We start from the raw sequence: 56,435 nt of genomic DNA on the forward strand, positions 1-56,435 counted from the left end.
ATGGAGTGGGAGGCGTTCATCGACTGGAAGGCATAAGACATGGCAACGGGAACTGTGAAGTGGTTCAACGCGGAGAAGGGCTTCGGTTTCATCGCGCAGGACGGCGGCGGCCCGGATGTCTTCGCGCACTACTCCGCGATCAACTCCTCGGGCTTCCGTGAGCTCCAGGAGGGCCAGGCCGTGACGTTCGACGTCACCCAGGGCCAGAAGGGCCCGCAGGCCGAGAACATCAACCCGGCCTGACCTCTCAACCTTGCACGAGGGGTCACGCACACGCGTCCGGTGACCGCCGCCCGTGTGGGCCGTGCCGCTCACCCGGACGAAGGCGCCTGCTCTCGCGCCGGGCGTGCACAGGATCAGGGCCGCGCAGCCATTGCTGTGCGGCCCTGATCGGTTGAGGCGCGGGGCCGGTGCGACCTCGGCCCGGAACTTCCTGACCTCAGTCGCTTCAAGCGTCGTCGGGCTCGGGCGCCGCATGCCCTGCACGGCTGTCGTGCAGCTTGGAGGAGCAGACGTTCAGACGCTCGTCCAGGCGTCGACGAAAGCTTTCCGTCCAGCCGGATCGTCCCATCTGCGGTCCGCATGCAGGACGCGCCAGGCGGTGAGCTCGAGATCTCGGAGCCAGAGGCGGTCTACGTCGACACGGCCACGGACCAGCCCGCGTTCGCGACGGTCACGGTCGGTGTGCCGACCCGGCACCGGCTGGTGTTCGTCCCCCTGGGCGACGCGACGGTCGGTCCCGGTTATCTGAAGGTCGCCTACGACAAGAAGCAGGTCAAGGAAGCGCCCTCGATCGGCACGGACGGCGAACTGCACGCGGAGGACGAGAAGACGGTCTTCGCGCACTACGAGCTCGCCTACCGAACGGGTGCGGGCGGCGAACGTCGCCTCGCCCGCCGCTGATGCCCCCACCGACTTCCCCCACCATGAGGATGGCTCTCTTCCTCCTGCTGGTCATTGTGGCCATCGTGCTCGGCATCATCGGAGCGGTGGCGAAGGGCCTGTTCTACCTGTTGGTCATCGGTGTGATGGTTTTGCTCGCCGACTTCGTCCTCCTCGGCCTGCGCCTGGGCCGCCGCAGGCGCCTGCCCCGGTGACGCGGTCACCCGCGGCAGAGTCCCCGCGTCGCCCAGCCAAGGGCCGGCCGAAGCGGGGTTCGGAGCAGTTTTTGAGTCATCGCCCAGGAGTGGTTCGCCCCGTCCGCGACCGGGCGGACGCGTCGGCGAGGTCGGCGCCGGTGTCGGCGTCCCGCTGGGAGTGACCGACGCCGCGCCAGTCCAGGCACATGACGGTCGCGTCGTCCTGCAGGTGACCGTGGTTGGCCTCAACGACCGCCGCGATAAGGGTGCGGGCGGCCTCACGGGGATGCAGTGCGCGGGTGCGGACGATCAAGTCCGACAAATCGAGGCTGTGGGCGTTGCGCTCCAGCATGCCGTCGGTCAGCATCACCAGCCGGTCGCCCGGCCGCAGGTCCAGCGACTGGACCCGGTAGCTGTGAGGGCCATGGAAGCCGAACGGCATATCGACCTTCGGAGCGATCTCCCGCACCTGTCCGTCCCGCATCCGCAGCGGCCAGGGGTGCCCGGCGTTGATGAACTCGGTCTTGTTGACGCCCGGACGTCGCAGGCGCGATGCGGGCCGGATCATGCCGAGCGCCTGTGACGCCAGTGGAGAAGTGGTCACAGCCCACGCAGCGGGCACGCTCCCTCGCCAGCGGCGACAAAATGAGGGTCCTGCGGCGGGGGTGTGAACCGTCGGTCCGCGACGAGGGCGGAATGCCGGTGCCCCAAGTGTTCGATGCCTCGCTCGCCGCGCTGAACGGGGGCGACGTGGTGTTTGTACCGGACTCGGCGACCTCGCTCCGCTCGAGGAGCTGAGGGCGGCGGAGCTCGGCATCCGGGCGGCGGCCAACCGCAGCCCGGGCCCATCGAGGCGGAGTTGATGCCCGCCTAGACCCGAGGCCGGTTGTAGCAACTCCTGGGGGTCGTGTTCAAGAACGGCACCGGGATCCGCAGTTGACTGACGAGCGTCCTGGAGCCCGAGCTGGTCCGTGCAATGACCGGGCACGGTACTGCTGTGGTGCAGGAGTCGGTGGCCGGCGTCCTGCTGCACGACTTGGCAGACGTAGCCCGGCCGGGTGACACGGGTGGTGTGAAAGCTGAGCGGGACGCTCCTGAGGTAGCACTTTTGTCTGCATGGGCGCGAGGGAGTGCCGCGCCGGCCGGAGATGACGCTCATTTGACGCTCCGAGCGTCCGCAAGGCCCCTCCGGGAAGGCGAAAACCGCTGCTGACCTGGGTCTATGCAAGGTCTCGCATCTTGCGACATGGTTTCGATGACGTCGCACGTGGAGTGCGTGGCGATTCTTGAGCCTGCGGAAAAGGGTGCCTGACCTGCCGTTTTGTGGCCTCGTTGGTTCGCTCGACCTGTTTCCCTTTGTGTAGCGGGTTGAGCGGATAGACGAGCGACCGGGCGTCGAGGACAGGCGAGAGGAGGATTGGCGAAAGCCTTTCCCGCTTCCACTCCTCGGCAGCCACTCCGCGGACGAGGAGCTCACGGCCCTGGTGGGATTCAATCCGCAACGCGAGGACTGGCGTCGGCCCTTCCTGGTCTACCGGGCGTCTGGGCCTGATTCAACAAGTCAGAGGCACGAGCGCCCCTTGGGCAGTCTCTTCGTAACGTGGATGCCGGCACGCTGATGCCGCAGGCCCTCCGCCGGCAGCGTGGGCCGACGAGACAGGGCGCATTTTCACCAAGGGCGCCTGAGGGCGGAAGCAAAAGGCCCCGATTGTCCCTATCGCTTACGGCAGGGCGGAGGAGATGGGATCTGCGGAAGTAAGTCTGCTGCGCAATTGGATAATGACGGCGCGGCCGGCAGGCGTTCCGCAGGCCGGCGCGCTGTTCGACGGTCACCAGTGCTCACCTCGGCGCCCTGGCATCCGGCACAGGCCGGTGACCGCCCTGACTGACCTCGCGGTGCGACGTGGGCGCCGTCAGGCGTTGCGCTCGAAGCGGCTGGGGAAGGGGAAGTAGCTCTCCAGGAAGGCGTGGATCTTTTGGTGGATCTCTTCCTGTTGCTCGGAGGGGGTGTTGACGTCGTTGAGGCAGAAGAAGTCGAAGCGGCGGTTCGTCAGGAGTTCGGCGAGCCGTTCGTCCGCGTCTCCCCGGGCCACGTCCACGTAACGTGCCTTGTACGTCGCGGGCACCGCTCGACCGGTGAGGAACGCCTGATGGTGATGGAACGAGGCTCCCATGGCGATGTCGGTGGGGGCGCGGAACCGGGACCTGCTGGTGCGGTCGACGTCCTCCGCATAGCGCTCCTCTATTTCGCGCATCACTGAGCGGAGTTGAGGGTGCGGGGCGTGCGCGAACTTGTTCACTGTCATGCGTCCGTGATCCCCCTGCAGCAGGCGCCGGACGTTCTTGCCCGCCGAATTGGGGGCCGGTTCGTCAGGATGCGGTGCCCCGAGGCCGAGTTGGGCGGGCGAGAAGGGCACCTTGGCGATGCCGTTGCCGTGGAAGAAGTGTCCTGGCGTGACCGGGCGGCCCAGGAAGACGTCGTCGTTGAAGTACAGGTACTGCTCGGAGAGCCCGTCGATGTGGTGCAACTGGGTGCCGATGGCGTGGGAGTTGAAGACGGGGAGCGCGTCCGGGTCGCTGAATATCTCTTTGTGGTCGACGACTCGGATGCCGGGCGCCGCGGTGTCCAGCCATGAGGGGCTCTGACCGTCGGTGACGATGTAGATGTTCCGCAGGAACGGCGCGTACATCTCCAGGGAACGCAGTGAGTACTTGAGCTCGTCGTGGCTGGTGTAGCGGGAGGCGCCCGCCTCACGGGACTGCGCGTCGGGTGCTCGGCCGGTGCGGTGGGCCTCGCGCTTTGCGGCCAGAGCGGGGTCGTCGCCGTCCACCCATGTGTAGACGACGTCGAGGGGGAAAGTGACGGTGTCGATGCCGGGTTCGGTGAAATCGGCGAACGTGGGGTGGTCTGTGCCCCGGATTGTTCGGGTTGCGGGCTTCTGGGCCTCGGCCGGTACGACGTCGGAGACCGCGTTGGGGCGGGGGCCCACCAGCGCGCCGTCGAGGAGTGCGGGCGGCGCCTGGAAGCGGAGACTGCCGAGCAGCTCGGTGGCACGGGCGTCGCCCTGTTCACGCTGCTCGTGGAGCGAGCCGCCGTCCCGCCAGAACTCCACGTCGCAGCCTCGGACGAGCCCGGCGAGAACCTGTCCCGAAGGGCCGAGGAGGATCTCGCCGAACCGTATGACCGGGCGCCGCTTGAGCTCCGCGGGCAGTGCGCCTTCGGCGTAGAGCGCCGCGTTGGCGGGCCAGATGTCCGAGACGGGCTCCGCCGCATACAAGGCCGTACCGGCGTACAGCTCTCGCAGGGAGCTCAGCAGGGCCTTGCGGTCGGCGAGCCGGATCCCGACGACGTATCGCTGTACGGAGCGTCCGGGCACCAGGAAATATTCGACGCCGCCGTGTTCAAGGGCGGCCGTGACGAGCCGGAGGTTGCGCTCGGCCGCCCGTCCCTCCTCCAGGCTGGTCACACGCCGCCCTACCCAGGTGCGCCCGTCGGTCGTCAACTCGGCCAGTGACGGATCACCCGCCAGGAGCTTGCCGCGCCGGTCCACAGTGGTGACCTCGGGTGCGGGCTGCTGCCGTGTGTCTCGGCGGAAGCGGGACAAACGGGGTCTGGGCGTCGCCATTGTATGTCCGATCTGTCGAGCGGGGCGGGCCGCGTCGCGCCTCCGGGCGGCGCCGCTCCGTCTGCGGCGGGTGGCCTACCGGCATGGCGTCACCACTGAGGCGGCAGGTGACGCAGGTGCCGTGAGAGACCGCCTCAGGCTATGTCGGTCGGACGGCTGTTCGGCCGGGGCGAATGCCGGAGCGGGAAGCGTGAGGGAGACGTGATGGATTCTCTGCCAAACAGCCGCTTTAGGTCGTACAACCATTCGCACAACCGCCTGACCGGCAGAATTTCGTGGAGCCTGCGTTGTTGGCTGGGGCGCGCCGGGTGCGTCGCTGACGGACCGCACCTGGTACGTGCCCGAGGAGGTCGCCCTGGTCGTCGAGGCCGTCTCGGAGGAGTCAGTGGACCGCGACCGGTCCCTGAAGCCCTTCACGTACGCCAAGGCCGCGATCACGAACTCCTGGCGCATCGAGGACGAGGGCGGGGTACCGTCCACACCTACGAACTCGATGCCATGACCAGTTCCTAACGTGGCAACCGGGATCCACCGCGGCCGGCTCAAGGTCTCTGTCCCGTTCCCCCTCGACATCGATCTTGACGCCCTCGTGCCGTGAGCGCGGCTATGGCTGAGGCGGGGCCTGGTTCCTGTCGGCCGTGACGCTCATATGGCGGTCCGGTCGTCCCGGAAGATCAACGCTGAGCCGGAAAACCCCGTCTGAACTGCAAGTTTCCCCGCTCACCCTCAAGTCCACATGATCGCGATGACCTCGCACATGGAGTGTGTGGCGAATCTTGAGCCTGCCGCGAAGGGCGTCTGACCTGCTGCTTTGCATTCCAGGTGGTCGATTCGACTTGTTTTCGCTCGCGGAATGCGTCGGCTGAGGTTCGCTCGTGCAGAACGGTCTGAGCTGCAGCTTCAAGGGCCGGCACGGGTCTCGCGGGCGACGTGGCGATGCGGAATGCAGAATTTTGACGCTCGGATGACGCTCGAATCGGAAGTCTCAACCTCACGGGCCTCTCAGGCCCGGGCCGCGGACCGGGCCGTCGGTACGGGGGGCTAGGACTCCGGTTCGGGCGTCCTGCTGCGCCTCCCCAGCGGGGCGCGAGCTGCTACCTCGGTCGCGCGCACCTTGGAACCGAGAGTGCGGCCCGACCGGGCTACAAAGGACGGCGCCGTGGTCCGAGGTCTCAAGTGGCTGGTATCACCTCGCCACCTAGATACCAGCCCGGTATCATCGCTGTATGGCGATGACACTCCGACTCCCCGACGACCTTGACGCGAAGCTCACCGAGCGTGCTCGTCGGGAGCGCCGCAGCAAGCAGGAACTTGCCATTGAGGCCATCCGTGACGCCCAGAATCGGGCCGAGCTGAAGGTCGATGACGTCCTGGCCGAGCTCATGGACAGCGATGCGGAGATCCTGGACTACCTGAAGTGACCGAAGTGCGCTACATCCAGATCGACGAGATCCTGGCCATCGCCCGCACGGTCAACGGTACCGAGCACAGCGTGCGTGACATGGGACTTTTGGTGTCGGCGATCGAACGGCCCCGGACCAACGTGTTCGGAGCCGAGCTGTATCCCGCGCTGCACGAGAAGGCGGCGGCACTGCTGCACTCCGTGGCCCGCAATCACGCGCTGATCGACGGCAACAAGCGCACCGCCTGGCTCGCCATGCGCGTCTTCCTGCGGCTCAACGGCGTCAGTGCCAGTACCGTCCCGCCGCCCGTCTCCATTGCCGGCCCGTTCGTCGAGGAAGTCGCGCAGGACAACATCGATGTGCCGGTCATTGCCAAGCGCCTGTCAGTCTGGTTCCCCGTTTCTTGACGTTCGACGTCGTGGGATCCGGGGCGGAACGACGTTCCATGAGCGGTGCTGACTCCCAGCGGTCCGCCGGGCACGGGCGTGCTGGTCCCGTCTTGTGGGACCCGCCCGTTAAGCACGTCGGTAGCAAATCGGAAATGGCGTCCCGAGAGTGCCTCCCGCCTGGGGCGGCGGGCAAGGTCCACATCGGCTATGACGGTCTCCTCCCGACCAAAACCCGCCCCTGTTTTCCCAGCGGTCACGGAGCGCGCCGTCCGTGCCCCTCGCGCGCCCCCTCGCGCGCACTGATTGTTGCCGGCTCCTTTCGCCTCCAACAAGCTGTGTCTGCGGTGATCCACCGTCCGTCCACAGCTTGGAGGGGGACAAGATGCCGCAGGGAGCGTCTGCGGGTCAGCGACACGGAGGCGTCCATCAGTCTGCCGGTGGCCGAAGCTGGTGGAGACTCTCGGGGCGCGCCGGAAGCTGAGCCCTCGCCTTCATCCTGAGTATCCCTTGCCCGAGGTGCGTCCGGCCTTCGCGGCGGAGACCTCGGGGCGCGTCACCGGCTTCCTCGAGCTGAAGGCCCCCGGGCACGATGTCACGCCCGACGGCTTCACGAAGCGGGACCGGGAGCAGTGGGAGCTGATGCGCCGACTACCCAACGTGCTGTACAGCAACGGTCACGCCTGGTGCCTGTACCGAGGCGCTTCGCGGCCTCTCCGCACGGTTCGGCTCGAAGGTGATTTGTACCGGTCCGGCAACCGGTTGCTTACCAGCGAAGCCGACGGAGCGGCGTTTCGGGATCTGTTGCTGGAATTTCTCGGGTGGCAGCCCCAACGCATCACCACTGTCGGCCAGTTGGTGTCGTCTATCGCTCCACTCTGCCAGTACCTGCGAGAGGACACCGTTGCGCTTCCCCGGTCAGTACCTCGACTCGGAAACAGGACTCCACTACGACTACTTCCGCCACTACGACCCCGAATCCGCTCTGGTGTCTTGTGTCGATGGATGAGCCCCGGTGCTCCGGGGCAGCGTCGCATCCGGGGCGGGGCGCGCCGACAGCCACGAACTTCCACAGGCAACCCCGCTCAGCCGATCCGACCGAAACGGGGAGGTCAAGGCACCTGCGCCCCAGAAACCGCAGATCGAGCGCCACCGAACACTTCTGCCGGGAACACAATGAAGTGTGTGGGCATCGCTGCGGCGGAGCTGCCGGAGAGCAGGGCCGTCGGAGGAGGCGCGGCGCTGCGTTGCATTGTTTCCGCTCCGGGGCCAGGGGCAGGCGGATGAGTGAGTGCCTACGAAAGGACCGACATGAGTGCCGGAGAGAAGGCCAAGGCCAAGACCGAGCAGGTTGTCGGGAAGGTCGTGAGGAAGGTGGCCCACGCGGTGGGCAACGAGACCACCGCAGCCAAGGGCGCCGCACTGGAGGCCCGGGGCAAGGCCCGGGACGTCAAGGAGAGGTCGAAGGACAGCTTCGGGCGCTGATCACGCTACGTGGTGGGCGGAGCCGGTGCGAGGCTCGAACAGGTTCGTGCGTCCGGCGGTGCGCAGCTGGGCCTGGCGCTTGGCTGATCGGCCCCGGTGACTCGCGCACCGCACCCGGTCCGAGTCTCGAGCCGAAGCCCAAACCGAAGCCGAAAAGGCCGATCTCAAGCCCCCGTACGGCCCTTCGGGCGGCGGCACTGTTCCTCTTCAATGTCGCGGCCGACTACGTCGTCAACGACTGGCTCGTCCAGATGCGCGTCGGCGACATGCCCGAGGGGCTGCTGTACGACCCGGACCTGCGGGACCTGTCCGCCGAGGAGGTGTACGACCGTATCGCGGTCGACCTGCGCCGACAGCGGCGGCTCGCGACCCTGCGCGGCAAGGGTGCCGGTGACATCCTCGGCGAGGCGCTGCCGCACGCGGAGGCCCGCCCGTACACCGACCTGGACGACTTCTACCGGCGAGGCCTGGTGCAGGGTTTCGACCTGCACCAGTACGGTGAGTGCGGCCTGCTGCCGGCCGGGCTGATCCAGGAGATCCGGGCACTGGCCCACCCGCCCGTGCCGTGGGATGCGAGGCTCGCCCGCTGGTTCGACGAGTACGTCCCCCGACCGGAATCCGTACGGTCCTACGCTCGCCCGGCGCGGCGGCAGGCGTCGACACCGGAAATGCCGCGCGCGGGCAGGTACTTCCCTCCTCGCGAGACGGCACGCTGCACCTTCGGAGTCGTTCTCGACACCTCCGGATCGATGAACAGCGCCGTGCTCGGCAAGGCACTCGGCGCCATTGCGTCGTACGCGGAGGCACGCGACGTACCCGCGGCGCGCGTGGTGTTCTGCGACGCCGCACCGTACGACGCCGGCTATCTGCCACCGGCCGAGATCGCGGGCCGGGTTCGGGTGCGCGGCCGTGGTGGGACCGAACTGCAGCCGGGCATCGATCTGTTGCACAGGGCCGACGACTTCCCGCCGGAGGCTCCGGTGCCCGCCATCACTGACGGCTGGTGCGACACGCTGCGGATCCGGCGCGAGCACGCCTTCTTGATCCCGCAGGGTGCCTCTCTGTCGTTCACACCGCGCGGACCGGTGTTCCGGTTGAGCTGAGGGTCCGGCGTCACGGGGTCTCGCGTGGAGGTCCGAAATTCGCCGACGCCCTCCCGCCACGTTTCGCTGAGGCGGCGCTCTCGGCCCGGGGTGGCCGATACGAAATCCGCTGCTCGGTCGTGTCCGAGCCCGTGCGCACTATTTCGCTCGGCCGTTGACGTCACGACCCGCTGTCTCGACGGCACACCGATCCGTTCGAGCGTTGCCGCTTGTGACCCACGACGCCCGCGTGCGCGGCCGGGTTAGCTGATTCGGTGGTCGCGCCGAGCCATCGACGGGTGGCCTTTTAGCATTTCGAATGCCAAACTAGTTCCATGGCTGATGACGCTGACTTCCTTCCCGGCGACGGTCCGAGTAGCGGTATCTCCGTGTCGCTGACCGCCGGTACTCTGCAGGCGATCCGCGAGCGGGTGGGTAGGCGTGGTGTCTCCGCGTATCTCGAGCGAGCTGCGCAGCGCCAGATCGAGCGCGACAACCTGGACGAGCTCATCGCAGACTTCGAAAGGGCCCACGGCCCGGCAGATCCGGAGGCCGTGGCTGCCAAGCGGGCCAAGCTCACCGGCTCTGCGTCCGAATCCGGGGCCGCTGCGTGAGTGGAGCGCTAGTTCTGGACAGCGAGGGTCTGGCCAAGGCCGTCCAGCGGGATCAAGAGGTTCACGAGTGGTTGACGGCAGCTCGTGACGCGGATCTCCCTGTGATCACCTCGGCCGCGGTACTGGTCGAGGTCATCCACCCGAGGATCAATGACGGCGCCCTGAAGTGGACCCTTTCCCGGCTCCGCGTCGAGCCGGTCACCCAGGCTGTCGCGCAGGCGGCGGCAGCCCTGCTGCGGGGTGCCGGGCTGCACGGGCACAAGTACGCCATTGACGCCATGCTGTGTGCGACGGCGCTGGCGCAGCCGGGTCGGGTGACGATCCTGACCTCTGACGTAGAAGACCTCGAGATGCTTACGGTCGAGCACTCCCGGGTGGTGGTCGAAAAGGTCTGATAGCACCTCACGAGCTCCCCATGAGAAGTGCACGTGGCGCTGAAGTGCCCACGGGGGGCCGTAGACGCTCAGGTTGTAGCGACCCGCGGTCCCGGCGGTGCTCCAGCTGTCCGTGATCGTCCGGCCGGCAGACGCATGCGAGGCCGGTGCGCAGCTTGTTGCATCGCATGGGCGGGTCGCCCGGAGCACGCCGACGTCCGCGCCCCCGCTATCGATGTCCCGAATTGCGCCGGGCCCGATGCCGTGGGCCCGGCGTCGGACGGACCCCTTCGGGAGCCTGGCCGCCCGCGCCTGCGGGCCGTACGACCTTGTGGTGCGGGACGGCCTCGATCCGCAGACCGGTGAGAGCGATGAGGGCGACCAGTGCGAAGGCGGCGGCGCCGAGAGCGAAGGAGAGGGTGTACTGGCCCTCGGCGGGCACCGCGGGCGTACCGGGGGGAAGACCGGTCAGTAGGCGGGCGCTCAGCAGCGCGGTGATCACGGCGCTGCCCAGCGAACTGCCCAGGGACCGGGCGATGGAGTTGATGCCGTTCGCGATGCCGCTCTGATGGACGGGAACGCCCGCCACGATGAACGCGGGCAGGGTCGCGAAGCCGAAGCTGACCGCGATGCCGGTGAGCAGCCCCGCCGCCACGACGCCCCCGGGACTGCCGTGGCTGACGGCCAGCCAGCTGAAGCCCAGGACACCCGACCCGGCCCCAGCGGCCAGGGTGACGCGGGCGCCGATCCGCCGGACCAGCACACCGCCGAACTGCGCGGCGATCAACGACGCGACGGTGCCGGGCAGCAGATAGACCACAGCGGCGTCCAGCACCGAGGCCGAGAAGCCGTACCCCGCGATCCGGTGGGGCGTCTGCACCAGGTACGAGATGCCGATGAACTGGGTGAACATGCCGAACCCCAGCAGCACCCCGGCGAGGTTGGTGAACACCACCGGCCGCAGGACGAACATGCGCATGTCCACCAGAGGCTGGCGCACCCGGCGTTCGACGAGCACCCACACGGCGGTCAGGACCGCCGCGCCCCCCAGCAGCCCCAGGCAGCGCGCCGAGGTCCAACCCCACGTGCCACCCTGCGAGATGGGCAGCAGGAGCAGGACCAGCGCGCCGGCGAGTGTCGTCACTCCCAGCCAGTCCGTACGGCCGCCGGTGGAGGAGGGTGACGGCGGGACAGCGATCGCCGCGGTGGCCAGCGCGACCAGGGACAGTACGGTCGCCAGCCAGAACACCCGGTGGTAGTCCGGGTGCGAACCCTGGGTGAGCAGCCCCGCTCCGACCAGGGCGAGACCGCTGCCGAACGCCAGGGTCCCGCTGACCAGCCCCATCGCCCCCGCCAGCCGCCGTGCGGGCAGTTCGTCGCGCAGCACCGACAGCGCGAGCGGGAAGATCGCCGTCGAAGCTCCCTGCATCGCGCGGGCGACGAGCAGCAGCGGCAGCGAGCTGGTGGTGGCTGCCAGCGCAGACCCGACGACGGTCACCCCCAGCACGCACAGGAGTACGGGTCGCTTCCCGCGCATGTCGCCCAGGCGGCCGAGCAGCGGGGTGAACACGGCGGCAGACAGCAGCGTCGAGGTGGCCAGCCAGCTCGTGCTTGAGGAGGACAGCGACAGGTCCTTCTGGACCACGGTCAGGATCGGGACGACCAGGGTCTGCATCATCGACACGATCATGGCCGAGAGGCCCAGCGCGAGGACGAGACCGCGTCCGCCGGACTCTGCCGTGGCCGGGCGCCTGTGGGTGAGTGGCATCAAGTGCGCTTTCGGGTGAGGTCTGCGACGGGAACTGGAGGGCGGGACCCCTTCGCGGAACACGCCGGACCAGCGGTGCGCGGCGGGATCGCGGCGGGGCGGGCGGAGCCGGGTGCCCACCACGGCGGCGGGGAATGCGTCCGCCCGCGCGGTGGATCCGTGGCGGAGATGAGGGCCGCGGCACGCGTCAGCCCCCGCGCCGGGATCGCGGCGGGGGACGGGAGTCGTGCCGGGCACCGACCCGTTCTCCGGTCAGCCCGTCGCGCGGACGGGGGCGGGCAGCAGCGCCGACAGGTCGTCGGCGAGGATGCGCAGTCCGTCCTCGGACAGGAGCGACTCCGGGTGGAACTGTGTCGAACGCAGCCGTTCGCCGCGCAGCGCGTGGACCTCGCCGCTGTCCGGGTCCCGGCTGACATCGATGCCCTCGGGGACCTGGGGGCCGCTGAAGCGGTCGGCGGGGGAGAGGGCCGCGTAGGTGTTGTAGAAGCCGAGCCTTGCCGGGCGGCCGAACAGGTCGATCCGCCGCTGGACCCCCTGGTTGGGCGGGTTCTTGCGGATCAGGTCGAGCCCGAGTTCCGCACAGAGCACCTGGTGTCCGAGGCAGACCGCCAGTAACGGCCGCCGTACGGCCAGGAGTCCGCGGACGGTGCGGCGCAGGGCGGCGATCTTCGGGTGGTTCTGCTCGCGCGGGTCGCCGGGGCCGGGGCCCACGATCACGAGGTCGTGGTCGGCCGGTTCGTACGAGTCGTCGAAGCGCCGGACGGTGACGCGCTGGCCCAGGGCGAGGAGTTGGTGGGCGAGCATCGCGGTGAAGGTGTCCTCGCCGTCGATCAGCAGGATCCGCCGGCCGGCCGGCACCTCCCGGTGGCCGCGGTGCGCCTCCTCGTCGAACGGGTCCAGCCAGAACCGGGCGAGGGTCCGGTTGCGGTCCGCCAGGGAGCTGAGGACTCCGGGGTCCGCGGCGAGCGAGGGGCCTTCGGCCGATCCCTGCTGGACGCCGCCGTGCAGGGCCTGGAGCACCGCCGCCGCCTTGGCGCGGGTCTCGGCGACCTCGGAGCCGGGGTCGGAGTGGCGCACCAGTGTCGCGCCCACGCCGATCCGCAGCCGGGAACGCGCGTCGATGTCGGCGCAGCGGATGAGTACCGCGGAGTCCATCCGCCTCGTGCCGACCTCGTCCCGGCCGATCACGGCGAGGACCCCGCTGTAGTAGGCGCGGCCGTCGGTCTCGTACCGGTTGATGACCCGGCAGGCGTTCTCCAGCGGGCTGCCCGTGACGGTGGGCACGAACATCGTCTCGCGCAGGATCTCGCCCACCTCCAGCGTGGTGCGCCCGCTGAGGCGGTACTCGGTGTGGGCCAGCCGCGTCATCTCCCGCAGGTACGGTCCCTCCGTCCGGACCCCGGGTTCGCAGATGCGCGCCATCATCTTCAGCTCTTCGTCGACGACCATGTACAGCTCGTCGGTCTCCTTGGGGTCCGCGAGGAAGCGGAGGGTCTCGGGGACTGTGGGGCCGGCGGCGGGGTAGCGGTAGGTGCCGCTGATCGGGGTCATGGTGACGGTGCCGTCGTTCAGCGCGACGTGACGCTCAGGGGTGGCGCCGACCAGGGTGCGCGCCCCCGTGTGCACGAGGAAGGTCCAGTACGCACCGGCCTCACCGGCCAGCAGACGACGGAACACCGTCAACGCGGCCTCGGTGGGAGGCCCCTGGACCGTGGCTACGAAGGAGCGCTTGATCACGAAGTTCGCGCCCTCGCCGCGCCCGATCTCCTCCCTCATGATCTTGCGGACGATCGTCTCGTACTCGGCGTCGTCGGTGTCGAAGCCGGCGTCGGCCAGCTCGAAGGGCCGGTCGGGGACGGTGGCCAGCGTCTCCTCGACGCTCAGCCTGGTCTGCTCGTCCACCGTCATGGCGAGCAGCGGAGTGCCGTCGTCCTGGTGCGCGTAACCGCGCTCCGCTATCTGACGGTACGGAACCAGCACCACCAGATCGTGGCGGCCGTCGGCGCTGTGCGACGGCGGGCCCGAGGGCAGCGGCAGGTCGCCCAGACCCGGAACCTCCGTGACGTCCCCGAGCAGGAGCTCGACGTCGTCGTGGCCCGCGGAATGCGGTCGGTGGAGCAGGGCGAACGGCGGTGCGCCGGGACTCAACAGGGCGCGCAGACGTGCCGTATTCATCTCACTCACGAGAACTCCCAGAAACTCGCACGGTACAGGTCATGACCGCCACCTCTTGTCCTGCTTTTCTTTCCCTGGCTTCTCCTGCGTTTCGATCAGCCTGACAGTCGGGCGGGTGTGCGGGCCACTACTCACATACGCCGCGGTCTGCGGTCAACGAGTAGGTTGTCAACCACTCCTGGCTACTCGCATGGGTAGTCTTCAGGGGCTTCCGCGCGGCTACAGTCGAAATCGGCTGGCTGCGCCGGACTCGGCCGTTCGTGCCGGACGTTCTGCCGTAGCACTCGGCCGGTTTCGCCGTCATTCGGCTGTAACCGGCCCGGCATTCGCGATTCACGCTTGCGCCTCATTCACTTGCGCCTATTCCAAGGCAGCCGACAGGGGATACGGGGATCGAACCTTTATGAACGTCGCCATCAACTGGGCCGGACTCACCGAATCCCATTCCGCACTCACCGAGGACGAGATGCGGTCCTGGCGGCTGCTGCCGTCCCGTCAGCAGCCCGCCTGGAACGACGACTGGCTCGTCACCGGCATCAGGAGGGATCTCGCCTGCCTGCCGGAACTCGTGGACGCCGACGAGATCCACACGCTGCGCTCGGCCCTGGCCGACGTCGCAGCCGGCCGCCGGCAGGTCGTCCAGGCGGGCGACTGCGCCGAGGACCCGGCCGAGTGCACGCCCGCCCACCTGGGCAGGAAGGCCGGCCTGCTGGACGCTCTCGCCGGAGTGATGCAGATCGGTTCCGGACTGCCTGTGCTGCGGGTGGGCCGCTTCGCCGGCCAGTTCGCCAAGCCCCGGTCCGGCCCGACCGAGGTCGTCGACGGCGTGGAACTGCCGGTCTTCCGCGGGCATCTGGTCAACGGCCCCAAGGAGACCGAGGAGGACCGCAGGCCCGATCCGCTGCGCATGCTCGCCTGTCACGAGGCCGCGACCACCGCCATGACCTACCTGCGCAAGCAGCAGGAGATCACCAGGGTGCCGGTGTGGACCAGCCACGAGGCACTGGTCATGGACTACGAGCTGCCGCAACTGCGCCGCGGCTCCGAGGGCGACATGCTGCTGACGTCCACACACTGGCCGTGGATCGGCGACCGCACCCGCCAGCTCGATGGCTCGCACGTCCGCATGCTGGCCGCGGTCTCCAATCCGGTCGCCTGCAAGGTCGGTCCCAGCATGACGGAGGAGGAACTCCTGCGACTGTGCGCGCTCCTGGACCCGGCGCGCAGGCCGGGGCGGCTGACGCTCATCTCGCGGATGGGAGCCGGAGAGGCGGCCCGCCGTCTGCCCGCACTGGCTGCCCGGGTGCGAGAGGCAGGGCACCCGGTGGTCTGGCTGTGCGACCCGATGCACGGCAACACCGTACGGGCCGCCAACGGCCGCAAGACGCGGCTGCTGAGCTCCGTCACCCAGGAGATCGGCGAATTCCAGGCGGCCCTGCGCGAAATCGGAGCGATTCCGGGCGGACTTCATCTGGAGACCACCCCAGACAGGGTTGCCGAATGCGTCTCCGACGCGTCGGAACTCACCAACTGCGACGGCCGCTCCACCACGCTGTGCGATCCCCGGCTGAACGCGGAACAAGCAATTGCCGTCGCTGCGAACTGGAATTGAGGGACGGTCGATGTCCGATGTGCAGAGCATTGCCGCTCTCGACCGTGTGCGCGGCATCGTCGCGGAGATCCTGGAGATCGACGTCGAAAGCGTGGAACCGGACGCGAGTTTCTACGACGACCTGGCGGCGGACTCCCTGGAGAAGGTCGAAATCGCCGTGCGGGTCGAGCGGGAATTCGAGATATCGGTCAGCCCCGACGAGGCGACCGAAATGACGTCGGCGTCGGCCGTGCTGGCGCTGCTGCGCGACAAGGGAAAGGTGGTCTGATGGCGACTGCCGTCGAGTGCCCCCCCGGGCGCGCCGGCATCGTGGTGACGGGGGTCGGCGCGGTGTCGCCGGCCGGACTCGGTCACCGGGCGCTGTGGGACGCCGTACGCGGGGGCAGGGTGACCACGGGACCCGTCACCCGCTTCGACACCTCCCGCCATCCCTCGCACAGCGCCGGGGAAATCCCCCGATCCGCGCTGTCCCGGCTCGACTCCCTCGTGCCGCCGCACCGCTCCCTCGCCGCGCGCTGTCTGGCCGCCGCCACGGCGGAAGCGGCACATGGTGCGGGGCTCACCCGCACCGGGGACCGCGCCCGTACCGGCGTCTTCGCCGGGACGGTCATGGGTACCAGGCCGGTCCTGGACCACGGCATCACCTACGCCGGACTGACGGCCGAGGGCACCGACTGGGCCGAGCCGGGACGGCTGCTGGACCTGGTGCCCGAGGTCGTACCCGTCGACGGGCCCGTGGTGCTGCTGGCCTCCGGCTGCTCCGTCGGCGGCGACGCCGTGGCATGCGGAGCCGCCGCGATCTCTGAGGGAGAGGTGGACGTCGCGATCTGCGGCGGGGCCGAGGAGCTCTCCCAGGAGGTGTTCGCCATGTTCACCACGTTGCGGGCGCTCGCCCCCGACGTCGCCCGCCCCTTCGACGGCGACCGGCTCGGCATGCAGCCCGCCGAGGGCGCCGCCGTCCTGATCCTGGAGAGCGCCGAGCACTGCGCCGCACGCGGCGGCCTGCCGCTGGCCGTCCTCCTGGCGCACGGTGCCGCAGCCGACGCGTACCACCTGACCCGGCCGCGGCCGACCGGTGACGCCCTCGTCGAGGCGATCGGCACCTGTCTGCGAGACGCGGGCCGTGCGCCCGAGGAGATCGACTGGGTGTGCGCGCACGGCACCGGCACCCGCGCGAGCGACGGCGTCGAGGCGCGGGCGATCGTCTCCGCTCTCGGCGGACCCGGGCGGCGCAGGCCCGTCGTGTCCTCGCTCAAGGGCATGCTCGGCCACACCCAGGGTGCGGCAGGAGTGCTCGAAGCGGTGGTGGCGGTGCTCGCGCTGGCCGCAGGACACCTCCCGGGCAACGCCACCCTCCGCCGGCCCGACCCGGCCTGCGCCGGCCTGGACCTGGTGCCGCCGCGCGGCCGCGAAGCCCCGGTCGCCAATGTGCTCAGCCTCGCCTTCGGGCTGGGCGGCGGGGTGTCCGCGCTCCTGCTCGGCGCAGCCGGGGGCGACGATGAGGCCTGAGAGCGTACGTACCGTCCTGCGCGCCCCCGCGCGGCAGACCGCGGTGGCCGTAGCCGGGCTCGGCGTCCGGCTGCCGGGAGCGGCAGGACCGTCCGGTCTGCTCGCACCGTCCGCCCTCCGCCGCTTCGCGTACGAGGCACCGGAGCACGAGCACGCGCTCGCCGCCGCCACCGATGCCATAGCAGCCGCGTCCACCCGCACACCCGGGGTGCCGGGAGCAGGGGGCAGCACCGCCACCGTGTGGGCCTCGTCCACCGCGGGCCTGGCCGCCTACGCGCAGACCTGCGCCGACATCCCGGAGTTCGGGCCAGGACGGGTCTCCCCACGGCGCACCGCGCACTCCGCGTTCACCGCGCCCGTGACGGCGGTGTCCGTGCGCTTCGGCCTCGACGGGCCGTACCTGAACGTGACCGGGGAGCAGGACGCGGGCGCCCACGCCGTCACCGAGGCCGTACGGATGCTGACGCGGGGCCGGTGCGAGCGCGTCGTGGTCGGAGGCTCGGCGGACACGTCCGCGTGGCGGTCCTGCCCCGGTGGCGACCCGGCGGAGGGCGCGCTGTGCGCGGTGCTCCAGCGGCATGCCCCGTACGGCGGGGGAGTGACCGTCCGGCCGGTCCTCAGGGCCCGTACGGCCCGAAACGGCATCGACGCCTTCGTCCGCTCCTGCCTCGAACGACTCGACGGGCCGCCGGACCACCTGGTCCTGTCCGCGCCCGCGACAGACACCCGCGACGCGGGCGCCCTGGGCCTGCTGTGTGCCGCGCCGCTGCTGCGGGTCGAGGAGCGGTTCGGCGACCTGGGGGCCGCCGGGGGCGTCGCCGCGCTGGTCAGCGCGGTCGCCCTGACGGCCGCCCCCGGCCCTCTGGAACAACCGGGCCCGCGCGTCCTCGTGCTGGCCCTCGGCAGCGGCAACGCCGTCGCCGTGGAAGTGACGTCCCGAAGGAAAGGTCCGCGATGAAACTGGTGGAACTACTGGTGGGCAAGCACGTGGCGGCAGGCGCGGGGGACCGCGTCAGCCATGTGGACCCCGACGTCGGCGAGGTGACCTACGCGCGGCTCCACGACGCCGTGGCCGGCTACGCGGGGGCCCTGTGCGAGCGCGGGGTGCCCGCGGGCACCCGGGCGCTGGTGGTGGCCGACGACTCGGTGGCGACCACCGCTGCGATCCTTGGACTGTGGTGGCACGGCTGTGTGCCCGTGCCGGTAAGCCCCGCGCTGTCCGACCCCGAACTGCGCTTCATGGCCGCCGACTGCGAGGCGGGGTTCGCGCACTTCGACGTACCGAACGCCGCCCGGCGGGAGCTGGGCGCGGACATCGACCGGCTGCCGCACACCACGGGCGACGAGGTCCGCACGATCTTCAGGAACGACACCGAGTCGCAGGCGTACGCCCTCGAAGCGGCGGGCGAGGAGGCCGACTGGGCCGCCGGGCAGCCCGCTCTGATCCAGTACACCTCAGGCAGCACCGGCTCACCCAAGGGTGTGCTGCACGCCGCCACCGGCATCGAGGCCGTCGCCGCTTCGGTCGGCTCGCTGCTCGGGCTCGGCCCCGACGACGTGGTGCTCTCCACCGCCAAGGTGTCCTTCGGGTACGGCTTCGGGAACTCCGTCATCCTGCCGCTCGCCGCCGGCGCCCGCACCGTGGTGCTGCGCGGCGGCGTCGACGCGCACGCGGTCCACAGCGCGCTGCGCCGCCACCGGCCGACCGTGCTGTTCTCCGTGCCCAGGATGTACGTCGCCCTGCTCGCTCTGTCCGCCGGCCACGGCACCGAGGCGACCGCCTCGCTCCGGCTGGCCGCCACCGCGGGCGAACACTGCCCGGCCGCGCTCGCCGAACGGGTGCGCGAGACGTTCGGCGTGCCGCTCGTCAACGGCCTGGGCGCCACCGAGGCCCTGCACTTCGTCGTCGCCACCCCGCCCGCGGCCATCACCGCGGGGGCCACAGGCCTCCCGGTCCCGGGCGCCACCGCGACCGTCAGGGGCGAGGACGGCGGACCGGTCCCAGCAGGAACCGAGGGCAGGCTGCATGTGGCCGGGCCCTCCGTGGCGCTCGGCTACCTCAACAGGACCGAGGCCACCCGCCGCACCTTCGCCGAAAAGGGCGTGTACACCGGCGACATCGTCCGCCGCGACGACGCGGGCGAGCTCTGGTACCTGTGCCGCGCCGACGACCTGCTGAACATGGGCGGCTACAAGGTGGCCCCCGGCGAGATCGAGGCGGTCGTGCGCGAGGCCGACGAGGTGGCGGAGTGCGCGGTCGTGGCCGTGAGCGACGAGAACGGACTCGACCAGGCGGTGGCCTACGCCGTCCCCGTGCCGGGCGCCGACCCCAGCGTCGTCCGCAAGGCGATCCTCGCCCTTCTCCGCACCCGCCTGGCGGCCTTCAAGCGCCCGGCCAGGGTCGAGGTGATCGACGTACTGCCCACCACGTCCACGGGAAAGCTCGCCCGCAACCGGTTGCGGGAGTCGGCAGGCCGGGAAGCGGTGGTCGACCGATGAGCTGGGACATCACGGGTCTCGGGGCCGTGGCGAGCATCGGCGACAACCCGCGCGCCGTCTACGACGCGCTGTGCGCGGGCCGCAGCGGCCTCACCGGCCTGCACTCCTTCGACGGGGACAAGTACCGGGCGAAGCAGGCGTACGAGATCGACGACCGCGGCCCGGACGGCGCCGACCGCCCACTGCGCGCCACCCGGTGGCTGGAGACCGCGGTCGAACAGGCACTCGCCGACGCCGGTCTGGACACCGGGGCCGACGACATCCCGGTCCTCGTCGGGACGACGCTGCGGGAACAGCGCTCGGCCGAGCTGTGGTGGCGCGACGGCGCACCGCTGACCGTGCGGGACCTGCACTTCGGCAGCGCGCTGCGGGACCGGTTCGGCACGGCGCGGAGCTACACGTTCGCCAACGCCTGCGCCGCCACGCTGTACACGCTGGGCATGGCCACCGACATGATCGAGCTCGGACTGGCCGACACCGTGGTGGTGGCGGGCACCGACTCGATCACGGAGAGCGCCTTCGGGACGCTCGACCGCGTACAGAACGAGACGCCGCGCGCACTGCGGCCGTTCGACCGGGCCCGCGCGGGCATGCTGATGGGGGAGGGCTCGGTCGCCGTCGTCGTCCAGCGAAAGGGCGCCGCCCGCAGGGGAGTTCACGCCGTCGTCCGCGGCGTCAGCATGAACTGCGACGCCGCACACCCCACCGCCCCCGACCCGACGACCATCTCCTGGGCCATCAGGGACGCGCACCGGCGGGCCGGGCTCAAGGCCGACGAGATCGACCTGGTGATGCTGCACGGCAGCGGCACCCAGCTCAACGACTCGGCCGAGGCGACCGCGGTGTCCGGAGTCTTCGAGGGCGCCGGCGTCGGCCCCCTGCTCACCGCCGTCAAGTCCATGACCGGACACACCCTGGGCGGCTCCGGACTGCTCAGCCTGGTCACCGCGGCCTTCGCCCTGCGGCACGGCGTCGTCCCGCCCGTACTCGGCCTGACCGACCCGATAGAAGAGGCGGCCGGACTGCGCCTGGTCCGCGACAGGGCCGCCACCGCCCGACTGTCCACGGCACAGATCAACGCGTTCGGCTTCGGCGGCATCAACGCCGTGGCCGTCATGGAGAAGGGGGACCGCCCGTGACCGCGCGCCACGAAGCGGGTACGGCGAAAGCCGTCGTGATCACCGGAGTGGGCACCGCCATCCCCGGCCTGACGGAAGCCGCCGACCTTCTCGGCCCGGACGCCCCCGACGGGGGATTCGACCCGGCCACCGGCCTCAAGGGCAGGGAGATGCGGCACAAGGACCGTGCCTCGCGCCTCGCTCTGTGCGCCGTCGGCCCCGCACTGCGCCAGGCGGGCCTGCTGTCCGACGACGGTGAGACGTACACCGGACCCGGCGACACCACGGCCGTGGTGATCTCCTCCAACTTCGGCAACCTCGACAGCGTCTGCGACTTCGTCGACACCATCACCGAACACACGGTCACCGGACTGAGCCCGCTCGGCCTGCCGCACACCTCGTCCAATGTGATCGCGGGCTGGATCGCCATCCGGTACGGGATGCGCGGGCCCAACCTCACCGTGTGCAACGGGGCGACGAGCGGGGCCGACGCGCTGTACTGGGCGCGCAACCTGCTTGCCGCAGGCAGGGCCGAGACGGTCGTCGTCATCGGGGTCGAGCCGCACACCGAGCCCGCCGCCAGGCTGCTGGAGGACGGCTCGGGCCGCGGCGTGCTCGACGGGGCGGCGGCACTGGTCCTGGAGCCCGCCGAGCGGGTCGCCGAACGCGGCGCCCGTCCCCTGGCCACGCTGTACCGCAGCGTGCGGGCCGCCGACTCCGCGACAGCCCTCGCCCAGGCGCTGCACGAGGGCGCGCCCGCCGCGGGACTGTGGCTCGGCTCGGCCGAGGACGCCGGAGCGGCCTCCGCGGTGGACCTCACCACGCGGCTCGGCCACTGCTCGGGAGCACTCGGCGTCGTCCAGGCCGCGGCGGGCGTCGCCCACCTCGCCGCGGGCGGCCCCGGCCCCGTACTGGCCACCAGCGGCGGGGGAGAGACGGACGACGCGGCTGCCGCACTGGTGCTGACCGGAGCAGGTGAGGCGGCGTGAGCGCCCAAGGAGCAACCGGCCGCCGGGTGGTCGTCACCGGCCTCGGGGCGATCTCCTGTCTGGGCTCGGGCGTGCCCGCCTTCTGGCAGGGCCTGACCTCAGGAGGGGGCGCACCCCGGCCCGTGACCGACCCGGACGCCCGTATGGCCAACCGGCTGATGTATCTGGTGCCCGCGGCCGACGTCCCCGACGGGCCCGAGCGGCACGCCCACGTGGAGCTCGCCGCAGGACCCCGCATGGCGATCGCCGCCGCCCACGAAGCGGTGGCGGACGCCGGGCTGGACGACGCGCAGCGCGAACGGCTCTCCGTCGTACTGGGCGTGGAGATGGGCAACGCCGGCCGGCACGAGGCCCGGAGGGCCGCCGAACACGGCGCACCGATCCGCCAGGCCGTCGGCAGATGGTCCCCGATGACGGTGACCTCCGCCGCGGTCTCGGCCGCGATCGGCGCCACCGGCGGCAGCACCAGCGTCGGCAACGCCTGCGCGGCCAGCGGCTACGCGGCGGCGATCGCAGGGGACATGATCCGGGCCGGCGAGGCGGACATGGTCCTCACCGGCGGTGCGGAGGGCCCGACCCGCGTGGGCATGGGCGTCTTCAACCGCATCGGCGCGGCCGACCCGGTCGCCTGCCGGCCCTTCGACACCGACCGGCAGGGCACCCTCTTCGGCGACGGCGCGGCGATGCTGGTGCTGGAGTCGGCCGAGCACGCCGAGGCCCGTGGGGCGACGGTGTACGCGGAACTGTCCGCCGCCGCGTTCAGCTGCGACGCCCACCACCCCACCGCCCCCGACCCCGGCGGCACCCAGGCCGTGCGCGGCATGCGCCGGGCCCTGGCCGACGCGGGTCTGCGGCCCGACGACGTCGGGGGAGTGGTGCCGCACGGCACGGGCACCCCGCTCAACGACGTCGTGGAGAGCGAGGCGCTGCGCGAGGTGTTCGGCGAACTCTGCGACGAGCTCCCCCTGTTCAGCCTCAAGGCCATGATCGGGCACACGGCGGGAGTCGCCGGCGCGTTCGGCGTGCTGACAGCGGCGCTGATGCTGCACCACGGGCACGTCCCGGCCAACGCGCCCGTCACCGCGCAGGACCCGCGCTGCGCGGTGTGGTTGCCGCAGGACCGGCCGGTGCCGCTGAGCGCGTCCGCCGTACTGGTCAACGCCTACGCTTTCGGCGGCAACAACGTCTCGCTCGTCCTGTCGGGCGTACCGGGAGCCGGATCCGAACGCGAACGCCGGGGCGCGGCGGGGCGGGCGGCCACCCCGCGTCACGATCCCGTACACCAGGGCACGGGCACGCGGGGAGCCGCCGCATGAACGCTCTCGACGTGCTCGGGGTGGGCGTCTGCCTGCCCGGCACCGACAAGCCCTCCGAGGCCCTGTCCCCGGCCGTCACCGGCACCCCTGGCCCCGGCTGGCTCGACGTGGCCGCCGCGCTGCCGGGCCGCGGCTACAAGCGGCTGCCCTCGGCCTGCCAGTACCTGCTTGCCGCCACCGGGAACGCTCTGGCGGACTCGGACGGAGCACTGTCCGCCGTCCCCGCCGAACGCCGTGGCGTCGTCGTGGGCACGGACAACGCGGGCATGGCCCTGCTGGACGAGCAGGACCGCACGATCATCGGTCAGGGCGCGGACGCCATCGCCCCGCTGACCGCGCCGTACTTCGCGATGAGCCTGTTCGCGTCCCGGCTGGCCACGGAGCACCAGGTCAACGGCTTCACGCTCACCGTCAACTCGCCGCGCACCGCCGCCCTGGACGCGCTCGGCGCCGGTGCCAGGGCACTGGCCGCCGACCGGGCCGACGTGCTCGTCGTCGGCGCGACCGAGGAATCGCTGCCCGCCGGCGAACCGGGCGCCGACGGCAGTGACACCGGAGCCGTCGCGCTGGTCTGTGCCCGCGCAGGCGGTCCGCCCCCGGCGTCCTCGTACGGCACCGTGCGGGTGCGCGACGCCTTCCTGGAGCCGGGCACCCGTCCCGGCCGCGCGCTGGAGAACGCCTGGCGCGCCCTGACCGATGACGGGGACAGGCCCTTACGGGTCGACGCGGTCGTCGACGACTCGCCCGTCGGCGAGGCCGTCGAGGCCTGGCTCGGCAACCGGTGTGCGGACCTCGGGATCTCCCCGGCCGGCGCCGGAGCGCTCACCCCGCTGCGCCACCTCGCCGCCGCGCTCGCCGCCCGGGACGGCTGCAGCCGGATCGTCGTGACGGCCGCGGCGGAGGGCAACGTGACGTTCGCCCGGCTGGACGCCTCCGCGCACGTACCCCTCATCCACCTCCAGCAGAACGGGAGCCGATAGTGATCACAGAAATCCAGGGGTCCTGGTCCCTCGTCCTGGGCGTCTCCAGCGGCTTCGGCCGGGCCGTCGCCAGGGCACTCGCGGAACGCGGCGGCAACGTCATCGGTGTGCACTTCGACACCGCCGACGGTGCGGAGGCCGCCGCCAAGTTCGCCGACGAACTCCGGGACACCGGAGTGTCCGCGCACTTCTTCAACCTCAACGCGGCGAGCGCGAGCACCCGCAGGGAGGTGGTCGGCCAGGCCGTCGAACTCGCCGCTGACAAGGGCGTCCGCATCCTGCTGCACTCGCTGGCGTTCGGCTCGCTGCTGCCGTTCGCGCCCTCGCAGGACGGGCCGCAGGACCAGGAGACGGTCAACTCCCGGCAGTTGGCGATGACCCTCGACGTCATGGCCAACAGCCTCGTCTACTGGACTCAGGACCTGCTCGCCGCAGGCCTGCTCCGACGCGGCGCGAAGATCTACGGAATGACCAGCGCGGGCAGCACCCAGGTCCTGGACAGCTACGGTCCCGTCTCCGCTGCCAAGGCGGCCCTGGAGGCCCATCTGCGCCAGCTGGCGGCCGAATTGGCGCCACGCGGCATCGCGGCCAACGCCCTGCGTGCGGGCACCACGCTCACGCCGGCCCTGGAGAAGATCCCGCACAGCGCCGCTTACGCCGAGGTATGCCGGGCCCGCAACCCGCACAAGCGGCTCACCGAGCCCGAGGACGTCGCCGAGGCGATCGTCCTGCTGTCGATGTCCGACTCGTCGTGGCTCACCGGCAACGTCATCGGCATCGACGGCGGCGAGATTCTCACCGCCTGACCCCTCTTCACCCCCGCACGTCACCCGCAAGGCACAGCAAATCCGTACGGAAGGAAATCACCACATGTCCGAGAACACCGCCGTCGCCGTCGACACCGAGGAACTGCGCTCGCTCGTCGCCGACGCACTGGAGCTCCCCGTCGAAGAGGTCACCGACGAGGCGCACTTCGTCGACGACCTCCAGGTCGACTCGCTCATGGCCCTGGAGATCGTCGTCAACCTGGAGAAGAAGTACGGCATCAAGGTCGCCGAGTCCGACTTCAAGGAGGTCTCCAACCTGCTCCAGGTGCGCGCGCTGGTCGACTCGAAGCTCAAGTAGTCGTCGTACGGCTGCTCAAGCAGGCGCCGTACGGCCGGCGTTCGCGGGGCCCCGCGTCCGTCGCAGGGCCCCGCGCGGCCGGCCCGTACCACCTACCGGCCCGGACGACGGTGCTTGACGCCGTTCCGAAGCAACGCCCCCGAAAGACCGACCCGCAAGCCCACCGAAAGGCAGCAACATGTCAGACGGCGCACGACCGGTCGCCCTCGTCACCGGCGGCTCCCGCGGCATAGGACGGGCCGTGGTCACCCGGCTCGCCCGCGACGGCTTCGACGTGGCGCTCTGCTACCGCTCCGACACCGGCGCGGCCGAGCAGGTCGCCAAGGAGGCCACCGCGCTCGGCGCACGGGTCCTCACCCAGTCGCTGGACGTCGCCGACCCGGCTGCGGCCCGCGAGTTCGTCAACCGGACCGAGGAGGACCTCGGCCCGCTGGACGCAGTCGTCACCAGCGCGGGCATCGTGCGCGACAACCCGCTCGTCCTGATGGACGACGACCAGTGGCGCGACGTCATCTCCACCAACCTCGACGGCACCTACACCATCTGCCGTGCCTCGGTCTTCTCCTTCATGAAGCGGCGCACCGGCACCATCGTGACCATGTCGTCCGTGGCGGGCGTGTACGGCAACGCCACCCAGAGCAACTACGCGGCGTCCAAGGCCGGCATCATCGGCTTCTCGCGCTCGCTCGCCAGAGAGGTCGGCAAGTACGGCATCCGCGTCAACTCCGTCGCGCCCGGCCTCATCGAGACCGACATGACGGCCGACATGTCCGACGCCGTCAAGAAGCAGATCCTGGGCAAGGTCCCACTGGGCCGCTTCGGGGCAGCCGACGAGGTCGCCGACCTGGTCTCCTTCCTGGTGTCGCCGCGGGCCGCGTACATCAGCGGCCAGGTGCTCGGCATCGACGGAGGTCTGGTGGTGTGAGCGGCACCAGCGGTACGAACCGCCGCACGCGCCGCGACGCCGCCCGCCGGACGCCCGTGGCGGGGAACCGGACGCACGGACCGGGGAGCCGGAAGCCAGGACCGGGGAAGTGGACATGAGCAACCGGCCGGCCGCGCTGCTCGCCGCGCCCCTCGACGCCCTGCGCACCGCGTACACCGCGTTCCATCCGCCCAGGCCCGAACGCCGCCGCCGCCCTGAGCAGTTCGGGCTCAGGGCGCAGGAGGTGACCATCCCCGCGGGCAGGGGCGGCCGGACGCTCGCCGGCTGGCTCTGCCGGGGCGAGCGTACGGACCGCGTGGTGCTGCTCGGCCACGGGCTCGGCCTGGACAAGTCCCGCAGCCTGCCCTACGCCCGCTATCTGCACCGGGCCGGACACACGGTGCTGCTGTTCGACTACCGCAACCACGGCGACAGCTTCCAGGACCGCGGATTCGCCGGCTTCGACCGGAAATTCGGGCAGGACACCGTCGCCGCTGCCCGGTACGTGACCACTCTGCCGGAGCACACCGGCGCACGGCTCGTCCTGTACGGCTTCTCGCTCTCCTCGTTCGCGATGCTGCGCGCGCTGCAGAGGCTGCACCCGGTCGTCGACGCGGTGGTCTGCGACAGCGGGCCCGCCTGCGACCCCCCGGCGATCTCTCCCAACCTGCTGCGCGAGGGGCTGCTCGCGCTGCCGGAGCGGACCCGCGGTGGACGGGCCGGGGCGGTCGCCGAGCGGTCCTTCCAACTGTTCAACCACCTCACCATCGGCGGCGCCGACTGGCCGCCGGCCCCGGCCGCGCCCGGATACGCCACCACCCCGATGCTGTTCATCGGCGGCGGCGCGGACGCCGTGGTGCCCGCCGAAGAGATACTGCGGCTGGCCCGCCGCTACCCGCATGCCCAGACCCTCGTGCTCCCCGACGCCCGCCACCTGCGCGGCCTGTGGGCCGACAAGGAGCGTTACACCTCGACCGTCCTGGAATTCCTGGACCGTGCCTGCGCCCGGACCGGGAGCGACCCGGGGACGGTCGCCGATCCGACCAGGACGGTGCACCGATGAGACTCGGACTGAACCTGCGCTACCTCGGGAACCTCGGCGCGGGCGCCGACCCGAGGACCTCCGCCAGGTACGTACAGGAGGCGGAGCGGCTCGACTACGCGGTGGCCTGGACCGCCGAGGCCTTCAGTTCGGACGCGGTGTCGCTGCTCGGCTACCTCGCCGCGCAGACCAGCCGGATCGAACTCGGTACGGCCGCCATGCAGATCCCGGCCCGCAGCCCCGCCATGACCGCGATGACCGCCACCACCCTCGACATCCTCTCCGAGGGCCGCTTCCGGCTCGGCCTGGGCGTCTCGGGGCCCCAGGTCGCCGAAGGCTGGCACGGCGCGCGCTTCGACAGGCCGCTGGCGCGCACCCGCGAGTACCTGGACATCGTCCGCATGGCACTGCGCAGAGAGGACGTCGTCTACGACGGCTCGCACTACCGGCTCCCGCTGCCCGACGGACCGGGCAAGCCGCTGCGCCTCGGCACCCGGCCGCGCCGCAAGGACGTGCCGGTCTACCTGGCGGCGGTCGGCCCGCGCAACGTGGAACTGGCCGGGGAGATCGCCGACGGCTGGCTGTCCGTGTTCTTCCAGCCCGAGACCGTCGCCGAGCACCTGCCACTGCTGCGGGCCGGGCGGGCGAGGACGGGCCGGGATCTGACAGGGTTCGACGTCGTCTCCTCGATGCCCGCGGTCGTCGGAGACGACGTCGCCGACTGTGCCGACCGCGTCCGCATGTACACCGCGCACTACCTGGGCGGCATGGGCTCCCGCAAGGAGAACTTCTACAACCGTCTCGCCGCCCGCATGGGCTACCCGGACGCCGCACAGCGCGTCCAGGAGCTGTACCTGGAGGGCCGCCCGCGCGAGGCAGCCGCGGCGATCCCCCAGCAGTTCCTGGAACGGACCTGTCTGCTGGGCCCCGTCGAGCGCATCGCCGACACCCTGCGGGAGCACGCCGAGGCGGGAGTCACCACGCTCTCCGTGATGATCTTCCCCGTCGACGCGGAGGACGGCCTGCGGACCCTGCGCGCACTCGCCGACGCGCTGAACAAGGCGGGCGCCGGTTGACGGCCCCTGCCCGCGGACGTCCCCCGGGGCCCCGTATCCGCCCGCACACCGCGCGCTGTGTTTCCGACGCAGACTTCCGACCCGGGACCTCAGCCCCCGGACCTCAGCCCCCGGACCTCCGATCCCAGGAAAGGCACGGTCGCCCCGTGTACGACGTCATAGTGGTGGGAGCGCGGGCCGCCGGTTCCCCGACAGCGATGCTCTTCGCCCGCGCCGGATACCGCGTGCTGCTGCTGGACCGCATCCGCCACCCCCGCGACACCCTCTCGACCCTCTACATCCATCAGCCCGGCGTCGCCCACCTGAATCGCTGGGGCGTGCTCGACGCGGTGGCCGCCACCGGTTGCCCGCCGCTCGACCATGCCCGTCACCAGGTCAAGGACGTGGTGCTCGAAGGCTGTTCATGGCCCGCCGACGGCGTCACCGCCGCCTACGCCCCGCGCCGCTACCTGCTGGACCGCATCCTCACCGACGAGGCGGTCGCGTCCGGCGCGGAGTTCCGCGAACAGTCCACGGTCGACGAGCTGGTGTTCGAGGAAGGCCGGGTGGCCGGTGTCCGCTACCGCTCGGGCCGGCAGCAGTTCGAGGAGCGGGCCCGTCTGGTGGTGGGCGCGGACGGTATGCGCTCCAAGGTCGCCGAACTTGCCGGTGCCCGCAGCGAGTTGGAGGATCCCATGCTGACCTGCGCGTACTACTCGTTCTGGTCGGGAATCGACACCGGCTTCGAGGTGTACGAGAGCACCCGCAAGTGGGCCGGATTCGTCCCCACCAACGACGGCCTGACCCTGGTCGGCACCTACTTCCCGATGGCGGACTACGACCGGGTGCGCGCGGACGCCCGTACCGCCTACCTGGACAACATCTCCGCGATCACACCCGTCCTGGCCGACCGGATGGCAGGCGCGACGCAGGAGGACCGGCTCTTCGGCACCGGTGACCAGCGCAACTTCTTCCGCCAGGCCGCGGGCCCCGGCTGGGCGCTGGTGGGGGACGCGGGCCACCACAAGGACTCGCTCACCGGCAAGGGCATCACCGACGCCTTCCGGCAGGCGACCGCGCTCGTCGAGTCCGTCGGCGACGGGCTGCAGGACGATCCCAGACTGGACAAGTCGCTGCGCCGGTACGGCGAGCGGCGGGACGATCTGGTCATGGAGGGATACCGGGACACCCTGGCCGCGGCCGAGCTGCGGCCAGGCCGTCGGCTGCCGCTGATGCGCGCCATCGTGGACGACCCGCAGATGACCGCACGGTTCTTCTCCGCCATCTCCGGAGTGCTGCCCTCCAACGAGCTGATGACACCGGAGCTGCGGGAACGCGTCGGGGCGTGACGCGACGCGCCGGTCCCCCCGCGAGGAGAAGCGAGGAGACCGGCGCCGCCCCGGGGGGCGGCAGCGCGGTCAGAGCCCGGCCACCGCCGGATTGGCCGCCACCGAGCGGAAGCACTCCCGGGGATCGGAGACGAGCTTGCGAGCGTCCAGGTCGAGGATGCCGCCCACGTTGAAGACCTCCGCCACGAGCGTGCCGTCGGCCCTGGTCATGGTCTGCTCCACCCGGAAGCTCTTGCCCTCGCCGAAGACGAAGACACAGTTGATGTCGACCTCGTCACCGGCGACCACCTCACGGTGGTACCTGATGGTCGTCTCCAGGTTGACCGGACTGACGCCCTTCTTCAGCAGGTCCCCCTGGTTGATCCCGGCCGCGCGCAGCAGTTCCCAGCGCGCGTGCTCCGCGTGCTGGAGGTACACGTTCCCGTTGAGGTGTCCCTGTGCGTCGGTCTCGTAGACGCGAACGGTGACCCGGACCGTGAACGGCTTTGCCATGTTCTTCCTTTCTGCGGTGCGCATTTCATGCGCCATGGGTGATGTGTCGGGCGACTTCCACCCGTGAGCCGATGCCGAGCTTCCGGAAGATCGCCCTGAGGTGGTAGTTGACGGTGTGCGGAGACAGGCTGACCCGCCGTGCGACCTGGCGGTTGGTAAGCCCGTCGCTGACCAGGTGGGCGATGGACCGCTCGGTCTCCGAGAGCGCCTCCCAGCCCGCGGTGGCGGCCCTGCCCTGGCGGGGAGCGCTCGTGACGGGCGTCCCGTGCTCCTCCATGAAGGCCCGGATACGCTCGATGTCGCCCTGCGAACCGATCTGTACGAAGCGCCGCAGCGCGGACCGCAGCGCGGCGGCGCCGAGAGCGCCGTTCTTCTCCTCCTGCGTGCTCAGCAGTATCCCCAGGTCCTCCTCGGCGAGCGCCCCCGCGCACGGGCTGACGTGCTCGCGCGCGGCCTGGCGCAGTGCCTCGGAGTCCCGCTCCAGCAACCCCCTGGCGTGCAGGGCGGCGACGGCCAGGGTCGGGCGCCCGGGGTTGGCAGCCGCGAACCTTTCGGCGGCCGTCACCACGGTCGACGCGAGCGGCATGTCGTCCGCCGCCAGAGCGAGCCTGACGAACCAGGCCGCAGCCGCCGCCTCCTCCACGAACAGCTGTGGAGAGGTGAGGAGATGGGCGTACGTGGTGGTCAGCAGTTCCGCCGTGCGCCGCGGACCGAGCTGCGCGGTGGCCACCAGGCACTCCCCCCAATCGAAGTGGATCGAGGGGAAGACCGTGCTGTCGGCGCCGACGGCCGCCCGGCATCGCCACGCGTAGTCGGCGGCCGACGCCAGGTCGCCGCGGCGCAGAGCGACCAGGATCAGCACCGCCTGCCCGACCGGTACGACCCAGCCGCCACCGGTCTTCGCGGCGACCTCCAGCCCGGCCTGGGCGGAGTCCTGGGCCTCCTGGAGCCGGCTGGACTGGAGCAGCAGCATGGCCCTGGCGATCAACGGCGTCGCCGTGTGCGGGTGGCCGAGTGCCTCGGCCTCCGTCCGGGCCGTGGCGATCAGCCCCTCGGCCTCTTCGAACCGGCCGATGTCGGACAGCTTGGTGGCCAGTGCCAGTCTGACGTACGGGGACCACATCGGCGGGGTGGCCGGGCCCAGGCGCTGGACGGCGCGCTGCCCCCACCTGAGCCCCTCGGCGAGGTTCCCCACGGCCCATTCCAGGTTGGACATGACGACGGTGGCCGTCACCGCGTCGGCCTCGTCGTCGCGGCCCTGGTGGGCGGCGAGCAGCGCCCGCGCTCGGGTGGTGGCGCGCTGCACACCGTCGGCGAAGAGGGAGACCGTGTTGCGGGTGATCCGGTCGGCCCGGTCCGCGAGCGGTGCGTCGGCGGTCCCGGTGAGCTCGACGTCGGCGTAGTGGGCCTGCAGCGCGGCGGTCAGGCCGGCCCGCAGTTCCTCGGCGAGCCCCAACGGCAGGGGCTCGGTGCGGGTGCTGCGGGCCATCAGCAGGGCGGGCAGCAGCCGGTGGACGATCCCGGGTCCCGTGGACGACGCCGGGAGGGGGGCCGGCGCAGGCGGCGGGGCGGGCGTGTCCGCGGACCCCGGCGCCGGCGTGCCGGGCGGACGGCCGCCGGTGACCAGGAACTCCGGCGGCATCGGCACCTGGAGGCAGTGCTGCCTGCGCAGGGCGCTCACGTCCTGGCGGAGCGCCTGCCGGACCGCGGCGGGCAGCGCGTCGGCGATGGAACGCCGCACCAGCTCGTGCTGGAACACCGTCTGCTCGCCCGGACAGATCAGCAAGCCCGAGGCGATGGTCTCGTTCAGCGCGGGAAGCATCGATGCCGTGGTCTCCCTCAGCATCGAGGCGACCTCGACGACCATGAAGGACCCACCGACCGCCGCGGCCACCTGGACGAGCTGACGGGCCTTGTCCGATAGCGAGTCCAGCCAGTGCTGCGCGAGGTCGCGCACCCGTCGTGGAATGCGTTCGTCCAACAGCCGGGCCCGCTCGTGGGAAATCTCCACAGAACCCTCTTCGCGCAACCCCTGGACGAGTTCCACGATCAGGAGGGGATTTCCTCCCGCGCCGGATATCATTGCGGCGAGCTTCGGGTCGGGAGCGGCACCCATGATGTCGGCGGCGAGTTCCGTGGAGGTGGCTTCGGAAAGCCTGCCGAGTTCTATTCGGTGGCACCCGGCGAATTCACTGGAAAGGCGACGCATCGATCGGTTCTGTAATCCAGTGCGAAGCCCGATTATCCGAATGAGGGGAGCCGTCCGGGAATTTTTCGGGGGCTCGTAGTGAGCCAGGGACGCTACTGCCTCGGTCAATTCATCGGGGACGTTGTGCAGGTTGTCCACCACGACCAGCCGGGGCTTGGAGCTCGCTGCGGCGGAGTCGAGGACCGCCATGAGGGACGCGGCCTCACGGCGTCCCGCAGGTCCACCCGCAGCGGGGTTCAAGAACGAGGAAACGGTGAAGTCGAGTCGCTCTGCGGCCCGCTGGGACTCCAGCAGCAGCCTGGTCTTACCCGTTCCTGACGGTCCCTGAATGGTGAGCGTGCCGCTGTACCCCGCAGTACCACCGGCGAGTAATTGCGCTATTCGATCTAATTCTGTTTTCCGGCCGAAAGTCTGAATTAATTCAGTGTGTTCCGTCATGGTGCCTTAAACTTTCGGTTCAAGTGAAGGCCTGGGCATCGGGTCAGGTAACGGCGGGTGGCAAGTCATGGAATTCTCCCTCCGTGACGGCGGTCGAATGACAGGTCAACGCCATCCCAGACTGGCATGCGGACCGTCGGAAAATGGAGACGGCTCGTCCAAATTAACGTGTGACCTTCGTCTCAGTTCCAGGATTCCGTAAAATTTTCATGGGTCCGCTTGAGAATATTTCGTGGCGACCGGGTGTCGCCGGGCTCCTGCTGCCGTGCGGTCGCCCCGGTCCGGGCGCGGTGGATTTCGGCAGGTGGCTCCGGGTACCCGACCGGTCGCGCAGATCTCGATATCCGCGGCGGACTCGGTGCGGCGTCAGTCCGTGTCCGGGCCGCGGTCGCTTCTCCCAGGGCCGGCGAAGACGGTGCGTTCACTTGTCCGGTGCCGAACCGGCCGCGAAATCCGGGAACCAGCTGAGCATCTCGGAGTGGCTGACTGATCCTTCGGCGCTGACGTCGGTGACAGGGGGAACCCTGCAGGATGCGCTTGACGGGTAGTTCGAGCTTCTTGCCGGTGAGCGTGCGCGGGACGGCGGGGATCGGCACGATCACGTCGGGCACGTGGCGCGGGGACAATCGGCGTTTGATGGCCGTGGCGATCCGCTCGCGCAGTCCTTCGCCGAAGGGGATGCCGCCTGCGGTCAACAGCAACACCAGGCCGGTGGCGGCCAGCGGCACCAGGACCGGGGCGATGTCGAGCACGGCGGGCAGCACCAGGCCCGCCGCGGCCAGGAGTTCAATGGCACCGATGGCCTTGAGGGCACGGGGGCTGAAGTCCTCGACCCATCGGGTGGCGGTGCCCACGCGGGCCATCTTCTCCTTCGGCACGAACATCTTGGAACTGCCGACCAGGCAGACAAAGGCCAGCAGTCCGGCGACGATCCACAGCGCGAGGTCCACCGACAGCTCCTTGGCCGGGGATTTTTGGCCCGCACCGCCTGGGGCGAGAAAGCAACCTCGCCCTGTGGCATCTCCGAAACCCCAGTGGCGAGGAGACCTGGGTCACCCGCCCCGCCGTGTCACAGGGCGCCGGGCCACCTCGTCTCAGGGGGTGTAGCCACTGACGACCACGGAGGAGCACACGATGGACGCGCGACTGAACTACTTCGCCAGCCCGACCGCCGGCACGGCCTTCAAGCACTTCATTGCGGCGGGCAAGGCGATCAAGGAATCGTCCGTGCCGGCCGCGACGCAGGAGCTGGTGGCGCTGCGCGTGAGCCAGATCAATGGCTGCGCCGTCTGCATCGACATGCACACCAAGGAGGCCACGGCCGCCGGCGAGACCTCGGTGCGGCTGCACCTGGTGGCGGCGTGGCGGGAAGCCACGGTCTTCACCGAGGCCGAGCGCGCCGCCCTGGAGCTGGCCGAGCAGGCGACCCGGGTCGCCGACGCGGCCGGCGGGGTCAGCGACGAGGTCTGGGCGCGTGCGGCCGAGCACTACGACGGGGAGCAGCTCACCGTCCTGGCGGTCCTGGTCTCCTTCATGAACACGGCGAACCGGCTGAACATCATCGCTCAGCAGCCGGCCGGCGACTACGAGGCCGGGCAGTTCCACTGAACAGCCCCCGCTCCTGGCTCAGGCCAGGGGCGTTGTGCCGTCCCGGCGGCGAACCGGATGATCTCAGGAGGACGCCTCGCCGGCGCGAGTCCGGCCGGGCGGGAGCAGAGCAAGGGGAGTCTGCATGAGCAAGGTCGACGAGTTCGAGGAGCTGCGGCCGCTGCTGTTCTCGATCGCGTACCGGATTCTGGGCAGCGTGGGTGAGGCGGAGGACGCAGTGCAGGAGACATGGCTCCGCTTCGACGCCTCGGCGACTCGGCCCGCGTCGGCCAAGGCGTTTCTGTCCACCACGGTGACCCGTATCTCGATCGACGTGCTGCGGTCCGCCCGGGTGAGGCGGGAGGAGTACGTCGGACCGTGGTTCCCCGAGCCGCTGCTCAACGATCCGTACCAGGATCCGGCACACTCGGCGGAGCTCGCCGACTCGGTGTCGATGGCGGCGCTGCTGCTCCTGGAACGGCTCAGCCCGCTGGAACGGTCGGTGTTCGTGCTGCGGGAGGTGTTCGCCTTCGGCTTCGATGAAATCGCCGCGGCGGTGGGGCGGTCGGAGGCGGCGTGCCGGCAACTGCTGGTACGGGCGCGACGGCACATGCACGCCGGGCGGCCACGGTTCGAAGCGGACCGTCAGGAGCGGCAGGAACTGGCGGCGCGGTTCTTCGACGCCCTCCGCGAAGGCGATGTCGTCGGCCTGCGGGATCTGCTCGCCGCCGACGTGTCCATGGTGGGGGACGGCGGCGGCAAGGCCCCGCAGCTGGCCAGGGCTGTCGTCGGCGCCGAGAACGTGGCCCGGCTGCTTGCCACCGTCTTCCCCCTGCTGGCCCGGATCGACGTGACGTTCGAGCCGCACGAGGTCAACGGCCGGCCCGGCGCGGTCTTCCGCGACCGGGACAACAAGGTGCTCCACATCCTGGCCCTTGAGGTGCTCGACGGGCAGATCCAGACCATCCGCTCGGTGATCAACCCCGACAAGCTCGGCCACCTCGGGCCGGTCGCCGACGCCTGGGCCGTCGACCGCGAGGTGAAGCAGGCCCGCCGGGAGATGACCGTGCAGGCCGTCACCGACAACCCGGCGCTGCGGTCCACCGGCGCCGGGATCAAGAACGGCGAGCAGCGCTGGGAGTGACTGCGGAACCCGGACCGTACCCTGCTGCGCGGGGTCGACGGCGAGGTCCTCGCCGGCTTCACCGACGGCGCCCGCACCGCCACGCTCACCGGCCCCAGCCGAACCTTCACCGAACCGGCCACCACCAAGTCCCGGGTCGTCACCGAGGACTGGGTGCGGCTGATGCCGTACCAGTGGAAGAAGGATGCGGCCGGTAGGCCGAAACGGTGGTTCGTCACCGGCGCCGGCAGCTCGGTCGTCCCCTCCATGACGCGCTGCACGCCGGGCCGTACCGTCGGCCGCTCGGGGCGCCGCCTCGGCCGGGCAGGCGTCGCGTTCGCTGCGCGGGCGAGGTCGTACAGGTGGGTTCGTTCCGTGTCGTTGAGCCGCAGGGCCTGCGCGAGTGGATCCGGAACGGGTTGAGGTCGGGCGCGTACGCGGGGAAGTAAGAACCGTTAGCCGGTCGTCGTTCGCGGTGATGAACGGTGTAGTCCGTCCCTCGTATCCGTCGTAGCCCTCTGCACAGGAGAACCACCATGCTCGGTCTCGAACTCGTCGTGCTCCTGGGCGTGGCCGTCCTGGTGGGCAACGCCCTGGCACAGCGCTTCGGCATCGCCCCGCCCGTCCTGCTGCTCATCGCAGGTGTGCTGCTGGGGTTCATCCCCGCGGTGCGGCAGGCGCAGCTGCCGCCGAAGGTGGTGCTGCTGCTCTTCCTGCCCGTCCTGCTGTACTGGGAGAGTCTGACGACGTCCCTGCGGGAGATCCGCACCAACCTGCGCGGCATCGTGCTGCTGAGCACCGCGCTCGTCATCCTCACGGCCTGGGCCGTGGCGGCCACTGGGCACGCCCTGGGGCTGCCGTGGGGGTCGGCGTGGGTGCTGGGCGCCGCCGTGGCACCCACCGACGCCACGGCGGTCGGCGTCCTGGGCCGAGCCCTGCCGCGCCGCCAAGTCACCGTGCTGCGCGCCGAGAGCCTGGTCAACGACGGCACTGCGCTGGTCATCTACGGTCTCGCCGTCGGCATCACGGTCGGCGCGGACCACCTCAGCATCCCGAACATCGGCGGGCTGTTCCTGCTCGCGTACGGCGGCGGTGCTGCAGTCGGCGTGGTGGTGGCGTGCGTCAACACGTACCTGCGCCGCCGCCTGCCCGACCCCCTGCTGGGGAATCTCGTCATGATCCTGGCGCCCTTCACCGCGTACCTGCTCGCCGAACTGATCGAAGCCTCCGGGGTCCTCGCGGTCGTCGTGAGCGGACTGATCATGTCTCAGACCGCCCCGCGTGTGGTGCGGGCCGAGGCACGCCGGCAGGCGATGGCGTTCTGGCCGATGGCGACGTTCGTGATCAACGGCGCACTGTTCGTCCTTGTGGGAGTGGAGCTTCAGGATGCCGTCCGCACTCTGAGCCGCGCCGACTTCAACCACGCCCTGATCGTGGTCGGCCTCGTCTCTGCGGTGCTGGTCGTGGTGCGCTTCGTCTTCCTTTTCGTCTCCATGTACCTGATTCGTATGATCGACCGCCGTCCGCAGCAGCGGCTGCTCCGGATCAGCCACCGCGCCCGGGTGGTGAGCGGGCTGGCCGGCTTCAGGGGTGCGGTGTCTCTCGCCGTGGCGCTCTCGGTGCCGCACACGCTCGACTCGGGTGAGCCTTTCCCCGACCGCGACCTGATCGTCTTCGTGACCTCCGGCGTCATCGTCGTGACTCTGGTGGTGCAGGGACTTCTGCTCCCCGGCGTGGTGCGCTGGGCCCGGCTGCCGCGCGACACGTCGGTCGAGGAGGAACACGTCCTCGCCGAGACCCTCGCCATGGAAGGGGCACTCGCGGCGCTGCCGCAGCTCGCCGCCGACCTGGGAACCGATCCGAAAGTGGTCGACTCGTTGCGCCACGAGTACGAGGCGCAACTGGCGGTCGTACGCGCCAAGGGCACAGGCGCCGGCGACGACCAGGCCATGCTCCAGAACCAGCACCACACCGCGCTGCGCCTCGCCCTCATCTCCCACAAGCGCGCCACCGTGGTCCGACTCCGCGACGAACGCCGCATCGACGACACCGTGCTGCGCCGACTACAGGCCGCCCTCGACATCGAGGAGGTACGTCTGTCCGGGCGCGAGCCGACGGACTGACCCGTCCCATGCCAGATCTGCATGTCCGGCGAGCACGACGTTGCGACGGGACAACCGACGATGCGGCTGCCGGTGGTCAGAAGGCGAGCCGGCTCGCTCCCGCCGCTGCCCGTGAGCTGCTTGCCGCGCCGTATGAGCAACCGTGCCCGGGTGGTCGGCAGGCCGGCCGGGTCTCCGCACAAGGGCCCACCGTGGCCGGACGCGGTCGTCCGAGGGCCTACGGGACCCGGGCGACAGCGACGTAGAGTCCGCTGGCCTCGGGCTGGGGCGCGGGGGTGCCCCGGAACCATTCGGGTGCCGTCACCAGACCCGGTTCGACGATGTCCAGGCCGTCCAGGAAACGGGCGAACTCCTCGCGGGTGCGCAGCGCGAGCCGGATGCCGCCCTTGCCGTACTCGGCGGCGCCTTGTTCTCCCCGCTCGGGATTCACATCGGATGCTCCCTGGGACAGCACCACGTAGCTGCCCGGTGCCAGTGTGCTCACCAGGGTCCTGACGATGGCGTACGGATCGTCCTCGTCCGGCAGGAAGTGCAGCAGGCCGAGCAGCGACACGGCGACCGGCCGGTCGAAGTCCAGAATCCGGCGTGCGGCCTTCACGATCCCCTCGGGCTCGCGTACGTCCGCCGGAACGTAGTCGGTCGCCCCCTCCGGTCTGCTGGTCAGCAGCGCCTCGGCGTGACGCAGGACGATGGGGTCGTTGTCGCAGTAGACGACCCGGGCGGCCGGGTTGATCTCCTGGGCTGTCTGATGCAGGTTCGGGGCGGTCGGGATGCCCGTACCGATGTCCAGGAACTGCCCGATGCCCTCGCCGGCCAGCCAGGCCGTCGCGCGGCTCATGAACGCACGATTCTGATGCGCCCCGATCTTCGCCTCGGCCGGCAGGTGCTCCGCCACCGCCTGATCGACGGGGTAGTTGTCCTTCCCGCCGAGGAGCCAGTCGTAGACCCGCGCGGAGTGAGGCTTGCTGGTGTCGATCGGAGTGTGGGACATCCCTGTCGTCATGCCGTGCTCCGTCACCGATGGGTCGAACCGCTCCGTCGGCGCAGTCTTCCACAGCAACTCCAGGCCGATCCACGCGCGTTGACAATCGGTCGACGAAATGGCCTGTACTGCGCGCTCGTGGGTCCGGAGCGGCCACAGGAAGCGGATCCGGGTCCGGCTGAAGGCCCTTACGGACCCGGCGGGTTGCTACGCGGCGCCGTTCTCGCCCAGGATCTTGTCGATGCGGGCGTGATGCGCTTCCTCCCATGCATCGAGGGATTCGCCGGCCTCCTTGGCCAACTTCGCCCGGGCATCGAGGAGCACCTGCTCCCGGCGGGCGCGGGGAGTGACCACGATGCCCTCTTCGTCGGCCACCACGATGTCCCCGGCATGCACGTTCACGCCGCCGCACCGCACCTGGCCGCCCAGCGGCACAACGGCCGACTTCGTTCCCGGGATGGGGATGACCCCCCTGGCGAAGACGGGAAAGCCCATCTCGCGCACCTCGGCGAGGTCACGGATCACCCCGTCGAGCACGAACCCGGCGACCCCTCGGCGCTGGGCGACGGCGCAGACATTTCCTCCGGCGAGTGCGTAGTCCACGTCACCCGCTTCGACGACGATGACCGAGCCGGGCTCCGCGCGATGGATGGCCGCGTGAAGCATGAGGTTGTCCCCCGGAGGGCACCGCACGGTGAACGCCGGGCCGGCAATGCGCGGCATCGAGGGCCACAGAGGGCGAATGCCGATGTTCATCACCTGCCCGCGTCCCAGGACGTCGGCGAGGGTGGTCGGTGAGATGTCCCCGAACTCGGTGACGTCGCTCATGTTCTTCCTTCGTTCGCTACGGCGCTCGTCCCACCGTGGGCCGTCGGGTCAGGCCTTCCAGAAGAAGACGGCCGTCATCCGCTTCTCCTCCAGCGTGTGACCCGAGTAACCGGTGGCGCTGTGGATCATATTGGCGGAGTAGAGCAGCAGCCGGTTGGCGCGGTGCGGGACCCGTACGTCCTCGACGAAGGAGTCCGGCGACACGAAGCGGGTGCCCAGCGCGTCGACGAGGTTGTTGTGCGGCGCGGTCACCTGGTTGCCGCCCAGCACTCCACCGGGCAGGCTCTGGCGGTAGAAACTGGTTCCGCAGTCCTTGGGCACGCCGGGGTTGAGATAGAGCACCGCGGCGTAGCGGCAGAGAGTCCGCGAGTCGGTGTGGGGGCGCGGCTCACATTCGCCCTCGCCGACGACCTGGACACAGTTGTGGTTGAACGTGCCGCCGCCAGAAGGGCGTTCGGCCCGGAGTTCCCTGGCGCCGGTCGCCTTTCTCACCAGCCGCTCCACCTGCGCCAGTTCACCGGGCTCGAGCCCCGGCATGGCACGCAGTCCCGGCCAGCTCTCGGGCTTGTGCGGGTAGCCCTCCGTCCAGTCCTCCCTGGCCAGACAGCGCTCCCGGGTGGCGTCCAGATCCGGCAGCACGTCGTCCAGCACCCAGTAGTCCCGGCCACGCGTCGGCTTGCGGTACGGGAGGACCGGGAGGGGAGGGGGTCTCAGAGACATGGGAGGGACCGTAGCGGCCGGGGTCCCTCGGATCGCCACGCAAGCAGTCAACCTTGCGTCAAGGGCTCCCCAAGCGAGTTGAGCCTGACACCTTGTCAAAGTGAGTGACCCGGGCATCGGTTGGGGTTTCGGTGAGGCCGAGGCGGAGGTACTCCGCGTGGTACAGGGCCTGGTCGAGGAGTGCGGCGACGTGCTCGTCGTGGAGTGTGTAGACGACGGAGCGGCCCCGGCGGGTGCCGGTGACCAGACCGAGATTGCGCAACAGGCGAAGCTGGTGCGAGCAGGCGGACTGCTCCATACCGACAGCGGTCGCCAGCTCGGTCGCCGCGCACGGGCCTTCGCGCAGCCGGGCCAGGATCAGCAGCCGGGAGGGCGTGGACAGCGCCTGGAGCATGGCGGCGACCTGCGGTGCGTTCTGCGGGGTCAGACGGGTGTGCGGCGCCGCGGCACTGCTGTCGGGGGCGTTCGCTCCGTTGCCCATGGTCACCATGCTACGGAGAGGGACACATGAATGGATGTTCAAATATTCATGTGTGGTGAGACGTTTCGGCAGCGGTCAAGGGTGCGGGAGAACCCGGTGCCCCGGAGACCGTTGTCCGGGGCACCGGTGACGCATGGCGGACGGGTGTCCGGTACGCGTGTCAGTCGTCGATCGCCGCCCCGTACAGCGCGTCCGCCGTCGGGCCGCCGAAGTCGCCCGCGCCGTAGCTCCAGGAACCGGAGGTGGTGATGCCGCCGGTGCCTGCGGAGAAGACCCAGACGAAGCCGTCGTTCGTGTTCTCGCTCGGCGCCGAGACGAGCAGGCCGAACCGGCCGTCGTCGTTGGGGTCGGTGAAGGAGACCTGGCCGCCGAACTTGTCGCCCTTCTCGACGGTGCCCGGGACGTTGACGGTCCCCTGGTTCGCCGACAGCACGCCGGTGGCCGTCAGGCCCCGGGCCGAACCGCGCAGGACGATGAAGGCGCCCGCGTCCGGGACGGTGCCGATGTCCTCGCCGGAGACGCCGATCGCCAGGTCCGCGAATCCGTCCTTGTTCGTGTCGCCGACGGAGAGGTCGGTGCCGAAGCCGTCGCCCCGCTCGTTCGTGCCCGGCACGCCCGGCGAGTCCTGGGTCCACCAGACCGGCGGGGTGCCAGGGCCCTCCTGGCCTCCGAGCCCGGCCTCGCTGCCGTAGTAGACGCCGACCATGCCGCCGGTCATGCTCTCGCCGCCGTCGTCAGGGCTGTGCGGCTCACCGGTGACCAGGTCGTCGTAGCCGTCGCCGTCGATGTCGCCGGAGGCGACGACGGGGCCGCCGCGTACCGCGGTGACCGGCAGCGGCTCGTCGCCGGAGGCGGTGCCGGGGAGGATGTACGACCAGCCGTGGCCCGGCTCGTCGCCCACGCTGGTGCCGGAGACGATCAGGTCGGCGTAGCCGTTGTTGTCGTAGTCGCCGGTGGTCATCGACTTGGGCTGGATACCCGGCGGCTCGTCGACACCGGACCTGGCGAGCGCCTTCTTCGGCGGCGAGGTGAGCGTCGTACGTGCCTTCTGCCGCGGCTGCCGCGACTGCGGGACGGCGCTCTTCGCGCTGGGTTCGGTGGCCGGCTCGAACTGGTAGGTGGTCAGTCCGACCGAGTCCATGACCGCCAGCAGGTCGCCGGGTGTGGTGTCCGAGAAGCGGGCCGCGGCGAGCGAGGCGCCGAATCTGCCGCCCGTGGTGAGATCGTCGGCCTGCAGCCAGTTGCTCACCGACCCGGTGAGGCCCTTGGGAGTGCCCCACAGGACGACCACGCCGCCCGCGTCGGAGACGGCTCCGATGTCCTCGCCGGGGATACCGACTACCGCGTCGTCGTAGCCGTCGCTGTCGAGGTCGCCGGTGGCCACGGCCTTGCCGAAGTTGTCGCCGGCCTCAGCGGCTCCGGCCACCCCGGAGGAGTTCTGGCTGAAGGCCCTGACATTGGTCGTGCCCATGCCCTTGGGCCCGCCGTACTGCACGGTGACCATGCCCGCGCCCTTGTGCCCGCCGACCGCCGCACCGGGAGAGCCCACGAGCACGTCGTCGTAGCCGTCGCCGTTGAAATCGGTGTTGCGGTCGTTGGCGTGCGTGCCGCCGGGGGTACCGGCGTACGCGGACGGGGCCGAGGCGATGGCCGCGCCCGTGACGAGGAGAAACGATGCCGCCGCGACGGCGGCCGAGCGGTGCTTGCGCATGAACGGCTCCTTGGTTCGGTTCACGAAGGGCCGGGCTTGCTCGGGGGCGCCGGGGTGACCGGAGAGGGCCCGTTCCTTGTCCGGTGCCGTGTATGACAGCGCATGGAGCGCAAGGGTTGTACGTAGGGTGTGTCCGGTTTTCCGAAGAAGATCACTTTGGGGTCGTTGTGGTCCATGCGTGCCGTTCACGCCGGATCGAGACCGTTCGGCGGAACCTCAGGTTCCGGAGGATTGCGGAGCGTCATTCCTGTGTCCCCGGGCTTTGCGTCGGCCGGATCGCCTGGCTCGCCGACCCGTTCGGCGCCCCCTTCGCCGTTCTCGAGCCCGCACCCCAGTCGGCCTGACGAGGAAGCCGCACACTTCCGGGAGGCACTGCTCCGTCCATCGGACCGGACGGGCGGAGCGGTGGGTCGGCCTGTCCGCGACCGTAGGCGGACAGCGGTATTCCGGCGGGCGCGGACGCCACTGTCCGAGGTGTATCCGCTCATGGCTGCCATGCGGATACCCGGATGGCGCCGCGCGGGCGCATACCTGGCGTTTTGCGCCCATACTGAAATTGCTACGGCGCATATCGCCGAGCAGCGGGGTAGCCGCACCCCCACCTGTCGTCGATGCCCCGGGGCGGATCTCATGGACTCCCCATCCTCCGCGGCAGACCCCAAGGGGCCGACCGGGCCGCAGTTGATGTGCCGCGACCGCGTCATCGCCGCTGCGCTGCGGCGGCTGAATCGCGGCCTCGACTGCAGTACCTTCACGGCGTATCTGCTGACCGAGGACGACCAGGCGCTCGGGGCAGCGATGATGGTCGACACCACCCTGAGCTTCACTGTTCCGTCGGGCATGGCGGCGGACGACCGTAACTTCTCCACGGCGAGGGCGCACCAGGCCGGGAAGCTGGTGATGTTCGAGAACACCGATCTCCAGGAGCTGACCCGTCGGTCTCCGGCCCTCTTCATCCACAATCCGTTCCCGATGATGGTCGCCTCCGCGCCGGTGCGGACCCTCCGGTACCGGTTCGGTGCGTTGAGTGTGCGCTGGGTGCCGCCGCGGCCGGTGGCCACCGATTCGCTGGATTTCCTTCAGGCCGTCGCGGACGATCTGGCCGTCGAGCTGACGGACCTCGCGGAGCAGGGCGCGTGGATGAAGGCGCCGTACGTGCCGCTGTTCATCGCCGGGGTGTCGCGTGACCTGGGCGACCCGGTCACGGGAGCGGCTGTGGAAGCCGGCCCCCGCGGACCGGAGGTGCCGGTCGTTCCCAAGCCGACCGGCAGCACGTTTCTCTACCAGTTGCAGAGGCTCGCCGCCGAACTCACGGCCGCGGTGCACATCCGGGACGTCCTCGCCGCCGCGGACACCCAGGTGGTCCGGCCCTTCGGTGGCCGGGCGGTGATGCTGTGCCTCGCCGAGCAGGGCCGGCTCCATGTGGTCGGCGCGGCAGGGTTCTCGCGCGAGTCGGTCCAGCGTGTCGAAGGCACCCTGCTGTCCCGCCACACGCCGGAGACGGACACGCTCCGCGCGATCGAGATCCTGTCCTTCCCGTCGGCCGAGGCGCTGCGGCAGGCCTATCCCGACGTCGATCCCGATCCGGAGGTCCAGGCCCGCGCCTACCTCCCTCTGGTGTCAAAGGGGAGGGCCACGGGCTGCTGTGTCCTGGAGTTCCCGGAACCCGCACCTCCGTTCGCCCCCGAGCAGCTCGCCGTACTGACGATCATGCTGGAGCAGGTGGGCCAGTCCCTGGAACGGGCCCGCTCCTACGAGATCGAGCACGCGCTCACCCAGACCCTGCAGCGCAGCCTGCTGCCGCGCAGCCTCCCGCACATGACCGAGGCGGTCGCCACGGCCCGCTATCTCCCGGCGACCGATCGGGCGGACGTGGGAGGCGACTGGTACGACATCGTTTCACTGCCCGGCGGCGGAATCGGCCTGGTCATCGGCGATGTGGAGGGCCACAGCCTGGAGGCGGTGGCGGTGATGGGCCAACTGCGCAGCGGCGTCAGGGCGTACGCCGCCGAGGGACACGATCCGGCCATCGTGCTGGAACGGAGCAATCGGCTGCTCTCCGGGCTGGGCGCGGATCTGTATGCCACGTGCTGCTGTGTGTGGCTCGACCTGGCGAGCGGGACCGCCACCACGGCGACCGCGGGCCACCCGAGCCCCCTCATCGTCGACGCGGACGGAAACGGCGTCACCGAATCGCTGCCCGTGGGGCTGCCGTTGGGTGTCGATGTGCAGGCCCGGTACGAGCAGAGCGAGGTACAGGTGGTGGCGGGGTCGGTGATGGCGCTCTTCACCGACGGTTTGCTGGACGGGCGGCTGCTCGGATCTGATGCGGCGATGGAGAGACTCGGCCGTGTGCTGGCCGATCACTGCGGCGACAACCTGGAGGTGCTGGCCGACCGTCTCGTCCAGGACCGCCGCGGGTGGCGGGTTCTCGCCGACGACGCAGCCCTGCTGCTGGTGCGGTACGAGGGAGCGCATTCCCGGGAGCACCGGCGGGTGGCACGGATGTCGGTGCAGCGTCACCACCTGCAGGGGGTCGCACAAGTCCGGGAATTCCTGCGGGACCTGCTGCATCAATGGGACATGCTGCCGATGCTGGACACCTTGGAACTGCTGACGTCCGAAGTCGTCACCAACGCCCTGATCCACGCGGACAGCGAAGTGGAGTTGCGGCTGCGGGAGTACCCGGACCGGATCCGGGTCGAGGTCCGTGACAGTGACCCGCATCCACCCGTGCCCACCGCGATCGTCGCGGACGAGGAGAACAACCAGGAAGCGGAGTCCGGGCGAGGCCTGCTGATTGTCGACGCGCTGGCCGGCGATTGGGGTAGCTCGCCGGCGGGGCGCGGGAAAACGACCTGGTTCGATATTGCTATTCCGGCTGAATGACGATATTGATGCCCCATCTCGCAGGGCAGGAGATGCCGAGCGAAAAAAGTGCACTATTTGGGGTCGAATGGTCGGTTCCGCTCCATGCTTTGTCGCGATTTATGGTGCCGATCGTCACGATCGTCGGCGAGTGAATCGACTTGTCAAATGTGATCCGTCGTGGAGATGATTTCCGACGAACAATTGGTGTGCTCGGCCGAGGCCGGGCAATGGACGAGACGGAATGGAACATGCTTGCCAACTTCGCCGGTAAGCGAAGAGTCGCCTTTATGGGTGCCGCCTGTTTCGTATCGTTGATGGTTTCCGGCTGTTCGGCGGTTCCAGAGAGTGTGAATTCTGCGAAAGTGGACGGGGTGGCGTCCGGCGCCACGAAAGGGCAGGTTCTTCGGTCCAGCGTCCATCTGGAACTCCCCATCCAGGAATATCTCTTCTCGGACGCCGACCTGAAGACCGTCAAGCAGGCCATGCGCACTCTCGCGCAGCGGTGCATGCATCGCTACGACGTGTCCTACGACTTCGGTCCGCCCGCTCCCGCCCTCGGCCCCCGCAACCTGATGGACCGCCGGTACGGCCTGACGGATGAACAGCTGGCGCGCACCTCCGGCTATCACCTCGGCGACCGCGACCCGCGCACCCACCCCGTCACTCCGCCCGCCCCGCCCGTGGGCAAGGCGTTGACCGTGTTCTCGGGGAAGGAGCGTCCTGTTGAGGTCAATGGGGTGAAGGTTCCGGCTCATGGCTGTGCGGGAGAGGCGGAGAAGAAGATTGCGGGATCCGGTCGTCTCGGATCAGGCGATCTGGCCCAGGACCTGAATGGGAGGAGCTTCCTCGCCACCAAGGCGGACCGTCGGGTGACGAAGGTGTTCCGGGCCTGGTCGGAGTGTATGAAGGGCAAGGGATTCTCGTATCCTGACCCGCTGTCCGTGATGGATGACAAGCGGTTCCAGGGGAGGACGCCCGTACCGGAGGAAAAGAAGGTCGCGACCGCCGATGTCGCGTGCAAGGGGCGGGCGAATGTGGTCGGCGTGTGGTTCGGCGTGGAGACCGCCTACCAGAAGTCGCTGATCGCGAAGAACGAATCGGCCCTGAGTGCCGCGCTCAAGGCGAAGGAGTCCCAGCTCGCCGCGGCTGCGGCCGTCAATTCCACCGAATGATCGGTCGGTGACATGTGAGAGCGGGCACCGATGCCGTGCCCGCCCTTTCTCGGTGGGCGGGTGAATGCCGGTCAGATCCTTCTGTGACCAGTGGTGTTGACCGACCTGTCGGTGCGCGGTCCGCCGATCCCGGCTGAGCCCCTGTCTCCCGTGCGACGAGGTCCGCGCCCGCCCGTAGCATGCCGGCGTGCGCGGCACCGACGGCTCCGTCCGGCGCTTGCTGGTCTCGTACAGGTTCGTCGGCCATACTGCCCGCCGTGGAGCAGCGTATAGATCCGAACACTCAGCCCGCGTACGCCGCAGGGACAGACCCGGCGTACATCCCTGGTCTCACGGCCCCCCGCCCCGTGGGGACGCCTGACGCGGACCGGGGGAAGACCGAGGAGCCGGCGCCCGAGGGCGCCGCCCCCGACGACCTGGCCGCCGCAGAGGCCGCCGCTTCCGGCGCGCAGGACGCGCTGGAAGCGCTGGACGCGACGGACGGCGAGAAGGGGGGAGAGGAGGACGAGAAGGCAGCGGACGGACCCGTGTTCGAGGTCAGCGACCGCCGGGGTTCGATCACCGCGGACCGTGACGGCATCCGGTTCACGCTGGACGATCAGGAGGCCGATTTCCGCTGGGACGAAATCGGTGCGGTCGAGGTGAAGTCGCCCCGGTTCGGGCGCCGGTTCACCGTCACCGTCCATATGTCGACCAACCGCTGGTTCAATGCCGAAGTCGAGGCGGCAGCCAGGAGCAGCCTCAAGGAGTGGGCGGAAGAACTCGACGCCGTACTGGACGCCTATTTCGAGGAGTAGTCAGGGACAGTCCTGCCCGTGGGCAGTGGCGAGAGGGGCGGGGCCCGCGGCCGTGAAGGCCGTCGGGCCCCTTCATGGTTGTGGAGCTGCCACGCGGACGGCCCTTTGTGGCGACAAGGCGCCATCTGACACAGAGCCGCCACTTCGCATCTGGATCTTGCGGTCTACACGCAATTAGCTTCCGGCGTGCGCGGCATCGTCCGGACGTTCGGTTGGTCGGCTGTGATGCGACCGAGCATCAGTTCTCTTGACGCGCAAGCCTGTTGAGCTCGCGTAAGGAGTCCTGATGCGTACAACCCGCGAAAGACGGCGGCGCACCGCTGCCGTCGGTGCGGTGGCAGCGGCGGTCGTCCTGTCACTGACAAGCCTGCCCGGGGCGGCAGCAGCCGTGCCGCCGTCGACCGGCCCGAGCGTCTCGGGCGCACCGTCCACGCAACAGAAGGGGTCGACCACCTCGACGCTGACCCTGATCACCGGGGACAAGGTCTCGCTGACCACCGGGCCGGACGGCAAGCAGTCGGTGAACATCCTCTCCGGTGCGGGAACGTCCAAGACGTTCCAGACCGCCGGCGGACAGAACGGCGACCTGTACGTCTACCCCGAGGACGCCATGGCCGCCCTCGCCTCCAGCACGGTGGACGGCGAGCTGTTCAACATCAGCCGGATGATCAGGGACGGCTACGGCGACGCGAAGACCGACGAGGTCCCCGCCATCGTCGACTTCCAGGGGAAGCCGACCGCCGCTGCGCTGAAGCAGAAGGCCGAGGACCTGCCGGGCAGCGACAGCGAGCGGGTCATGCCCCAGCTGGGGCTGTCCGCGGTGCAAGTCGACAAGCACAGCGCGAAGGGCTTCTGGCAGGCCGTCAAGCCCGCCCCGGCACGCAGCAGAAGCGCCCAGGCCGCCACGGTGCCCGGCACTGCCGGGGTCTCCAAGCTGTGGTACGACGGCAAGGCGAAGGTCGCACTGGACAAGAGCGTGCCGCAGATCGGCGCCCCGGAGGCATGGGCCAAGGGGTACGACGGCAAGGGCGTGAAGGTCGCCGTGCTGGACACCGGTGCCGACCTGAACAACGCCGACATCAAGTCCGAGATCGTCCAGAGCCAGAGCTTCGTCAACGGCCAGACGGTCCAGGACGGTCACGGTCACGGCACCCACGTCGCATCCACCATCGCCGGCAGTGGCGCCAACTCCGACGGCAAGTACAAGGGCGTCGCCCCCGGCGCCGACCTGCTGATCGGCAAGGTCCTGTCCAACTCGGGCCAGGGCGCGGACTCCAGCATCCTGGCCGGTATGGAGTGGGCGGTCGAGCAGGGCGCCGACGTCGTCAGCATGAGCCTCGGCGGTCCCGACGCCCCCGGTGAAGACCCGCTGACCAGCGCGGTCAACTCGCTCAGCGCCTCCTCGGGCACCCTCTTCGTCATCGCCGCCGGCAACAGCGGCCCAGGCGAGAGCACCCTGGGCGCCCCCGGCGCCGCCGACGCGGCCCTCACCGTCGGCGCCGTCGACAAGTCGGACGCGCTCGCCGACTTCTCCAGCCGCGGCCCGCGCCTCGGCGACATGGCGATCAAGCCGGAGATCACCGCCCCGGGCGTGGACATCGTTGCCGCCCGCGCGGCCGGCACCACCATGGGCACTCCCGTGGATGCCAACTACACCACGGCCAGCGGCACCTCGATGGCCACCCCGCATGTGGCCGGCTCCGCTGCGATCCTCAAGCAGCGCCACCCCGACTGGACCGGGCAGCGCATCAAGGACGCACTCACCGCGCACGCCAAGTCCGCTGCCGACCAGACCGTCTACCAGCAGGGTTACGGCCGGGTCGACATCCCCGCCGCACTCGACCCGTCGCTGGAGCTGTCCGGAACGGCCGACTTCCGCGTGATCCCGTGGCAGAAGGGTACTTACCCCACCCGCAGCCGCACCCTGACGCTGCACAACGACGCCGCGACCGACACCGTGGTGACCGTGACGGCCGCCGCCAAGGACGCGAGCGGAACCGCGGTCCCGGCCGGCACGCTGTCGCTGTCGGGAGCGGGCCTGTCCGACGGCCGGGTCACCGTCCCGGCCGGTGGCACCGCCGAGGTCGTTGTCACGCTCGACAACAACGGCCTGAAGGCCGGCCAGTACGGCGGGTCGGTCACCGCCACCTCCGACAGCGGCGAGTCGGTGCACGCCGCGCTCGGCTTCGTCACCTCCGTCGAGCAGCACGATGTCACGCTGAAGGTCACCGACCGCTTCGGCAACACCCCCAGCGCGTTCAGGTTCACCCTGCACGGGATGGACAACAACGTCTGGCAGAGCCAGACCCTGTACGACAACGGCACCACCACCCTGTCGGTACCGCTCGGCCACTACTCCGTCGAAGGCTCGCTCTACACGGCGGACCCCGCCGGGGGTGCGGTCTCCTACGCGGCCGACCTGTTCACCGTGCCCAACATCGAGGTGAGTGACCGGGATCAGACCTTCACCGTCGACGGCACCACCGCCACCGACCTCAGCGTGAAGATCAAGGGCGAGAACCGGCCCCTGGAGAACGGCCAGGTGACCACGTTCATCGTCCGTGACGACGGCACCGCAAACGGCCACGCCAACTTCTCCGGCATCGGCAACCTGCTCAACCTCGCCGACACCAGGCAAGGTGCCATCCCCAGCGCCGGCGCCACCACCGGCGCGCTGCGCCTGGAGACCTCCCTGGCCCGGCGCGAACCGCTGGTCCAGCTGGAGGTGACGGGCCCCGGGCACGTGACCATCCCGCTGAAGTCCGCGGTGAACGCGAAGCGCTTCGAGGGCACCAAGCGCACCGACCTGGTCGACCTGGGCGCCGGTACCGAGCAGGACTTCGCCGGTGCCGACGTCAAGGGCAAGACCGTTCTGGTCTCCGTGGCGGACGTCACCAAGGCCGACGACCAGGCCGCCAGGGCTGCGGCCGCCGGAGCCGTCGCGATGATCGTGGCCCCTGCCGACCCCGGCCCGAGCGGAAGCGGCGTCCCCGCCGGCCAAACCATCCCGGTCGCCCACGCCACGTACGACAACGCCGCAACCCTCAAGGGGCTGCTGGCCAAGGGCAAGGTCCGGATCGCGCTGAAGGGCGTCCTGGAGTCGGGCTACACCTACAACCCGCACTTCACCGACGACCGGATCCCCGCCGACCTGGCCAAGACCGTCGACGTCAAGGCCTTCGCCAAGGTCACCAATACGTTCCACTCCGACGGCGCCCGGCGCCTGGGCGCCGAGTACATGAACGTCTGGGGCCCCCTGCAGCTGAGCACCGGCTCCGTGGGTCAGCCCCTTTACCAGGGCACCACCCGCGACGACTACTTCCTGGCGGGCACCGGGGTGACGTACCAGCCGAGCGTGTCGGCCAACTTCAACTCCTCGACCTGGCAGATGTACAGCCTCCGGGGCACCTACCTCACCCCGGGCAAGTCCTACACCCGGAGCTGGTTCGACGCGCCGATGCGCCTGTCCCAGTACGAGTTCGGGCCGTGTGTGTTCTGCCGCACCGACGTCTGGCAGAAACTGCCCGGCACCAACGGCGCCGACAACGATCCCACCCACACCCTGTCGGGCCTGACCGGCACCTGGAGCTTCTACCTCAACGGGCAGCAGATCCCCGGCTTCGGTCAGCTGGCGCAGGAGAAGGCGGACTACCGGTACATCCTCGACCAGAAGCTGGCCAAGGACGTCCCGGGCGTCACCCTGGGCCGCCAGATACACACAGAGTGGAATTTCAGCCAGGCGGCACCGACCACCATGGCCATCAAGGACTGCGACACGGCGTTCATTCCCACGCCCAAGGTCTGTGAGTCCATGCCCGTGCTCCTGCTCGACTACGACCTGCCGCTGAACGTGCTCAACCAGGCACGGGCCGGACTGCCGTACACCTTCACCGTGAACGCGGGACGCCCCAAGGGCTGGGCCGGCTCCACGGCGGTCGCCGGCGCCAAGGTCTCCGTCTCCTACGACGACGGCGCCACCTGGAAGTCCGCCGCGATGCTGCGCAAGGACGACAACTCCTTCCAGGCACTGCTGTGGCACCCCAAGCTGGCCGACACCAACGGCTTCGTGACCCTCAGGACCGAGGTCTGGGACTCCGCGGGCAGCCGCACCGTCCAGACCATCACCCGGGCCTACGCCCTCAAGTGAGGTTCTGAACCAGAAGTACGTCGGACACTGCCGGGCGCCCGGCGCAGGGGTGAGAAATTCCCTGCGCCGGGCGCACTGTCTGTGCAACTGGCCGTATCGTCATCACATTCATGAACGCTTCGACCCGCCGTGATGCCACTTCACCAGGTGAACGGGGCTACTCGGAGCCTGTGAGGGAGATACACAGATGCTGGAGACGCTCGGGCTGAGCACCGCCGAGTCGCAGGTGTACCAACTGCTCGTCCGCACAGGGCGCACCGATGCGGACCGGATCCAGCAGCTTCTCCGCCTTGGTGCCGGGCCTGTCGAAGAGGCGGTCGGCGGACTGGCCGACAAGGGGTTGGTGACCACCACCGACGATCGACCCGCACAGCTGATTCCGTCCCCTCCGGACATAGCGGGGGAGGTGCTGCTGCTGGCGCGGATGACAGAGCTGACCAAGGCCCGCGGGGCTCTGGACCGGCTCGCGGGCGAGTACCGCAGTGCGCCCCGCCCGGACGTCTCGGGGGACATGGCCGACGTCATCTCCGACGAGGAGGTGGCGCTGCGGTACCAGCAGATCCAGGCTCGCGCCCGCAGGGAGGTCGTACGGTTCGACGCCCCGCCGTACTTGGTGACCGAGGCCGTCAACGAGGTCGAGATCGAGCAGTTGGCGGCGGGGGTGAGATTCCGGACCGTCTACGACCGGCTGGGGCTGGAGGCGGACGGGTCGCGAGAGGAGATCATCCAGTACGCGGAGGCGGGGGAACAGGCCCGGGTTCTGAATCATCTGCCGGTCAAGATGGTCATCGTCGACGGTTCGACGGCCCTTCTTGCGATGCGCTCGGACGAATCGTGTGCACAGCGGGTCGTCCATGTCCATCCCGGCCCGCTGCTGGACGCGCTGGTCGCACTGTTCGAGCTGGTGTGGGACTCCGCGCTGCCCCTGCACCCCATGGCGGTTCAGCCGAGGAACGACCTGACGGACGACGACGTCGAGCTGCTGACCCTGCTGCTCTCCGGAATGACCGACACCGGCATCGCCCGACAGCTGAGGATGGGAAGACGGACCGTACAGCGCCGGGTGCGGGATCTGATGGACCGTGCCGCTGCCACCAGTCGCATCCAACTGGGTTGGCAGGCGGCCCGGCTGAGGTGGATCGCCGGGCCGGGGGACCCTATGGGGACCACTCCGGAAGACAGAAGTCCGGGCTGTCGCCTGAACGAGCCCTGACGTCCGTATGGCCGGGCCGGACGATGCCGTACGGAGCGTGCGACGCCGACGGCATGGCGAGGGGGACCGGAAGTTCAGCTTCCAGTCCCCCTGGCGGAGCGCCGCCCGTGTGGGTGCGCTCGGTGCGGGTGCGCTCAGTCGGTCGCGGCGGCGGTCTGTGACGCGCCCGACTCGGTGCCGTCCTCGTAGCGGACCGTGACGCGGTAGTACACCGTGGTGCCGGTCGGCTGGGTGCTGTCCCACCAGTAACCGGCGTTGGAGTCGTCCACGCCGATCAGGTCGAAGGTCCCGGTCTCCGGGTTCCACCGGTGGACAGCGACACCCGACACCCGGCTGCCGTTCTCGTTCCTGTCGCCGGTGCCGCCCCAGGAGATCCGGCCGCCGAGGCTCGTGCTGAGGTAGGTGAGCGGAGCGCCGGTCGCCGGCGGGGCGGTCGGACGGAGGTCCAGCTCGGTGACGGCGGCGACGCTCGCGCCGGTGTCCGGGGTGAGCTGGTTGCCGTACTGGTCGACGGCGACCACGCCGTAGCGCGCCTGCTGCCCGTCGGCCGGTACGGCGTCGTGGAAGGTCGTCGCCGTGATCTCCCGCGGCTGCAGGGTCCAGGGATCCTGCACCGGGGTGTACGTCCACTGCCCGTCGGCCCAGTTTTCCTCGACGCCCTTCGGGGCGGCGGGAGCGGTCCGGTCGACGGTGGTGATGCCGAGGTCGGCGGTGCCCGAGGAGGCATTACCGGCCTTGTCGTAGGCGCGGACCTCGTAGTAGTAGACGTTGCCGTCCTTCGGGACGGTCGTGTCGGTGTACGAGGTGGACGTCGTGGTCGCGATCGGCTTCGCGGGGTAGGAGGTGCCCTTCAGCCGCCGGTACACGCGGTACCCGGCGAGGTCCATCTCCTTGTTCTTGGCCCAGCTGACCTTCGTGGACGTGCTCGCCGTGCTGTAGGTGACGGTGGTCCCGGTCGGGACGAGCGGCTTGACCTTGTCGACGGTCGCCGAAGTGCGGGGGGCGTACGCGAACTTGGCGTTGGCTGCGCCGGTCCAGTTGACGAAGTCGACGCGGAGACTGTGCTTGCCCGACGGGATGGTCACGTTGACGGTCTTGGAGACGGTGGTGGCGACGTTCTTCCACATGTCGACCTTGCGGACGCCGTCGAGGTAGACGCGTATGCCGTCGCGGGAGGAGGCAGTGAACGTGAAGGGCCCGCCGGAACCGAAGTCGCGCGTCGTGGACCAGCGGACGCCGAAGTTGTTGGCGGGCATGCCCTTGAAGCCGGGCGCGCCGGTACCCCAGTTCTGGTTGATCACGGAGTCGCAGTCCGTGGCCTTGGGGGTCCCGGAGAAGGTGGTGTTCGCGTAGAACGTCCGCTTGAAGACAGGTGACGCGCAGGTCACTGCGGCGGAGGCGGGGCCGGCCGCGGCGAGCAGCCCGCCCGAGGTGGCGAGCACGACGGCGCCAGCGGTGGCGGCCGTCGTGCGTCTTGGTCGGTTCATGCGTTCCTTCGGTCTTGATCCTCAGCGGCAGGATGTGACCGCCGACGATCAAGACTCGCGAGGAACGCGCTTGGTTGTAGGACCGGGGCCACCTCCCGGGGCGCAGCGGCAGACGTGCGCTCGGCCGCGCGTACCCGTGCGGCGGAAACTTGATCCTCCGTCGGCTCATTTCCGGTGCACAGCAGATCGAAGCCGTCGAAGGAGGACAGCAGCCACAGTCCCGTACCCGCCTCGGTGGCGGAGGGAGTCCGGTCGCAGCAGACCCTGTTCCTACGGCCGGCCAGGCACACCCGCTGTGAGAAACCGCATCAGAGGCCATGAGCAAGGCGCGGCACCATGACGGGGATTGCCGTCAACCGCCACCGGGCCGACCGGTCGGCTCAGATGCCGTTCGGGGCCACGAATGTCTCCAGCGGGACTTCGCAGGTGCCCGACGGCTGCCCCGGGCCGCCGAACCAGCGGACCGACAGGGCGGTCAGGCCCTCCCGGGCCAGGATCCGGCATCGCTCGTCCTCGATCCGGCCACTCGACCCGGCAAGGACGAGGACGCCGGCCTCACTGCCCCGTACCGGCGCGGCGAGGAACCCCTCGCACACGCCGCCGCCGACACCGCTGTGCGCAACGCTGAGCGCGCGCTCGACGATGTCCATCCGCCGGTCAGGCGTCCGCGAGGACCACTGAGCGGGTCAGGTGGCGGGGGCTGTCCGGGTCGATGCCGGCGGCCTCGGCCCGGGCGATCGCCAGGCGCTGTACACGGACCAGTTCGGCCAGCGGGTCCAGACCGCTCTCCACCCAGCGGGCCCCGGTCGACAGCACCTGGTCGTCGAGCCCCTCCGGCGCGGCGCCGAACATCCAGGTGGCGGTGCCGGTGGTGGTGATGCTGATCGGGCCGTGGCGGTACTCCATCGCGGGGTACGACTCCGTCCAGGACAGCGACGCCTCCTTCATCTTGAGCGCGGCCTCGTTGGCGAGGCCGGCCGTCCAGCCCCGGCCGAGGAAGGTGAACTGGGCGCAGTCCAGCAGGCCTTCGGGCAACGGCTCGGCCAGTGCGGTCTCCGCGTCGCGGACCACGGCGTCGGTGTGAAGGCCGAGGTGGGCGCGGAGCAGGGTGAACGTGGTGGTGGCGAACCGGGTCTGCACCACGGACTGCTCGTCGGCGAAGTCGAGCACGACGACATCGTCGGCCGCGGTCATCACCGGGGTGTTCGGGTCGGCCGTGATCGCGACGGTACGGGTGACGCCGCGGAGCCGGCCCAGCAGGTCCAGCACCTCGGTCGTGGTGCCCGAGCGGGTGAGCGCGACGACCCGGTCGTAGCGGCGGCCGAAAGGGAACTCCGATGCGGCGAACGCGTCGGACTCGCCCTGACCGGATTCCTCGCGGAGCGCGGCGTATGCCTGAGCCATGTAGAACGACGTGCCGCAGCCGACGACGGCGATGCGCTCGCCGGTGGCGGGCAGTGCGACCGACTGGCTCGGTGCGAGCTCGGCGGCGCGACGCCAGCACTCCGGCTGACTGGCTGTCTCAATCTCGACAAACGACACTTTTGCACTCCGTACAGGTGATGGGATGCTCGTTCACGCACGTTATAGGTGAACTACAAGCATTATCAAGCATTCTTGTTGCAGGAGACTTGACTGATCAGAGCCTTGTGCGACGCTTGCGCGTGTCCGGTGACCGTGCCCAAGGGGATGGGTGCTCGAATCCCGGACCCGTAAGGAGAGTTCTCTTGTCCAGGGATGCCCGGTGGAACGCGCTGCTGGAGCTGGTCGGGAAGCACGGCAGGGTGGAGGTCGAGGACGCCGCGACGACGCTGGATGTCTCGGCCGCGACCATCCGCCGTGACCTGGACCAGCTTGCCGAGCAGCAGCTGCTCACCCGTACCCGCGGTGGCGCCGTCGCGCACGGGGTCTCGTACGAGCTGGCGCTGCGCTACAAGACGGGACGCCACGCCCCGGAGAAGCAGGCCATCGGCCGCGCCGTGTCCGAACTCGTCGCCGTCGGCGAAGTGGTGGGGCTGACCGGCGGCACCACGATCACCGAGGTCGCCCGCTCGCTGGCCGTGCGCTCCGACCTCGTCGGTGACACCGGCCCCGGGATCGGCGGCCAGCCGACGCTGACGGTGGTGACCAACGCGCTCAACATCGCCAATGAGCTGGTGATCCGGCCGCAGATAAAGATCGTGGTGACCGGAGGCGTGGCCCGGCCCCAGTCGTACGAGCTCACCGGCCCGCTGGCCAGCGGCGTGCTGGGCGAAATCACCCTGGACGTCGCCGTACTGGGCGTCAACGCGATCGACACCGAGCGCGGGGCGTACGTCCACCACGAGGGCGAGGCCAGCATCAACAGGCTGCTCGCCGAGCAGGCGCAGCGCGTGGTCGTGGCCGCCGACTCCTCGAAGATCGGCAAGCGGGCCTTCGCCCGGGTCTGCGATCTCAGCCAGGTCGATTTCCTGGTCACCGACACCGGCATCACCCCCGAGGCGAAAGCCCGCTTCACCGAGGCCGGTGTCACCGTCATCGCTGTGTGACGGTGACACCGGTCC

Annotated in this window: 46 protein-coding genes and 4 pseudogenes; 35 read left to right on the top strand and 15 right to left on the bottom strand. The window is 70.1% G+C overall.

What is annotated here, in order from left to right; translation table 11 throughout:
• Window positions 1-39 precede the first annotated feature (39 nt).
• From ACIA8E_RS29920 to ACIA8E_RS29930, 3 genes are all read left to right on the top strand, one after another.
• Complete coding sequence (locus tag ACIA8E_RS29920) at window positions 40-243, top strand: cold-shock protein (RefSeq protein WP_019072426.1); 204 nt, start codon at window positions 40-42, stop codon at window positions 241-243.
• A 339-nt stretch (window positions 244-582) separates the two neighbouring features.
• Window positions 583-903 (top strand): PRC-barrel domain containing protein, encoded by a 321-nt coding sequence (locus tag ACIA8E_RS29925; RefSeq protein WP_399302601.1) that lies wholly within the window; start codon window positions 583-585, stop codon window positions 901-903.
• A gap of 29 nt (window positions 904-932) precedes the next feature.
• On the top strand, window positions 933-1,097 hold the full coding sequence (locus ACIA8E_RS29930; RefSeq protein ID WP_199919319.1) for a hypothetical protein: 165 nt from the start codon (window positions 933-935) through the stop codon (window positions 1,095-1,097).
• 76 nt (window positions 1,098-1,173) lie between these two features.
• On the opposite strand, the pseudogene ACIA8E_RS29935 reads toward ACIA8E_RS29930, so the two are convergent.
• Window positions 1,174-1,602: pseudogene (locus ACIA8E_RS29935) on the bottom strand (PP2C family protein-serine/threonine phosphatase); the annotation flags it as partial.
• A gap of 1,390 nt (window positions 1,603-2,992) precedes the next feature.
• Window positions 2,993-4,705 carry a stealth family protein gene (locus ACIA8E_RS29940; protein ID WP_399302603.1) on the bottom strand — a complete coding sequence of 571 codons (1,713 nt, stop codon included), beginning with the start codon at window positions 4,703-4,705 and terminating at the stop codon, window positions 2,993-2,995.
• 337 nt (window positions 4,706-5,042) lie between these two features.
• Between ACIA8E_RS29940 and ACIA8E_RS29945 the strand changes: the two genes are divergently transcribed.
• The 8 genes and pseudogenes from ACIA8E_RS29945 (at window position 5,043) to ACIA8E_RS29980 (ending at window position 10,070) form a co-directional block, all read left to right on the top strand.
• Complete coding sequence (locus tag ACIA8E_RS29945; RefSeq protein ID WP_399302605.1) at window positions 5,043-5,207, top strand: hypothetical protein; 165 nt, start codon at window positions 5,043-5,045, stop codon at window positions 5,205-5,207.
• A gap of 724 nt (window positions 5,208-5,931) precedes the next feature.
• Window positions 5,932-6,126: a ribbon-helix-helix protein, CopG family gene (locus ACIA8E_RS29950; RefSeq protein ID WP_147995503.1), complete on the top strand. Its 195-nt coding sequence runs from the start codon at window positions 5,932-5,934 to the stop codon at window positions 6,124-6,126.
• Window positions 6,123-6,515 (top strand): type II toxin-antitoxin system death-on-curing family toxin, encoded by a 393-nt coding sequence (locus ACIA8E_RS29955; RefSeq protein ID WP_399302607.1) that lies wholly within the window; start codon window positions 6,123-6,125, stop codon window positions 6,513-6,515. The genes ACIA8E_RS29950 and ACIA8E_RS29955 overlap by 4 nt, the downstream gene beginning before the upstream one ends.
• Window positions 6,516-7,389: 874 nt before the next feature.
• Window positions 7,390-7,479, top strand: a pseudogene (locus ACIA8E_RS29960) (RHS repeat-associated core domain-containing protein); the annotation flags it as partial.
• Between the two features lie 326 nt (window positions 7,480-7,805).
• A complete protein-coding gene (locus ACIA8E_RS29965) occupies window positions 7,806-7,979 on the top strand; it encodes a hypothetical protein (RefSeq protein ID WP_399302773.1) in 174 nt (57 codons plus the stop codon).
• Window positions 7,980-8,179: 200 nt separating this feature from the next.
• Window positions 8,180-9,082 (top strand): annotated as a pseudogene (locus ACIA8E_RS29970) (hypothetical protein); the annotation flags it as partial.
• Window positions 9,083-9,396: 314 nt separating this feature from the next.
• Entirely contained in the window at window positions 9,397-9,675 is a 279-nt protein-coding gene (locus tag ACIA8E_RS29975) for a hypothetical protein (RefSeq protein WP_399302609.1), read from the top strand.
• The gene (locus ACIA8E_RS29980) at window positions 9,672-10,070 is read left to right on the top strand and encodes a PIN domain-containing protein (protein ID WP_399302611.1); all 399 of its coding nucleotides are present in this window, start codon (window positions 9,672-9,674) and stop codon (window positions 10,068-10,070) included. The genes ACIA8E_RS29975 and ACIA8E_RS29980 overlap by 4 nt, the downstream gene beginning before the upstream one ends.
• 208 nt (window positions 10,071-10,278) lie before the next feature.
• Here the strand turns inward: ACIA8E_RS29980 and ACIA8E_RS29985 are convergent, their stop codons facing one another.
• Window positions 10,279-11,817: an MFS transporter gene (locus ACIA8E_RS29985; RefSeq protein WP_399302613.1), complete on the bottom strand. Its 1,539-nt coding sequence runs from the start codon at window positions 11,815-11,817 to the stop codon at window positions 10,279-10,281.
• Window positions 11,818-12,069: 252 nt separating this feature from the next.
• Window positions 12,070-13,992, bottom strand: a complete 1,923-nt coding sequence (locus ACIA8E_RS29990) for an anthranilate synthase family protein (RefSeq protein WP_399302775.1) — start codon at window positions 13,990-13,992, stop codon at window positions 12,070-12,072.
• 403 nt (window positions 13,993-14,395) lie between these two features.
• Between ACIA8E_RS29990 and ACIA8E_RS29995 the strand changes: the two genes are divergently transcribed.
• From ACIA8E_RS29995 to ACIA8E_RS30065, 15 genes and pseudogenes are all read left to right on the top strand, one after another.
• Window positions 14,396-15,604: a 3-deoxy-7-phosphoheptulonate synthase gene (locus tag ACIA8E_RS29995; RefSeq protein WP_399302615.1), complete on the top strand. Its 1,209-nt coding sequence runs from the start codon at window positions 14,396-14,398 to the stop codon at window positions 15,602-15,604.
• A gap of 10 nt (window positions 15,605-15,614) precedes the next feature.
• Window positions 15,615-15,788, top strand: a pseudogene (locus ACIA8E_RS30000) (phosphopantetheine-binding protein); the annotation flags it as partial.
• A 128-nt stretch (window positions 15,789-15,916) separates the two neighbouring features.
• Complete coding sequence (locus tag ACIA8E_RS30005) at window positions 15,917-17,113, top strand: beta-ketoacyl synthase N-terminal-like domain-containing protein (RefSeq protein WP_399302777.1); 1,197 nt, start codon at window positions 15,917-15,919, stop codon at window positions 17,111-17,113.
• Window positions 17,103-18,071, top strand: a complete 969-nt coding sequence (locus ACIA8E_RS30010) for a beta-ketoacyl synthase N-terminal-like domain-containing protein (protein WP_399302617.1) — start codon at window positions 17,103-17,105, stop codon at window positions 18,069-18,071. Before ACIA8E_RS30005 ends, ACIA8E_RS30010 begins: the two co-directional genes overlap by 11 nt.
• On the top strand, window positions 18,068-19,612 hold the full coding sequence (locus tag ACIA8E_RS30015; RefSeq protein ID WP_399302619.1) for an AMP-binding protein: 1,545 nt from the start codon (window positions 18,068-18,070) through the stop codon (window positions 19,610-19,612). Before ACIA8E_RS30010 ends, ACIA8E_RS30015 begins: the two co-directional genes overlap by 4 nt.
• Window positions 19,609-20,751: a beta-ketoacyl-[acyl-carrier-protein] synthase family protein gene (locus tag ACIA8E_RS30020; RefSeq protein ID WP_399302621.1), complete on the top strand. Its 1,143-nt coding sequence runs from the start codon at window positions 19,609-19,611 to the stop codon at window positions 20,749-20,751. Before ACIA8E_RS30015 ends, ACIA8E_RS30020 begins: the two co-directional genes overlap by 4 nt.
• The gene (locus ACIA8E_RS30025; protein WP_399302623.1) at window positions 20,748-21,719 is read left to right on the top strand and encodes a beta-ketoacyl synthase N-terminal-like domain-containing protein; all 972 of its coding nucleotides are present in this window, start codon (window positions 20,748-20,750) and stop codon (window positions 21,717-21,719) included. Before ACIA8E_RS30020 ends, ACIA8E_RS30025 begins: the two co-directional genes overlap by 4 nt.
• On the top strand, window positions 21,716-23,035 hold the full coding sequence (locus ACIA8E_RS30030; RefSeq protein WP_399302625.1) for a beta-ketoacyl-[acyl-carrier-protein] synthase family protein: 1,320 nt from the start codon (window positions 21,716-21,718) through the stop codon (window positions 23,033-23,035). Before ACIA8E_RS30025 ends, ACIA8E_RS30030 begins: the two co-directional genes overlap by 4 nt.
• On the top strand, window positions 23,032-24,015 hold the full coding sequence (locus ACIA8E_RS30035) for a beta-ketoacyl synthase N-terminal-like domain-containing protein (protein WP_399302627.1): 984 nt from the start codon (window positions 23,032-23,034) through the stop codon (window positions 24,013-24,015). The genes ACIA8E_RS30030 and ACIA8E_RS30035 overlap by 4 nt, the downstream gene beginning before the upstream one ends.
• Window positions 24,015-24,821: an SDR family oxidoreductase gene (locus ACIA8E_RS30040; protein ID WP_399302629.1), complete on the top strand. Its 807-nt coding sequence runs from the start codon at window positions 24,015-24,017 to the stop codon at window positions 24,819-24,821. The genes ACIA8E_RS30035 and ACIA8E_RS30040 overlap by 1 nt, the downstream gene beginning before the upstream one ends.
• 64 nt (window positions 24,822-24,885) lie before the next feature.
• Window positions 24,886-25,140: an acyl carrier protein gene (locus ACIA8E_RS30045; protein WP_399302631.1), complete on the top strand. Its 255-nt coding sequence runs from the start codon at window positions 24,886-24,888 to the stop codon at window positions 25,138-25,140.
• A 178-nt stretch (window positions 25,141-25,318) separates the two neighbouring features.
• Window positions 25,319-26,065, top strand: coding sequence for a 3-oxoacyl-[acyl-carrier-protein] reductase (gene fabG / locus ACIA8E_RS30050; RefSeq protein ID WP_313939610.1), 747 nt, complete (start codon window positions 25,319-25,321; stop codon window positions 26,063-26,065).
• Between the two features lie 115 nt (window positions 26,066-26,180).
• Complete coding sequence (locus tag ACIA8E_RS30055; protein WP_399302633.1) at window positions 26,181-27,128, top strand: alpha/beta hydrolase; 948 nt, start codon at window positions 26,181-26,183, stop codon at window positions 27,126-27,128.
• Window positions 27,125-28,183: an LLM class F420-dependent oxidoreductase gene (locus tag ACIA8E_RS30060; protein ID WP_399302635.1), complete on the top strand. Its 1,059-nt coding sequence runs from the start codon at window positions 27,125-27,127 to the stop codon at window positions 28,181-28,183. The genes ACIA8E_RS30055 and ACIA8E_RS30060 overlap by 4 nt, the downstream gene beginning before the upstream one ends.
• Window positions 28,184-28,329: 146 nt before the next feature.
• Window positions 28,330-29,511 carry an NAD(P)/FAD-dependent oxidoreductase gene (locus ACIA8E_RS30065; RefSeq protein WP_399302637.1) on the top strand — a complete coding sequence of 394 codons (1,182 nt, stop codon included), beginning with the start codon at window positions 28,330-28,332 and terminating at the stop codon, window positions 29,509-29,511.
• 69 nt (window positions 29,512-29,580) lie between these two features.
• On the opposite strand, the gene ACIA8E_RS30070 is transcribed toward ACIA8E_RS30065, so the two are convergent.
• The 3 genes from ACIA8E_RS30070 to ACIA8E_RS30080 all read right to left on the bottom strand — a co-directional run bounded on the left by ACIA8E_RS30070 (window position 29,581) and on the right by ACIA8E_RS30080 (window position 33,600).
• The gene (locus tag ACIA8E_RS30070; protein ID WP_399302639.1) at window positions 29,581-30,003 is read right to left on the bottom strand and encodes an acyl-CoA thioesterase; all 423 of its coding nucleotides are present in this window, start codon (window positions 30,001-30,003) and stop codon (window positions 29,581-29,583) included.
• Window positions 30,004-30,028: 25 nt separating this feature from the next.
• Window positions 30,029-32,212: a LuxR C-terminal-related transcriptional regulator gene (locus ACIA8E_RS30075; protein ID WP_399302641.1), complete on the bottom strand. Its 2,184-nt coding sequence runs from the start codon at window positions 32,210-32,212 to the stop codon at window positions 30,029-30,031.
• Between the two features lie 620 nt (window positions 32,213-32,832).
• Window positions 32,833-33,600 (bottom strand): DoxX family protein, encoded by a 768-nt coding sequence (locus tag ACIA8E_RS30080; protein WP_399302643.1) that lies wholly within the window; start codon window positions 33,598-33,600, stop codon window positions 32,833-32,835.
• Between the two features lie 184 nt (window positions 33,601-33,784).
• On the opposite strand from ACIA8E_RS30080, the gene ACIA8E_RS30085 reads away from it, so the two are divergent.
• From ACIA8E_RS30085 to ACIA8E_RS30095, 3 genes are all read left to right on the top strand, one after another.
• A complete protein-coding gene (locus tag ACIA8E_RS30085) occupies window positions 33,785-34,258 on the top strand; it encodes a carboxymuconolactone decarboxylase family protein (RefSeq protein WP_399302645.1) in 474 nt (157 codons plus the stop codon).
• Between the two features lie 124 nt (window positions 34,259-34,382).
• Window positions 34,383-35,381: an RNA polymerase sigma-70 factor gene (locus tag ACIA8E_RS30090; protein ID WP_399302647.1), complete on the top strand. Its 999-nt coding sequence runs from the start codon at window positions 34,383-34,385 to the stop codon at window positions 35,379-35,381.
• 515 nt (window positions 35,382-35,896) lie between these two features.
• Window positions 35,897-37,483, top strand: coding sequence for a Na+/H+ antiporter (locus ACIA8E_RS30095; protein WP_399302649.1), 1,587 nt, complete (start codon window positions 35,897-35,899; stop codon window positions 37,481-37,483).
• Window positions 37,484-37,700: 217 nt separating this feature from the next.
• Here the strand turns inward: ACIA8E_RS30095 and ACIA8E_RS30100 are convergent, their stop codons facing one another.
• The 5 genes from ACIA8E_RS30100 to ACIA8E_RS30120 all read right to left on the bottom strand — a co-directional run bounded on the left by ACIA8E_RS30100 (window position 37,701) and on the right by ACIA8E_RS30120 (window position 42,205).
• Entirely contained in the window at window positions 37,701-38,486 is a 786-nt protein-coding gene (locus ACIA8E_RS30100; RefSeq protein WP_399302651.1) for an SAM-dependent methyltransferase, read from the bottom strand.
• Window positions 38,487-38,672: 186 nt separating this feature from the next.
• Window positions 38,673-39,293, bottom strand: coding sequence for an RraA family protein (locus ACIA8E_RS30105; protein ID WP_399302653.1), 621 nt, complete (start codon window positions 39,291-39,293; stop codon window positions 38,673-38,675).
• A 48-nt stretch (window positions 39,294-39,341) separates the two neighbouring features.
• Window positions 39,342-40,013, bottom strand: coding sequence for a DUF6445 family protein (locus tag ACIA8E_RS30110; protein WP_399302655.1), 672 nt, complete (start codon window positions 40,011-40,013; stop codon window positions 39,342-39,344).
• 58 nt (window positions 40,014-40,071) lie between these two features.
• Window positions 40,072-40,494, bottom strand: a complete 423-nt coding sequence (locus ACIA8E_RS30115) for an ArsR/SmtB family transcription factor (protein ID WP_399302657.1) — start codon at window positions 40,492-40,494, stop codon at window positions 40,072-40,074.
• A gap of 160 nt (window positions 40,495-40,654) precedes the next feature.
• A complete protein-coding gene (locus tag ACIA8E_RS30120; protein ID WP_399302659.1) occupies window positions 40,655-42,205 on the bottom strand; it encodes an esterase in 1,551 nt (516 codons plus the stop codon).
• Between the two features lie 630 nt (window positions 42,206-42,835).
• Between ACIA8E_RS30120 and ACIA8E_RS30125 the strand changes: the two genes are divergently transcribed.
• The 5 genes from ACIA8E_RS30125 to ACIA8E_RS30145 all read left to right on the top strand — a co-directional run bounded on the left by ACIA8E_RS30125 (window position 42,836) and on the right by ACIA8E_RS30145 (window position 52,405).
• Window positions 42,836-45,094: a SpoIIE family protein phosphatase gene (locus ACIA8E_RS30125; protein WP_399302661.1), complete on the top strand. Its 2,259-nt coding sequence runs from the start codon at window positions 42,836-42,838 to the stop codon at window positions 45,092-45,094.
• Window positions 45,095-45,303: 209 nt separating this feature from the next.
• A complete protein-coding gene (locus ACIA8E_RS30130; RefSeq protein ID WP_399302663.1) occupies window positions 45,304-46,248 on the top strand; it encodes a hypothetical protein in 945 nt (314 codons plus the stop codon).
• A gap of 257 nt (window positions 46,249-46,505) precedes the next feature.
• Window positions 46,506-47,045 carry a hypothetical protein gene (locus tag ACIA8E_RS30135; protein WP_399302665.1) on the top strand — a complete coding sequence of 180 codons (540 nt, stop codon included), beginning with the start codon at window positions 46,506-46,508 and terminating at the stop codon, window positions 47,043-47,045.
• A 286-nt stretch (window positions 47,046-47,331) separates the two neighbouring features.
• The gene (locus ACIA8E_RS30140; RefSeq protein WP_399302667.1) at window positions 47,332-51,192 is read left to right on the top strand and encodes a S8 family peptidase; all 3,861 of its coding nucleotides are present in this window, start codon (window positions 47,332-47,334) and stop codon (window positions 51,190-51,192) included.
• Window positions 51,193-51,379: 187 nt separating this feature from the next.
• Window positions 51,380-52,405 carry a helix-turn-helix domain-containing protein gene (locus ACIA8E_RS30145; protein WP_399302669.1) on the top strand — a complete coding sequence of 342 codons (1,026 nt, stop codon included), beginning with the start codon at window positions 51,380-51,382 and terminating at the stop codon, window positions 52,403-52,405.
• A 134-nt stretch (window positions 52,406-52,539) separates the two neighbouring features.
• Here ACIA8E_RS30145 and ACIA8E_RS30150 read toward each other — a convergent pair whose 3' ends face one another.
• The 3 genes from ACIA8E_RS30150 to ACIA8E_RS30160 all read right to left on the bottom strand — a co-directional run bounded on the left by ACIA8E_RS30150 (window position 52,540) and on the right by ACIA8E_RS30160 (window position 55,434).
• The gene (locus ACIA8E_RS30150) at window positions 52,540-53,892 is read right to left on the bottom strand and encodes a PA14 domain-containing protein (RefSeq protein WP_399302671.1); all 1,353 of its coding nucleotides are present in this window, start codon (window positions 53,890-53,892) and stop codon (window positions 52,540-52,542) included.
• Between the two features lie 380 nt (window positions 53,893-54,272).
• Window positions 54,273-54,542 carry a hypothetical protein gene (locus ACIA8E_RS30155; protein ID WP_399302673.1) on the bottom strand — a complete coding sequence of 90 codons (270 nt, stop codon included), beginning with the start codon at window positions 54,540-54,542 and terminating at the stop codon, window positions 54,273-54,275.
• A gap of 7 nt (window positions 54,543-54,549) precedes the next feature.
• Entirely contained in the window at window positions 54,550-55,434 is an 885-nt protein-coding gene (locus tag ACIA8E_RS30160; RefSeq protein ID WP_399302675.1) for an SIS domain-containing protein, read from the bottom strand.
• Between the two features lie 185 nt (window positions 55,435-55,619).
• Here ACIA8E_RS30160 and ACIA8E_RS30165 point away from each other — a divergent pair, with 185 nt between their 5' ends.
• The gene (locus tag ACIA8E_RS30165; protein ID WP_267000833.1) at window positions 55,620-56,420 is read left to right on the top strand and encodes a DeoR/GlpR family DNA-binding transcription regulator; all 801 of its coding nucleotides are present in this window, start codon (window positions 55,620-55,622) and stop codon (window positions 56,418-56,420) included.
• Window positions 56,421-56,435 lie beyond the last annotated feature (15 nt).

Origin of the sequence: Streptomyces sp. NPDC051664 (assembly GCF_044453545.1) — a bacterium.
In the GTDB taxonomy this organism is placed as follows: Bacteria; Actinomycetota; Actinomycetes; order Streptomycetales; family Streptomycetaceae; genus Streptomyces.

What these genes read in the sequence shown, in the direction of transcription:
- ACIA8E_RS29920 (WP_019072426.1), top strand. Translation starts at nt 40, where the DNA reads ATGGCAACGGGAACTGTGAAGTGGTTCAACGCGGAGAAGGGCTTCGGT.
- ACIA8E_RS29925 (WP_399302601.1), top strand. Translation starts at nt 583, where the DNA reads ATGCAGGACGCGCCAGGCGGTGAGCTCGAGATCTCGGAGCCAGAGGCG.
- ACIA8E_RS29930 (WP_199919319.1), top strand. Translation starts at nt 933, where the DNA reads ATGGCTCTCTTCCTCCTGCTGGTCATTGTGGCCATCGTGCTCGGCATC.
- ACIA8E_RS29940 (WP_399302603.1), bottom strand. Translation starts at nt 4,705, where the DNA reads ATGGCGACGCCCAGACCCCGTTTGTCCCGCTTCCGCCGAGACACACGG.
- ACIA8E_RS29950 (WP_147995503.1), top strand. Translation starts at nt 5,932, where the DNA reads ATGGCGATGACACTCCGACTCCCCGACGACCTTGACGCGAAGCTCACC.
- ACIA8E_RS29965 (WP_399302773.1), top strand. Translation starts at nt 7,806, where the DNA reads ATGAGTGCCGGAGAGAAGGCCAAGGCCAAGACCGAGCAGGTTGTCGGG.
- ACIA8E_RS29975 (WP_399302609.1), top strand. Translation starts at nt 9,397, where the DNA reads ATGGCTGATGACGCTGACTTCCTTCCCGGCGACGGTCCGAGTAGCGGT.
- ACIA8E_RS29985 (WP_399302613.1), bottom strand. Translation starts at nt 11,817, where the DNA reads ATGCCACTCACCCACAGGCGCCCGGCCACGGCAGAGTCCGGCGGACGC.
- ACIA8E_RS29990 (WP_399302775.1), bottom strand. Translation starts at nt 13,992, where the DNA reads ATGAATACGGCACGTCTGCGCGCCCTGTTGAGTCCCGGCGCACCGCCG.
- ACIA8E_RS29995 (WP_399302615.1), top strand. Translation starts at nt 14,396, where the DNA reads ATGAACGTCGCCATCAACTGGGCCGGACTCACCGAATCCCATTCCGCA.
- ACIA8E_RS30010 (WP_399302617.1), top strand. Translation starts at nt 17,103, where the DNA reads ATGAGGCCTGAGAGCGTACGTACCGTCCTGCGCGCCCCCGCGCGGCAG.
- ACIA8E_RS30015 (WP_399302619.1), top strand. Translation starts at nt 18,068, where the DNA reads ATGAAACTGGTGGAACTACTGGTGGGCAAGCACGTGGCGGCAGGCGCG.
- ACIA8E_RS30020 (WP_399302621.1), top strand. Translation starts at nt 19,609, where the DNA reads ATGAGCTGGGACATCACGGGTCTCGGGGCCGTGGCGAGCATCGGCGAC.
- ACIA8E_RS30035 (WP_399302627.1), top strand. Translation starts at nt 23,032, where the DNA reads ATGAACGCTCTCGACGTGCTCGGGGTGGGCGTCTGCCTGCCCGGCACC.
- ACIA8E_RS30045 (WP_399302631.1), top strand. Translation starts at nt 24,886, where the DNA reads ATGTCCGAGAACACCGCCGTCGCCGTCGACACCGAGGAACTGCGCTCG.
- fabG (WP_313939610.1), top strand. Translation starts at nt 25,319, where the DNA reads ATGTCAGACGGCGCACGACCGGTCGCCCTCGTCACCGGCGGCTCCCGC.
- ACIA8E_RS30055 (WP_399302633.1), top strand. Translation starts at nt 26,181, where the DNA reads ATGAGCAACCGGCCGGCCGCGCTGCTCGCCGCGCCCCTCGACGCCCTG.
- ACIA8E_RS30060 (WP_399302635.1), top strand. Translation starts at nt 27,125, where the DNA reads ATGAGACTCGGACTGAACCTGCGCTACCTCGGGAACCTCGGCGCGGGC.
- ACIA8E_RS30070 (WP_399302639.1), bottom strand. Translation starts at nt 30,003, where the DNA reads ATGGCAAAGCCGTTCACGGTCCGGGTCACCGTTCGCGTCTACGAGACC.
- ACIA8E_RS30075 (WP_399302641.1), bottom strand. Translation starts at nt 32,212, where the DNA reads ATGCGTCGCCTTTCCAGTGAATTCGCCGGGTGCCACCGAATAGAACTC.
- ACIA8E_RS30085 (WP_399302645.1), top strand. Translation starts at nt 33,785, where the DNA reads ATGGACGCGCGACTGAACTACTTCGCCAGCCCGACCGCCGGCACGGCC.
- ACIA8E_RS30090 (WP_399302647.1), top strand. Translation starts at nt 34,383, where the DNA reads ATGAGCAAGGTCGACGAGTTCGAGGAGCTGCGGCCGCTGCTGTTCTCG.
- ACIA8E_RS30095 (WP_399302649.1), top strand. Translation starts at nt 35,897, where the DNA reads ATGCTCGGTCTCGAACTCGTCGTGCTCCTGGGCGTGGCCGTCCTGGTG.
- ACIA8E_RS30100 (WP_399302651.1), bottom strand. Translation starts at nt 38,486, where the DNA reads ATGACGACAGGGATGTCCCACACTCCGATCGACACCAGCAAGCCTCAC.
- ACIA8E_RS30105 (WP_399302653.1), bottom strand. Translation starts at nt 39,293, where the DNA reads ATGAGCGACGTCACCGAGTTCGGGGACATCTCACCGACCACCCTCGCC.
- ACIA8E_RS30110 (WP_399302655.1), bottom strand. Translation starts at nt 40,013, where the DNA reads ATGTCTCTGAGACCCCCTCCCCTCCCGGTCCTCCCGTACCGCAAGCCG.
- ACIA8E_RS30115 (WP_399302657.1), bottom strand. Translation starts at nt 40,494, where the DNA reads ATGGGCAACGGAGCGAACGCCCCCGACAGCAGTGCCGCGGCGCCGCAC.
- ACIA8E_RS30120 (WP_399302659.1), bottom strand. Translation starts at nt 42,205, where the DNA reads ATGCGCAAGCACCGCTCGGCCGCCGTCGCGGCGGCATCGTTTCTCCTC.
- ACIA8E_RS30125 (WP_399302661.1), top strand. Translation starts at nt 42,836, where the DNA reads ATGGACTCCCCATCCTCCGCGGCAGACCCCAAGGGGCCGACCGGGCCG.
- ACIA8E_RS30130 (WP_399302663.1), top strand. Translation starts at nt 45,304, where the DNA reads ATGGACGAGACGGAATGGAACATGCTTGCCAACTTCGCCGGTAAGCGA.
- ACIA8E_RS30140 (WP_399302667.1), top strand. Translation starts at nt 47,332, where the DNA reads ATGCGTACAACCCGCGAAAGACGGCGGCGCACCGCTGCCGTCGGTGCG.
- ACIA8E_RS30145 (WP_399302669.1), top strand. Translation starts at nt 51,380, where the DNA reads ATGCTGGAGACGCTCGGGCTGAGCACCGCCGAGTCGCAGGTGTACCAA.
- ACIA8E_RS30150 (WP_399302671.1), bottom strand. Translation starts at nt 53,892, where the DNA reads ATGAACCGACCAAGACGCACGACGGCCGCCACCGCTGGCGCCGTCGTG.
- ACIA8E_RS30155 (WP_399302673.1), bottom strand. Translation starts at nt 54,542, where the DNA reads ATGGACATCGTCGAGCGCGCGCTCAGCGTTGCGCACAGCGGTGTCGGC.